The following is a 57,671-nucleotide window of genomic DNA, read 5'->3' as shown; positions in this document are numbered from 1 at the left end:
CGCGCGCTCAGGCGGCGTTCCTGGGGTCGCCGTGGCACCGCTTGTACTTCTTGCCGGACCCGCACGGGCACGGCGCGTTCCGCTCCACGTTGCCGTAGGCGGCCCGCTCGGCCGGAGTCGTGCGCACCCGGGTGTGCTCGACCTCGCCCTGCTCGCCGGGCGCGGAGTATTCGAGCTCGGCCGGGCGCTCGGGCCCGCGCAGCCCGCGCGCGATGATCGAGCGGGTCTCCGCGATGACCGCGTCCTCTTCCTCCACGATCGGGTTCTCCTGCACCTCGACCTCGAGGTTGAACAGGAAGCCCACGGAGTCCTCCTTGATGCCCTCGAGCATCGCGGCGAACATCTCGAACCCCTCGCGCTGGTATTCGATCTGCGGGTCCTTCTGCGCGTAGGCCCGCATGCCGATGCCCTCGCGCAGGTAGTCCATCTCGTAGAGGTGCTCGCGCCACTTGCGGTCGAGAACGGACAGGATGACCCGCCGTTCGAGGTCGCGCATGGTCTCGGAGCCGATCTCCTCCTCGCGCCTGGCGTACGCCTCCATGGCGTTGGCCTTGACCTTCTCGCTGATCAGCTCGGCGGTCAGCTCCTCACGGCTGCCCGCCTCCTCGATGAGGTCGGCGGCGGTGACCGTGATCGGGAACAGCTCGCTGAACGCCTTCCACAGCTTGTCGAGGTCCCACTCCTCGGCGAAGCCCTCGGCCGTGGCGCCCTGGACGTAGCCGTCGATGACCTCGCCGACGAAGGCCTGCACCTGGTCGTGCAGGTCGGCGCCCTCCAGCACCCGCCGGCGCTCGGAGTAGATGACCTTGCGCTGGCGGTTCATCACCTCGTCGTACTTCAGAACTTCCTTGCGGATCTCGAAGTTCTGCTGCTCGACCTGGTGCTGGGCGGAGGCGATGGCCTTGGAGACGATGCCGGACTCGATCGGCTGGTCGTCGGGGATGTTGAGCCGGGTCATGATGACCTCGACCCGCGCCGAGTTGAACAGGCGCATCAGGTCGTCGCCGAGCGAGAGGTAGAAGCGCGACTCGCCGGGGTCGCCCTGACGGCCGGAACGTCCGCGGAGCTGGTTGTCGATGCGGCGCGACTCGTGGCGCTCGGTGCCCAGCACGTAGAGGCCGCCGAGCTCGGTGACCTCGTCGTGCTCGGCCTTGACCGCGGCCCGGGCCTTCTCCAGCGCCTCGGGGTAGGCCTTGTCGTATTCCTCCGGCGTCTCGACCGGGTCGAGGCCGCGCTGGCGCAGCTCCTGGTCGGCGCGGAACTCGGAGTTGCCGCCGAGCATGATGTCGGTGCCTCGACCGGCCATGTTGGTGGCGACGGTGACGGCGCCCTTGCGGCCCGCCTCGGCGATGATCGCGGCCTCACGCTCGTGGTTCTTCGCGTTGAGCACCTCGTGCGGCACGCCGCGGCGCTTGAGCGCCTTGGACAGCCGCTCGGACTTCTCCACCGAGGTGGTGCCGACGAGGACCGGCTGGCCGCGCTCGTAGCGCTCCTTGATGTCCTCGACCACCGCGTTGAACTTGGCGTCCTCGTTCTTGTAGACCACGTCGGCCTGGTCCTTACGGATCATCGGCCGGTTGGTCGGGATGGGGACGACGCCCAGTTTGTACGTCTGGTGGAACTCGTTGGCCTCGGTCGCGGCCGTACCGGTCATGCCGGCCAGCTTGTCGTAGAGGCGGAAGTAGTTCTGGAGGGTGACCGTGGCGAGCGTCTGGTTCTCGTCCTTGATCTTGACGCCCTCTTTGGCCTCGATGGCCTGGTGCATGCCCTCGTTGTAGCGGCGGCCGTGCAGGACGCGGCCGGTGAACTCGTCGACGATCAGGACCTCGCCCTCGGAGACGATGTAGTCCTTGTCGCGCTTGAACAGCTCCTTGGCCTTCAGCGCGTTGTTGAGGAAGCCGACGAGGTGGGTGTGCTCGGGCTTGTAGAGGTTGTCGATGCCGAGCCAGTCCTCGACCTTCTCGACGCCGGCCTCCAGGATGCCGACCGTGCGCTTCTTCTCGTCGACGATGTAGTCGCCGGTGCTCTCCTCGCCGGGGTTCTTCGCCTCGACGCCCCTGCGCAGGCGGGGCACGATCTTGGCGAACTCCTGGTACCACTTGCCGGACTGCTCGCCGGGACCGGAGATGATCAGCGGGGTCCTGGCCTCGTCGATGAGGATGGAGTCGACCTCGTCCACGATCGCGAAGTTGTGGCCGCGCTGGGCGCACTCCTCCAGCGACCACGCCATGTTGTCGCGGAGGTAGTCGAAGCCGAACTCGTTGTTCGTGCCGTACGTGATGTCGGCTTCGTACTGCTTGCGGCGCTCGTCGGGCTGCTGTCCGGAGACGATGCAGCCGACCTCCATGCCGAGGAAACGGTGGATGCGGCCGATCGTCTCCGCGTCGCGCCTGGCCAGGTAGTCGTTGACCGTGACGACGTGGACGCCCTTGCCGGACAGCGCGTTGAGATAGGAGGGCAGGGCACAGGTCAGGGTCTTGCCCTCACCGGTCTTCATCTCGGAGATGTTGCCCATGTGGAGGTTGGCTCCACCCATGATCTGCACGTCGTAGGGGCGCTGGCCCAGCACGCGGCGGGCCGCCTCGCGCACCGTGGCGAACGCCTCGGGAAGCAGATCGTCAAGGGTTTCGCCGTCCGCGTAGCGCTGTTTGAATTCGTCCGTCAGCGCGCGCAACTCCGCGTCGGACAGGCTCGTGAAGTCGTCCTCGATGGAGTTGACCTGGTCTGCGATCCGCTTGAGCTTGCGCAGGGTCTTGCCTTCGCCGGCACGCAGGATCTTGTCGAGAATGGCTGGCACTTTTGTAAAGCTCCTCGCAGGTCTACCCCGGCGGCGCCGCCAGGAGGAGAGGCCGAGACAAACTTCCCCGAGTGCCATCGTAGGCGCTTCAGCAACCAGACACAGCCACCGTGCCGACGAGGGCGCAGGACTGGTCTGGGAGAATGGGGGCAAGGCAGAGGGTATGCCGGTTGACCGCCGGCCCGCACGTATTGCGGCATAACCGGCAAAGGAAGGATTAAGCATGGTTGAGGGGCAGAAGTCGGAGCAAACGGAGGATCTCGGCAGTCACGGCGGACGGGCGTCATCGTGGCTGGCGGTGACGGTCATGCTGGCCGGAACCATCGTGGCCGGCTTCGGGCTGACCGTCGCCAGCTGGACGCTCGTGTGGATCGGCGCGGGGGTGTTCGTCGTGGGCGGCATTCTCGCCCTCGTCTTCGACATCTTCACCGACGTGGTGATCGACGCGCCGCGTGTGGGCATGCGGGCTGAGGATCACCGCTGACGTCGGCGTACGACGACCGTCGCACCGCGATCTCCGAGGCGGGCCCCTGACAGGGTGGCCCGCCTTTCTTTTTGCCCAGCCCCTTCCCCTTCTTCCTGCCTGCTCCAAACTTTCCCCAGGTGATGCTTTCCGCCGCTCGTCGGCGTGTCGGGGGAACGCCCGGCCATTCCTCGACCGGTCCGCCCGGCCCACGGCCGCCGGAATTGTCGGTGGCCGCCGCTAGATTGCACGCATGCACCGCCCTGAAGACGCGCAGCCGCTCAACGTGGAGGACGTCACCCTCGACGACCCGGCCCCGGGAGCCGACGTCCCGGACGCCGCCCTGCTGAGCGCCGCCGCAGCCGACGACAGGCAGCCCCTCGCCACGGCAGCGCCCCCGCCCACCAGGACCCTGGCGACACCGAACACCGAGACGCCGCCTGGCAACGAGCTGAGGCCGGACGCCCACTCGGGAGCGGCCGCTGCGCCGAAAGCCGACTCGGGGCCGGCTGCCGGTGCGAGGGTGGCCGGTGGCGGAAGTGTGGGCGGCGGCGTCGTGGACCTCACGCTCGACGAGGCGCGGCGCCTCATCCTGCGCGCCCAGGGCCTGCTCGGCGCCGACGCGCGCAAGGGCGGGGTGCACGCCATGCTGCGCAGGCTGGGCGCCGTGCAGCTCGACACCATCTCGGTCCTCGCCCGCTCCCACGAGCTGGTCGCCTACGCCCGCCTGGGCGCGGTGAGCAGGCCGGCGGTGGAGCGGGCCTACTGGCACGACCCGGCGCGGAGCTTCGAGTACTGGTGCCACGCGGCCTGCATCCTGCCCGTCGAGCACTGGCCTCTCTACTCGTTCCGCCGCCGCGCCTTCCGCGACCGCAAGTTCCGCTGGCACGAGGTCCCCGACGGCGTCGACAAGCTGCTCGCCCAGGTGCGCGACTCGGGCCCGTTGATGACCTCCGACGTCGGCGGCGCCAAGAACGGCGGCCCGTGGTGGGACTGGTCCGACTCCAAGATCGGCCTGGAGTGGCTGCTGGACATCGGCGAGCTGGTCTGCACCCGCCGCGTCGGCTGGCGCCGCGTCTACGACCTGGCCGAGCGCGCGATCCCCGCCGACCTGCTCGCCCAGGACCTGACGGACGAGGAGTGCGTCACGCGACTGGCCGGCATCGCCGGGCGCTCACTGGGCGTGGCCAACCGCACCGACCTGATCGACTTCCTCCGCCTGAAGGGCCGCTTCGCGGCGATCCTCGACGAGGCGCTGCTCAGCGGCGCTGCCGGGCTGACGCCCGTGACGGTCGCGGGCTGGCCGGGCAAGAAGGGCCAGGCCAACGCGTGGGCCGACCCGGCCGCGCTGGCGAGCGAGCCGCGCGGCCGGCACCGCACCACGCTGGTCTCGCCGTTCGACTCCCTCATCTGGCACCGCGGCCGCACCGAGCGGATCTTCGGCTTCACCTACACCCTGGAGCTGTACGTCCCCAAGCACAAGCGGGTGCACGGCTACTTCACGATGCCGGTGCTGGCCGGGGGCCGGCTGATCGGCCGGGTCGATCCGGCCCGCGAGGGCACGACCCTGGTGGCCAGGCAGGTGCACCTGGAGCCGGGCCTGTCCCCCGCCAAGTGGGCCGGCGCGTTCGCGGACGCCCTGTGGTCGGCCGCCGAGTGGGTCGGCTGCGACAGCGTACGCGTCGAACGCGCCGATCCGCCGGAGCTCGTCACCATGCTGAACGCACCGAGATAGTCAGGCGGGGAGGGAGCGGGGGCTTCGCTAGGTGATCTCCAGCATGCGCTCCCGCACCGCGTAGACGACTGCCTCCATGCGGGAGTGCAGCTGCAGCTTGTCGAGGATGTTGCGCACGTGGTTCTTCACGGTGTTCTCGGAGATGAACAACTGCTTGGCGATCTCGCGGTTGTTCATGCCCTTGGCGACCAGCCGCAGGACCTCCATCTCGCGGTCGGTCAGCCGGGGGACGGGCAGCTGGGGCGGCCGCTCGGCCTCCTTGCGGCTCATGTTGGCGAACTCGCTGATGAGCTTGGCCGCCATCGCCGGATTGATTAACGACTGGCCCTCGTGCACGCCGCGCACGGCGGCGGGAACGTCGTTGATCTGCACGTCCTTGAGGAGGTAGCCGGTTGCTCCCGCCTTGATGGCCTCGAAGAGGTCCTCCTCCTCGTCGCTCACCGTGAGCATGATGATGCGGGTGCTGGGGACCGACGCCTTGATGCCCTTCGTGGCCTCGATCCCGTCCTGCCGCGGCATGCGCACGTCCATGAGCGCGACGTCGGGCATGAGGCGGTCGGCCAGCTCGACCGCCTCCTGCCCGTCGCTCGCCTCACCGACCACCTCGATGTCGGGCTCAGCCGCCAGCGCCAGAGCCAGGCTGCGCCTGATCAGCTCATGGTCGTCGACGATCAGCACGCGAATGGGCTCGCTCGCTGATGCGCGGGCCTCGTCGGACTCGCTCACGAGGCCTCCTTGATCCGCCTCGCGACCGCGCTTCCCTCGCTTCGCTCGCTCGGCTGAACCTGACTGAGCTCGCTCACGTCTCCTCCTCGTCGGGGGGCCAGAGCCGTAACCGCCATGATGGCACGTGTGCCGCGGTCCTCGGGTGGTCGAGAAGATCTTTTTCAGTAAGCGATCAGGGCTCTACGAGCCGCAACACGCCGTAGTTGTACCCGCGTCTGTTGTAGACGACGCTCGGCTGACCGCTCTCCTTGTCCCGGAAGAGGTAGAAGTCGTGGCCGACCAGCTCCATCTCCAGCAGCGCCTGGTCGATGGTCATCGGCTCGGCCCGGTGGAACTTCTCCCGGACGATGAGCGGCCCCTCGCCGTCCATCTCGATCGGGACGATGTCCTCGTCGGTCTTGTCGTCGTAGGTGACGTCGGTGTAGTCGTCGCCGGCGCGCTGGAGCGGCTCGCTCTCCTCGGCCGTGGACTTCGGCGCCACGGGCTCCTGGGGAGGCAGTCCGGCGACGTCGGGAAGCGTCGCGGTGATCTCCGCGACGGAGGGCGGGCAGTGGTTGCCGTGGTGCACCTTGCGCCGGTCGGCGGCCCGCCTCAGCCGGCCTTCCAGCTTGTCCAGCGCCAGGTCGAGGGCGGCGAACCGGTCGTCGGCCGAGGCCTCGGCGCGGATGGCCGGCCCTCGGGAGTGGATGGTGAGCTCGACGCGCTCCCGCTGTCCCGCGAGGCGCGGATTGCGTTCCTTCGACACCTGCACATCGACTCGGATGAGTTTGTTGTCCAGACGTTCGATCCTGGCCAGCTTGGTCGTCACTTGGTCGCGGAACCGATCACTCACACCCGTGTGTCGGCCCTTGACGATGATGTCCATGCAAAAGCCCCCCTTCCGTCTAACGACTGAGCAAGAGCGCCCGACGAGCTGCCGATCGGGCGAGGCCTGCTGTCTGCCTTTCTGTCACCGTTACCCTCTTCCGACTCGTGATCACCGGGAACTCTGTTGGCACCCGTCCGGCCGACCTGGTCTTCGACCCCACATCCGCCTGCTGAGGGTCTCGCAGCTCTGTTGCCACTACTGCCCTTCTCTTCTGGCGAGAGGCATCTGACCTCTCGGGAAGGCAGGACTTACCCCTAAGCCGCACCGTGATCGGTCGACAAAGAGTCGCCTTACGTGGACCGTTTTGCCTGCGGCTGGCATCGGCTAGCAGAGCCGGGAGCCCCGGCTCTGCGCAACCACGGACCCGAACGGGTGCCATGTCCGAACGCTATCCGCATCCTGGGCGAATGTCAGCCGGAGGGTTGTCCGGACGATCACGTTGCGTGATATCGGCGGGCCGGACAGGGGTGTTTTGATGCCCCGTTTAATCGGGCGGCGTCCGCTATGGCCGACCGTGGATCGCCCGTCGAGCACCGTGGCGGCATCCCGTGGGGAAGCGACATGTGACCTCCTGGGGAGGGCCTGGTCGGCCGCGTCTTTCACGCACCGTCACCGTAATGCTTTTTTAGATCTTCGGCGTGTCGCGGCGACCGTGATCGCCAGCGGGACCGGTGTTCCGGCTGATCGGAGGGCTCGCGCGGCCTCGGCGAGGGTGGCGCCGGTCGTCACGATGTCGTCCACGAGCAGCGCACAGGGCGCTGGAGGGCCTGTCGCGGGCCGGGTGACCCGTAGTGACCCGGCGAGGTTGACCGCCCGCTCAGCGCTGCTCAGGCCCGCCTGATCGGTCACGGAGCGGACCTGGGTCAAGCCGTTCCAGGGGCGGGCGGGCAGACCGAGCGCGCACAGGGCGCGGGACGCGAGCAGGGCCAGGCGGGCGACCGGGTCGTGGCCTCTCGCACCGGCCGTGGCCCGGGTGCTGGGGACCGGCACGACGGCGAAGCCGGCCGCGAGCGCGCGGCGGGCTCCGGGGGTGCGGGAGAGCGCCGTGACGGCGGTGAACGCCAGCGCCTCGGCCAGGACCGCCGCCAGCGTCACCGCGCCCCGCTCCTTGTAGGCGAGGAGGGCGCGGCGTGTGCGGTCGTCGTACGGGCTCGCCGACCAGCAGTCGGGGAGGCCGGGCGGGCACGGGTCCGGCCACCGCCTGGCCGGCCGGGCGGTCAGCTCGGCCACGCACGCGGCGCAGCACCGGGGCCCCTTGGCGCCGCAACCGGCGCAGGCCGGGGGCAGGATCAGGTCGAGCACGGCGTCCAGCACGCCCGCCAGCATGCCCACCGCCACCGACAGTTCCCGCCCCGGACGATCGGCTCACCCGAGCAGCCCGCCGTGCCCGCCGCCGTGCCCGCCAACGCCCGCGCGGCCGGGCCCTCCCCGGGGAGGGCCCGGCCGGGGAAGGCCCCACCCGGGGGAAGGCCCCGCCCGGGTCGGCCGGGCCCGGTCGGGCGGGCGGGCGGCTCAGCTGAGCAGCCGGACCGCCGGCGGAAGCGGCGCGGGGACGGGGTCGGCGCGGAACGACTGGATCATCAGGGCCGCGAACCGGCGCGCGGCCGCGGCCCGCAGTTCGGGTGACCCGGCGCGGATGGCCTCGCTCGCCGTCACCGCCAGGACGAGGTCCTCCAGCACGAAGTCCGCCCGCAGGCCGCCCGTCTCCTTCGCCCGCCGGACGAGCCGGAGCAGCAGCCGGACCGAACGCTCGCGCTCCGCCCCGAGATACGGCAGCCGCGCGACGAGAGCGCCGGACAGCCCCCGGCCGCGGGCGCGCGCCTCCATCAGCCTCTCGGTCACCAGGCAGAACCCGCGCCACGGATCGGACTCCGCCAGCCCCTCCTCGACGACCGCCGAGCACAGGGCCGTCGGCTCGGCGACGACCTCGCCGAGCAGCGCCTCCTTGGTCGGGAAGTGCCGGTAGACGGTGGCCGCCCCGACCTGGGCGCGCCGGGCGATCTCGCGGATCGGCACGCCGGGTCCCTCGGCGGCGAAGGCCGCGCGGGCGACCGCGAGGATGCGCGCGCGGTTGTCGCGGGCGTCCGAGCGCGACTTCTGACTCATTTCGGCCGTCACCGCTCTCACTTCGGTCGGACGGACGGGCTGCCCACCTACGGTACGGCGCATGAGAGCAGTCCAGTTTTCCGAGTACGGCGGGCCGGGCGTGGTGCACGTCGCCGAGGTCGAGGAGCCGCACGCCGGGCCGGGTACGGTCCGCGTCGCCGTACGGGCGTCCGGGTTGTCGGCGGGAGAGACGCGCATCCGCTCGGGCGAGCTGCGCGGCGTGGTGCCGGTGACGTTCCCGTTCCGCACCGGGTTCGACGCCGCGGGCGTGGTGGACGAGGTCGGCGAGGGCGTCACGGGCGTCGAGGCGGGCGACGAGGTGTTCGGCATGACCGCGGCGACGACGCGCGGCGCCAACGCCGACCACGCGGTCCTGGTGGCCTGGGCGCCGAAACCGGCCGCGTGGAGCTGGGAGGAGGCCGGTGGCGCGGCGGGCAGCGTCGAGACGGCCACGCGGGTGCTCGACCGGCTCGGGGCCGGCGCCGGGCACACGGTGCTGGTGCAGGGCGCGGCCGGCGGGGTGGGGACGGTCGCCGTGCAGCTCGCGGTCGCCCGCGGCGCCACCGTGATCGGCACGGCCAGTGAGCGCAACCACGACTTCCTGCGCTCGCTCGGCGCGGAGCCGACGACGTACGGGGCCGGTCTCGTCGAACGGGTCCGCGCGCTGGCCCCGGGCGGGGTGGACGCGGTGTTCGACTGCGCCGGAGGGGCGCTGCCCGATCTGGTCGCCGTCGCCGGGGACCCGGCGCGCGTGGTGACCATCGCCCCCGACCTGACCGCGGCGGCCCACGGCGTGCACCTGTCGCACGGCGCGCCGGGCGCGGACCCCGGGGCGGGCGCCGACCCGCTCGCGGTGCACGGCCTCGGCGTCGCGGTCGAGCTCGCCGCGCGGGGGCGGCTGCGGGTGCCGGTCGCGGCGGCGTTCCCGCTCGCCGAGGCGGCGGCCGCGCACGAGCTGAGCGAGAGCCGCCACGCCCGCGGGAAGATCGTCCTGGTGAACTGACCGGCTCAGCCCAGGGGGAACAGGGGCGCTTCGGCGTTCGACTCGATCCTGGTCTTCCAGCTCTGGTCCTGCGCGAGCTCCAGGATCTCCGAGCCCTTCCCCTTGCCCGTCTCCGCCTGCGCGAGCACGTGCTCGTTGAGCGCCGCGACCCGGCGCAGCCGGTTCTTCAGCGGGATCTCGGTGATGTCGCCGTCGCCGATGTCGATCTCGTTCAGCGTCTGCCCGGCGTTGCTCTTGACCAGCACGAGCACGTGCTCGTCGTCGCGCCAGGCGAGGTCCTCGATGACGCCGCCCGGCTCCCTGGCCGTCGGCACCCGGACGTTGCTGAGCATCAGCCCGCCCGTCTGCGTCAGCGCGCCGACGTGCACGATGTTCTCGCGGGTGGTCAGCACCACGCGTACGCCGTCCCTGGCGATGCGCATGCGGGTGACGTCCCAGCCCTTCAGCCCCGGGGCGGCGACCCGCTCGGCGGGGCGGTTGGCGCCGGGTTCGTAGCGCAGCACGACGCCGTTCTTGCGGTCGAACGTCCACAGCGACCCGTCGCGGTGCCAGGACGGCGCGGTGAGGTCCTCCGGGGAGCCCGGGATGACCTCCTGCCACTGCCCCTCCTGGGTGGCGGGGGTGATGGAGATGCCGGTGGAGGTCTGGGCGGCGACGAGGTCGCCCTGCTTGGACAGGGCGAAGTTGGAGTAGCCCTCGCGCGGCTGCCCGGCCGGCCCGGCGATGGCGCCGCCCGGCCCCTCGTTGGTCATGTAGTGGACGGCGCCCTTGTCGACGTAGTAGTCGGTGTTGACGCCGTTGTCCAGCCAGCCCTGGTCGACGTTGGGCTGGGAGACGGAATACTGCTCCCCGTCCACCTGCACCTCGATGGCGCGGCCCTTGGCGACGTCGTTGTTGGTGAGGCTGTAGCGGATCTGGGCCATGAGGCCGTGCTCGCCGCTCAGGTCGAGGGGGTCGATCGGGCCCGACAGGTTGATGACGACCCGTTCGTCCTCGCCCGAGCGCACCGACTCGATCTTGGTGCCGGAGGGGAAGCTGGTGCTCACCGCGCCCTGGAGCGCGGCGCTCGGCGCCTTGAGCAGCCGTTCGAGCACGACCTGCGCGTACGTCTTGGTCGGCTTGAGCCGCAGCCGCACGCTGTCCACCACCAGCCGGTCCTGGGTGCCGCTGCCTAGGTAGTAGAGCTTGGTCGGCCGGTAGGCCCGCGCGACGTCGGACTTGGTGAGGATGAGCCCCTGCGGCAGGCCGCGCACGCGGTAGCCGACGCCCTCGACCTTGACCAGCTCGAACGGCCGCGCCCAGTTCCCGGCCAGCGGCACGTAGGTGTCGTCCTCCTCGATCCTGGCGATCTGGGGGGCCTTGACGGAGATCTTCTGCACCGACTCGGTGCCGTCCTGGTCGCCCAGGTCGAAGGTCCAGTTCCAGGCGTCGTCGAGCACGGTCACCGCGCCCTCGGGGCTCCAGCCGCGCAGCGCCTCGGGCGTCAGGTATTGCGGCAGGACCGTCGGGTCGTCGTCGTAGGCCGCCATGGCCGCCTGGAGGCCCTTGAGCACGTCCTGGGGGCCCCAGCCGGGCTGCGGCGGGGTGGCGATCATCCGCTGGAACGGCTTGCTGAGCGGGTCGCCGCTGCCCGTGTCGTCCACCACGTACGGGCCGCTGACCGGGATCACCGAGCACCCCGAGCCGGTGAGCGCCACGGCCGCGGCCACCGCCGCGACGGCGCAGAGCCGCCTAGTCCTCGTCATCGAGCGCCCCGTCCCCCACGGCGGGCAGCAGCACGGGCGTCATGGCCCCGCGCCAGGTGCGCCGCATCTCGATCTCGGGCGGCACGAGCGGCAGCGGCGAGCCCTTGAGGTCGGCCCCCGCCGTGCGCGGCAGCGTCAGCCTGAACTGCGAGCCCTCGCCCGGCTGCCCCCACGCCTGGAGCCAGCCGCCGTGCAGGGTGGCGTCCTCGCGGGAGATCGCCAGGCCGAGCCCGGTGCCGCCGATGGTGCGCGCCCGCGACGGGTCGGCCCGCCAGAACCGGTCGAAGACCATGGTGTCCTCGCCCGGCTTGAGTCCGATGCCGTGGTCGCGTACGGCGACCGCCACGGAGTCGCGGTCGGCGCCGACGGTGACGACGATCTCCCTGCCCTCGCCGTGCTCGATGGCGTTGAACAGCAGGTTGCGCAGGATCCGCTCGACCCGGCGGTTGTCGATCTCGGCCATGCAGGGCTCGGGCGGCAGCCGCAGCTCGAAGCGGGTGCCGTGGCGCTCGGCCAGCGCCTCGGAGTCCTCGATCGCGCGCAGCACGACCTTGGTGACGTCGACCGGCTCCAGGTCGAGGGTGGCCGCGCCGGCGTCGTAGCGGCTGATCTCCAGCAGGTCGCCCAGCATCGACTCGAACCGTTCGAGCTGGGCCTGCATGAGCTCGGCCGAGCGGGCGGCCATGGGGTCGAAGTCCTCGCGGGCGTCGTACAGCAGGTCGGCGGCCATGCGCACGGTGGTCAGCGGGGTGCGCAGCTCGTGCGAGACGTCGGAGACGAACTGCCGCTGGACCTGCGACAGCTCCTCAAGCTGGTGGATCTTGAGCGCCAGGTTGGCGGCCATCTCGTTGAAGGAGTTGGCCAGGCGGGCGAGGTCGTCCTCGCCGCGTACCTTCAGCCGCTCGTCCAGCTTGCCCGCGGCCAGCCGCTCGGCGGCCTGGCGGGCCAGCCGGACGGGGGTGACGACCTGCCTGGCCACCAGGTACGCGATGGCCGCCAGCAGCAGCACGAGCCCGAGCCCCACCACGACGATGGCGAGCCGGACGTTGGACAGCAGCGCCTCTTCCTCGTCGAGCGGGAAGAAGTGGTAGACCTCGTAGTTCTGGCCGCTGAAGGGCTCGTGGACGATGCCGCCGACGATGTACATCAGGCGCGGCTGGCTCTGCCCGGTCAGCGCGACGCGCTCGATGGAGACGATGGGCTTGTCGTAGACCAGCTTCGTGATGTTGCGCTGCAGCCCGGCGCGCAGGGCGGGCGGCACGTTGCCGGGCACGAGGCGGCCCGAGGCGCGCGACTGCCCGGGGGCCGCGACGTTGAGTATGAGCACGTCGTAGCGCTTCTTGGAGCCGCCGTCGACGGAGCCGGTGACGGCGCCCATCACCTCGTCGAGCGGGTTGACCACGACCTTGCCCGCCTCGGGGGCCTTGGCCTGGTCGTCGTCGGGAGGCGCGAGCGCGTCGGCGATCTGCAGCCGGTCGGCGTTGGCCTCGCTGACCGAGGACTGCTGGCTGCTCTGAATGACGGCCCGGTTGATCTGCTCGGACAGGAACGTGCCGAGCACCACCACCACGACGACGGAGATCACCAGCGTGCTGGTGACCACCTGGAGCTGCAGCGAGCGCCGCCAGACGCTGCGCGCCCTGACCGCCGCACGCCGCACCCGCCGGCGGACGCCGCCGAGTATCTGGCGTGGCGTCCGCCGACGGGTGCGCTTGGTCTTCGTCGGGGGCATGGCGGATGGGGGCGGGCGGGTCAGGCGGGTCCGGCTTTGTAGCCCACGCCGCGGACCGTCACCACGATCTCGGGGTGCTCGGGGTCCTTCTCGATCTTGGCCCGGAGCCGCTGGACGTGCACGTTGACCAGCCGCGTGTCGGCCGCGTGCCGGTAGCCCCACACCTGTTCGAGCAGGACCTCGCGGGTGAAGACCTGGCGCGGCTTGCGGGCCAGCGCGACGAGCAGGTCGAACTCGAGCGGCGTGAGGTTGATGGTCTCCTCGCCCCGCTTGACCGAGTGGCCGGCCACGTCGATGGTGATGTCGCCGATCTGGAGGATCTCCGGCGTCGGCTCGTCCGTACGGCGGAGCCTCGCGCGCACCCGCGCGACCAGCTCCTTCGGCTTGAACGGCTTGACGATGTAGTCGTCGGCGCCCGACTCCAGGCCGAGCACGACGTCGATGGTGTCGCTCTTCGCCGTGAGCATGACGATCGGGACCCCGGACTCGGCCCTGATCCTGCGCGCCACGTCGATGCCGTCGGCCCCCGGCAGCATCAGGTCGAGCAGGACAAGGTCCGGGCGCGTGTCCCGGAACGCGTCGAGCGCCTTGTCGCCGTCAGAGACGAAGGATGGTTCGAACCCCTCGCCCCGCAGCACGATCCCCAGCATCTCGGCGAGAGCGGCGTCGTCGTCGACGACCAGCACGCGACCTTTCATGGCCCCTCATTCGTTCTACGCATTCTGGGACATACCCGCACGATCGCTGAAGGTTACCCTTGGTAGGCCCATGAGTGTGACTTGAGCCCTGCGAAAGGCGAATTTCAGCTCCGCCCCCGCGACCGCAGTCCCAAGTCTGCGGTAACGGAGCGTCTTTAGGCCATCCCTGGTGCAGATCCATGCCAGATTCCCCCGTGAACAATGGGTCATCGGGCAGCGAATCGCCTCCGGGACGCCAAGCTCCCTCCCAGCATGCCAGGATTGGGATATGTCAGACGGTCACGGTCCCTCGCCCGAGACGCCCCCAGGTTGGTCGGCCGAACAGCCGCCGCCCTACAGCGCCCCGCCGGCCTCGCCGTGGACCGCGCCCGGCTCCCCCGAGCAGGTGCCCTACGGGCAGCCGTACGGGCAGGCTCCACAGCAGCAGCCCTACGCCCCGCAGCCCCCTCACCCGCCCGGCCCGCAGCAGGGCTACGGCTATATGCCGCCGCCCCCCGTGCTGCGCCCCGGCATCATCCCGCTGCGCCCGCTGAGCCTCGGCGACATGCTCGACGGCACCATCAAGCTCATCCGCTCCAACCCGAAGGCGGTGCTCGGCCTCTCGGCCGTCGCCGCGCTGCTCGCCTCCGTGCCGATGGCCATCGGGCAGGCGTTCGTGCTCGACAGCATGGGCAGCGTGCTCACCGACCCCTCCGCCATGGAGAACCCCGAGCAGCTCGACAGCAGCATGGCCGGCCTCGCCGCCCAGTACGGCGGCACCCTGATCTCCTACGCCATCCAGTTCGTCGTGGTCACGCTGCTGACCGGGGTGATCACCCGCATACTCGGGCGGGCCGTCTTCGGCGGCAACCTCACGGCGGGCGAGGCGTGGCACCTGGTCAAGGGCCGGGTGCCGGCGCTGTTCGGCGTCGTGGGCCTCATGGTGGTCATCATGGCGGTGCCGCTGATCGCGTTCGTGGTGATCGGCGTCGCGCTGGTGGCCAACGGCACCGGCGCCGGGGGCCTGCTCGGCCTGATCGTCGTGTTCTTCGTCCTCTACATCGCCTACTACCTGTTCTTCCGCACCCGCTTCGCGTTCGCCTCGCCGGCGGTGGTGCTGGAGGGCCGGGGGCCGATCGACGCCATGCGCCGCTCCTGGCAGCTGGTCACCGGCGACTTCTGGCGCGTGTTCGGCATCCTGCTGCTCACGTCGCTGCTGGTCGGCCTGGTGGCGGGCGTCCTTTCGGTTCCGTTCACGATCGCGGGCACGCTGTTCGGCATGCTCGGCACGGGCTCGATGGTCAACGCCGTCGTGTCGGCCGTGCTGATCGCGATCGGCGGCACGCTCGGCGCGATGTTCACCTACCCCTTCGAGTCGGGCGTCTCCGGTCTCCTGTACGCCGACCGGCGCATGCGCAGCGAGGCCTTCGACCTCGTGCTGCAGACGGCGGCCATCGAACAGCAGCGCCAGGGCTGGGTGCACGGCTCGGCCGACGAGCTCTGGCACCCGTCCAACTCCGCCGGGTCGTGAGCCCCATCGGGAGGGAGGAGGCCGCGCGGCGGGCCGCGGAGGAGCTCCTCAAGTCACCGTACGAGCGCGAGTCCCTGCCCGACATGCTCCTGCGGCACTTCAACCAGTTCCTCGGCGACCTCGCCGACGCCGCCTTCGGCAACGGCCCGGTCGGCGGGATCGTCGCGAGCGTCGTCATCCTGGCGCTCGTCGTCGCCGCGGCCGCGCTGGTCTCGTGGCAGCTCCGCCGCATGTCGAGGCGGCGGGGCCTGGTCACGGGCGGCCTGTACGGCGAGCGCGTCCGCACCGCCGACGAGCACCGCCGGGCCGCCGAGCGGCTGGCCGGCGAGGGCCGCTGGAGCGAGGCGATCCAGGAGCGGCTCCGCGCCATCGCCCGCGACCTGGAGGAACGCGCGCTGGTCGACGGCATGCCCGGCCGCACCGCCGACGAGCTGGCCGCCGAGGCCGCCGCGGCGCTGCCGGACCTCGCCGCCGAGCTGGCGGCGGCGGCCCGCTCCTTCGACGACGTGACCTACGGCGGCGTGCCCGGCACCTCCGACGCCTACGCCACCATGGCCGGCCTCGACGACCGCCTGCGCCAGGCCCGCCCGGTCCCGCTCGCGGCCGCAGGGGAGGCGTTGTGAGCGCGCCTGTGGACGGGTCGCTCGCCCCCGGTGGGGCGGCGCTCGGGGAGCCGGTCGTCACCCGGGACGGGGTCGTCCCCGGCGACCCGCCGGGCGGTTCCGCACCCACCTCGCCGACCCTCCGCTCCACCTGGCGCTCGGGCCGCCTGATCGTGCTCCTGGGCGCCCTCGTCGTGCTGATCGCGGTGCTCGGCGTCCTGCTCGCCCCGCAGCGCGGGCCCTCGCGCGCGCTCGACCCGGCCGACACCTCGCTCGCCGGGTCCAGGGCGCTGGCCGAGCTGCTGCGGGCGCGCGGCGTCCAGATCGACCGGGTCGACTCCGCCGAGGCGGCCGCCCGGCTCGCCACGACGGGCGGCCCTCGGCTGCTGCTGGTCACCGACACGGTCTACGCCGACGAGTACGCCCTGGCCGCGATCCCCGGCGACCGGCTGATCGTCGGCGACCTGCCCGGCCTGGCCGCGCTGGCCCCCGAGGTGCGCACCGTCCCGGAGGCGGCCCGGACCCGCTCGCGGGAGCCGGAGTGCGCGCTGCCGGCCGCGCGGGCGGCGGGGAGCGCATACATGGGCGGCACGGCCTTCGAGGGCCCTCCCGGCGCCGCGCTCTGCTACCCGTCCACCACCGAGGGCCACACGCTGGTGTCCTACTCCCGCGCGGGCGGCACGACGACGGTCGTCGGCGACGGCTCGTTCATGACGAACCTCCGCCTCCCCGAGGACGGCAACGCGGCACTCGCGCTCAACCTCATCGGCACCGGCAGGCCGGTGACCTGGCTGGTACGGCCGGACAACCCGCCGGTCGCCGAGCTGCCGGGCGAACGCGGACAGTCGCTGAGCGACCTCATGCCGGACAACGTGCGCTGGACCGTCTACATGGCACTCATCGCGGTGGCGGTCACCGCGCTCTGGCGCGGCCGGCGGCTCGGGCCGGTGGTGACCGAGCGCCTGCCCGTCGTCGTACGCGCGGCCGAGACGATCGAGGGCCGTGGCCGCCTCTACCGTGCCAGGCGGGCCAGGCAGCGGGCCGCCGAGGCGCTGCGCGCGGGCACGATCGACCGGCTGACCCCCCGGCTCGGCCTGGCCACCGGCGCCGGCGGCAGGGAGGTCGTGGCCGCGCTCGCCGCCCGTACCGGCCAGGACGCGCACCGGGTCGGCGCGGCACTGTACGGCCCGCCGCCCGCGGACGACGCGGCCCTCGTCGCCCTGGCCGCATACTTGGACCTCATGGAAAGGCAGGTCAGTGAACTCTGAGGAGAGTTACCGCGTGACGACGTCCGCCGACGCGGCGAGGGAGGCGCTCGCCGCGCTCCGCGCCGAGGTGGCGAAGGCCGTCGTGGGCCAGGACGCGGTGGTGACGGGGCTGGTCATCGCGCTGCTGTGCAGGGGGCACGTGCTGCTGGAGGGCGTGCCCGGCGTGGCGAAGACGCTGATGGTGCGCACGCTGAGCGCGGCGCTGTCGCTGGACTTCAAGCGGGTGCAGTTCACGCCCGACCTGATGCCGGGCGACGTGACCGGCTCGCTGATCTACGACGCGAAGACCGCGGAGTTCGAGTTCCGCGAGGGCCCCGTCTTCACGAACCTGCTGCTGGCCGACGAGATCAACCGCACCCCGCCGAAGACGCAGGCCGCGCTGCTGGAGGCGATGGAGGAGCGGCAGGTCAGCGTGGAGGGGTCGGCCCGGCCGCTGCCCGACCCGTTCGTGGTCTGCGCGACCCAGAACCCGGTCGAGTACGAGGGCACCTACCAGCTCCCCGAGGCGCAGCTCGACCGCTTCCTGCTGAAGCTGACCGTGCCGCTGCCGCCGCGCGAGCAGGAGATCGCGGTGCTGGAGCGGCACGCCCGCGGCTTCGACCCGCGCGACCTGTCGGAGGTCAAGCCGGTCGCCAGCGCCGCCGACCTCGCCGCCGGGCGGGAGGCCGCGGCCCAGGTGCACGTGGCGCCCGAGGTGCTCGGCTACATCGTGGACGTGGCCCGCGCGACCAGGAACTCGCCGTCGTTGCAGCTCGGCGTCTCGCCGCGAGGGGCGACGGCGCTGCTCGCGGCCTCCCGCGCGTGGGCGTGGCTGTCCGGGCGGCACTACGTCACCCCCGACGACGTCAAGGCGCTGGCCAGGCCCGCGCTGCGGCACCGCGTGGGCCTGCGGCCCGAGGCGGAGCTGGAGGGCGCGACCGCCGACGGCCTGCTCGACGGCATCCTGGCCTCGGTCCCGGTCCCGCGCTGATGGCGCTGACGGGGCGGGCCGGGCTGGTCGCCGCGCTCGGGATCGTGCTGGTGATGCTCGCGCCGCAGCCCGGAGCGGCGCTGGCCGGCGTCTGCCTGCTGCTGGCGGCGGCGATCGTGATCGACCTGACGTTCGCGGGGGCGGTGCGTCCGCTGCGCCTGCACCGGTCCGGCGACACCCTGGTCCGGCTCGGGCAGCGGGCCACGGTCGAGCTCGTCGTGGAGAACCCCGGGTCCAGGCGGGTGCGGGGCGTGCTGCGCGACGCCTGGCCGCCGTCCGCCGGTGCCACGCCGCGGGTCGCGCGGCTCGACGTGCCGAAGGGCGAACGGCGCAAGATCGTCGTCACGCTCGACCCCACCCGGCGCGGCGACCGCTCGTCGGTGGCGGTCACGGTGCGCTCGCTCGGGCCGCTCGGGCTGGCCGCGCGGCAGGGCGGCCACCGCGTGCCGTGGACGGTGCGGGTGCTGCCGCCGTTCCTGTCGCGCAAGCACCTGCCCTCGCGGCTGGCCCGGCTGCGCGAGCTCGACGGGCAACACCCCGCGCTCGTACGCGGCCAGGGCACCGAGTTCGACTCCCTGCGCGAGTACGTCGTCGGCGACGACGTGCGCTCCATCGACTGGCGGGCCACGGCGCGCCGGCACGACGTGGTGGTGCGCACCTGGCGGCCGGAACGCGACCGGCGGGTGCTGATCGTGCTCGACACCGGGCGTACGTCGGCGGGCCGGGTGGGCGACGCGCCCATCCCCTTGGCGGGCGCGACGCCGGGCGGCGGCGGCCTGCTGGGCCGGCCCGACCCGCGGCCGGTGCCCGGCTGGCCGCGGCTCGACTGGTCGATGGACGCGGCGCTGCTGCTGGCCGCCCTCGCCGCCCGCGCCGGCGACCAGGTCGACTTCCTCGCCTACGACCGGGCCGTACGCGCCTGGGTGGGCGGCGCCTCCCGCACCGAGCTGCTGTCGTCGCTGGTCAACGTCATGGCGCCGATCGAGGCCGAGCTGGTCGAGGCCGACGCGCAGGGCATGGTGGCGGCCGTGCTGTCGCGGGCCAGGCGGCGCTGCCTGGTGGTGCTGCTGACCGACCTCAACGGGGCGGCCATGGACGAGGGGCTCATGCCGGTGCTGCCGCAGCTCGCCTCGCGGCACCTGTTGCTGGTGGCCGGGGTGTCCGACCCCCGGGTGGCCGCGATGGCGGCGCGGCGGGGCTCGGCCGAGGAGGTCTATGACGCGGCGGCGGCCGAGCACGCCCAGCTCGAACGCCGGCGCATCACCGCCCGGCTGCGGCGGGCGGGGGTCGAGGTCATGGACGCCCCGCCGGAGGACATCGCACCGGCGCTGGCGGACGCCTACCTGGCGCTGAAGGCGGCCGGCCGGCTGTAGCGGCTTCTGGGACGCGTCAGGCGGCTGGGGCGACGTCTGGGGCGCGTTCGAGGTCGCCGGTCTCGGCGGCCAGCGCGGCCCGGCGGCCGAAGCCGATGACGTACGCCAGGAAGGCCACCTCGGCGAGCACGCCGATCCCCACGCGGGCCCAGGTCGGCAGCGGCGACGGGGTGACGAACGCCTCGATCAGCCCCGACACGAACAGCACCACGACCAGCCCCAGCGCCACGCTCATCACGGCCCGCCCCTGCTCGGCCAGCGCCTCCGTGCGCCGGCGCGGCCCGGGGTCGATGACCGTCCAGCCGAGCCGCATGCCGACGGCCGCCGCCAGGAAGACGGCGGTCAGCTCCAGCAGCCCGTGCGGTGTGATCAGCCCGAAGAAGATGTCCAGCTTGTCGCGGGAGGCCATGAGGCCGCCGGAGACGCCGACGTTGGCCGCGTTCTGGAACAGCACGTACGGGATCGGCAGCCCCAGCAGCACCGAGTAGATGACCACCTGGGCGGACAGCCAGGCGTTGTTGGTCCACACCCGCCCGGCGAACGACGCCGCCGGGTGCTCCGAGTAGTAGTCGGCGAAGTCGTGCTCGACGAGCTGGGTGATCTCGTCGGGCGTGCCGATCGCGGCCTGCACGTCGGGGTTGCCCGCCACCCACGCGCCGATCGCCCACGCCACCGCCGTGCTCGCCAGCGTGGCGGCCAGCCACCACCACCGCGCCCGGTAGGCCACCACGGGGAACGACACCGTGAAGAACCGGACGAACTCCCGCCAGGCGGGCGCGTGCGCGCCCGTCACCGCCGACCGCGCCCGCGCCACCAGCGCCGACAGGCGGCCGACGAGCATGGGGTCGTGCGCCGAGGAGCGGACGATCGACAGGTGCGTCGCCACCCGCTGGTAGAGGTCGACCAGCTCGTCCACCTCGGCGCCGGTCAGCGACGAGCGGTGCTTCACCAGATGGTCGAGCCGGTCCCAGGCAGGGCGGTGTGCGGCGATGAACGCGTCGATGTCCACCCGAACATTCTGGCCGCTCACTCACCTGCGCCGAGCCGTTAGGCTCCAGATATGTCGGAGGTTGTGACAGGCGACGCCGTCGTCGTCGAGGTACGCGTGGCGCAGATGCCCTCGCGTGCCCTGGCGATCGTCATCGACCTGGCGGTGCAGGTGACCGTGCTGGTGGGGGCCTACGCGCTGCTGGGGGCGTTCGCCACGGTGTCGGACCCGGCGGCGTTCGCGGCCGTCATGGTCGCGCTGATGGTCCTGGTGATGGTCGGCTACCCGGTGATCTTCGAGTCGGTGAGCAGGGGGCGCAGCCTCGGCAAGCTGGCGCTCGGGCTGCGGGTGGTGAGCGACGACGGCAGCCCCGAGCGGTTCAGGCAGGCGCTGTTCCGCGGGCTCGCGGGCCTTGTGGAGTTCTGGATGCTCTCCGGGGCGCCCGCGCTGATCTCCTCGCTGGTCTCGCAGCGGGGCAAGCGGCTCGGCGACATCTTCGCCGGCACGATCGTCATCTCCGACCGGGCGCCGCGGCAGAGCGGGCAGGCCGTCCAGATGCCGCCGCCGCTCGCCGCCTGGGCGGCCACGCTGGAGCTGTCGCGGCTGCCTGACGAGGTGGCGCAGGCGGCCCGGCAATACCTGCTGCGCTGGCACGACCTGTCGCCGCAGGTCCGGCACGAGATGGGGATGCGGATCGCGGCCCAGACCGCGGCGTTCGTCTCGCCCGCCGCGCCGGCCGGGGTGCCGCCGTACGCGTATCTGAGCGCCGTGCTGGCCGAGCGCCGCCGCCGCGAGGAGGCCCGGCTGGCGCTGCGCGCCGGCGTCACGGCCGGTCCACAGCCCCCGCGCCCCTCGTACCCGCCGCCGCCCCAGCCCGCGACCTCGTACCCGCCCGCGAGCTCCTACGCTCCTCCGCCCCAGCCTTCCTACGCTCCCCCGCCCCCTCCGGCGCCGCCGGGTCCTGGGGCGGGTGTCACTCCGGGCGGGTTCGCGCCCCCGCAATGACGGACGGCGGCCGCCCCGGCCTCGGGACGACCGCCGCCGCTCAGCGGGTCAGTGGCCCTTGTCGGGCCGGTACGACTCCTGGGTCTGCACGTTCAGCCGACCCGTCCGGACGTGCCGGGCGCTGTCGGTCAGCCGATCGTCGATCTTGACGATGTCCAGGCCGGCGTGGAAGTCGGCCCCGTAGATGTAGCCGTTGTAGTAGTAGGCGGACCAGATCCCGCCGCCGCTGCCGTCCGCGCGGGGACCGCGTTCGAAGTAGCCGATCTCCCTCGGGTTGGCCGCGTCGGTGAAGTCCCAGACGGACAGGCCGCCCATGTACCACGCCTGCACCATGATGTCGCGGCCTTTGACCGGGATCAGCGAGCCGTTGTGCGCGACGCAGTTCTCGCTGTCGGCCTGGTAGCGCGGGATCTTGAAGTAGCTCTTGAAGACGAGCTGGCCGTGGACGATCTCGTAGATGGCGTCCGCGCCCCGGTTCGGGCCGGTGGCCTCGTTGCAGGTGGCCAGGCCGCCGCCGCCGAGCTCGTCGGTGAAGACGACCTTCCTGGCGTCGTTGCTGAACGTCGCCGAGTGCCAGAACGCGAAGTTCGGGTCGGTGGTGCGGGCGGTCACCCGCGGGTTGAGCCGGTCGCGGATGTCGAACAGCACGCCGTCGCCCATGCAGGCGCCCGCCGCGATGTCCTTCTCCGGGTAGGCGGTGATGTCGTGGCAGCCGCTCGTGGGCACGAGCAGGCCGGGCTGGGTCTCGTTGCCGCCGTCGGGGAAGACGACCGGGGTGGCCGCGACGGCCGCCTCGGCGGGCTTCTTCAGCGGCACCTTGATGATCGAGATCTTGTCGTGTGGCGGCTGGCAGTCCGGGAAGGTGCTGCTCGGGCTGTACGACGAGACGTACACGTAGACGTTCTTGTTCTGGTCACGGCCCTTGCCCGGCACCAGGGTCAGCGTGTGGGAGCCGCAGTTCGTCTCGACCGACTTGATGTAGCGCGGGTTGGCCTTGTCGGAGATGTCGAAGATGCGGACGCCCTCCCACGCCTCCTTGTGATCGGCGCTCAGGGCCGTGCTGTTGCAGGAGTCGTCGCTGCGGGAGGAGTCGACGGCGCTGAACAGCAGGTCGCCGTACACGCTGACGTCCATCTGCGAGCCCGGGCAGACGACGGAGCTGACCACTTTGGCCCGCTTCGGGTCGCGGATGTCGTAGATGGAGAAGCCGCCGTAGTTGCCGACGTAGGCGTAGCCGTCCTGGAAGGCCAGGTCGGTGTTGATGGTGCCGGCGAGCGGGGCGGGCTTCGGGATGTTGAGCACGTGGGTGACGTTCCCGCTGGTGACGACGGCGTCGGCGGGGGGAATGTCGGCAGTGGTCGCGGCAGTGGTCGCGGTGGCGGTCGCGGGGGTCGCGGTCAGCGACAGGGCGAAGGCCGCCGCGACCGCCGCTAGGGAGCGGCGGCGCGGGATGGACAACTCGGGAGCCTCCTTGACGTCAGTGACCGTGGCCGGGCCCGTGGCCGTGGCCGTGGTCCGGGTAGCTCTCCTGCGTCTGCGCGTTGAGCAGGCGCGACTTGACGCTGTTCGCCTGGTTCGTCCGCGGGTCGTTGATCTTCAGCACGTCCAGGCCGAGGTTGAAGTCGGAGCCGTAGATGTAGCCGTTGTAGTAGTACGCCGACCAGAAGCCGCCGCTCAGCGCCGGGGCGGTGTTGTCCGGGCCGCGCTCGAAGAAGGCGATCTCCTTGGCGTTGGCGGAGTCGGTGAAGTCGACCACCGAGATGCCGCCCTGGTACCACGCCTGCACCATGATGTCGCGGCCCTTGACCGGGATCAGCGAGCCGTTGTGCGCGACGCAGTTCTCGGTGTCGGCCTGGTGGCGCGGGATCTTGAAGTAGCCCTTGAAGACGAGCTGCCCGCCGACGATGTCGTAGTAGGCGTTGGCGCCCCGGTTCGGGCCGATGGCCTCGTTGCAGGTGGCCCTGGTGCCGCCGCCGAGCTCGTCGGTGAAGATCACCTTGGTGCCGGAGTTGTTGAACGTGGCCGAGTGCCAGAAGGCGAAGTTCGTCTCGTCGCGGACCTGGGCGGTGACCTTGGGCTGTTCGGGATCGCGGATGTCGAGCAGGATGCCGTCACCCATGCAGGCGCCGGCGGCGATGCCCTTCTCCGGGTAGGCCGTGATGTCGTGGCAGCCGGTCGTGGCCGACTTTCCGTTGGGGTAGCTGCCCGGCACGCCGCCGAAGCCGCCGTCGGGGAACAGGTTGGGCGTGGCGATCACGGACGCGGCCGTCGGGTTCCGCAGCGGGACCTTGATGATCGAGATCAGGTCGTGCGGGGGCTGGCAGTCGGGGAACGCCGCGCTCGGGCTGTAGGAGGAGACGTAGACGTAGACGTTGTCGCCCTTGCGGTCGGGCACCAGCGTGTGGGTGTGGGAGCCGCAGTTGGTCTCGACGGACTTGATGTAGCGCGGGTTGGCCTTGTCGGAGATGTCGAAGATGCGCATCCCCTCCCACGACTCCTTGACGCTGGCGGGCTGCGAGGTGCTTGCGCACGAGTCGTTGTTGCGGGAGGAGTCGACGGAGCCGAACAGCAGGTTGCCGTAGACCGACACGTCCATCTGGCCGCCGGGGCAGACCAACGAGCTGACCAGCCGCGTCTTCTTCGGATTCTTGATGTCGTAGATGGAGAACCCGTAGTAGTTGCCCACGTAGGCGTAGTCGCCCTGGAAGGCCATGTCGGTGTGGATGTCGGCGAGGGCCTCGGGCTTCGGCACGTTCGTGACGTGCGTGATGTTGGGGCTCATGACGATCTCGCCGGGAGCCGGGATGTCCGCGGCCTGGGCGGGCAGGGTGGTGCCGGCCAGCGCCACGACCGCCGCGAACAGGATGAGGGCCCTGCGGGGGCTTAACACCGGTCAATCCTCCTATAAAGGGAGCATAAATCTACGCCATCTTGACGCGCCGGCGCCCCGCTAGCCAGCGTCCAAACTGTCAAATTTTGTTCCGATTCGCCCTCTTTCAATCCACCTGTCATTGGCTTAGAGTGCGCATTCTCTACACCCTCAGTCAGGGAGGCTGGGTGCGCTCCGCGCTCAACGTCATCGCAGGCACGCTCGTCACCCTCACCGGCATCGCGCTCTCCGGCTGCTCGTCCTCCCCGCCACCGGCCCCACGGGCGGACTCGACCGCGCCCGTGATCGCCCCCGGGCGTCCCGGCGAGCAGGCGAGGACGCTCGGCCCCGGCGAGGCCGCCACCGCCGTGCCCTCGCCGACCGCGAACGCCGCCGACGTCATCTACGTCCAGGACATGATCATCCACCACCGTCAGGCGCTCGACATGGCGCTGCTCGCGCCGAGCCGGGCGGAGTCGGCCAAGGTGAAGGGCATGGCCGACCGGATCAAGGCCACCCAGGGACCGGAGATCCAGTACATGACGGGCTGGCTGCGCGAGCAGGGGCAGAAGGAGCCCGATCACCACGCGGCGCACGACGGCATGCCGGGCATGGCCACCCCGGAGCAGCTCGACGCGCTGAAGGCGGCCAAGGGCGTCGCGTTCGACCGGATGTTCCTGCAGCTCATGATCAACCACCACCTGGGGGCGATCAAGATGTGCGAGCAGGTGCTGAGCAGCGGCTCGCACATGCGCATCGAGGAGCTGGCGAGCGAGGTCAGCGTCGAGCAGACCGCCGAGATCCGCCGCATGCAGCAGATCGAGCGCGAGCTCCCACCCGCCTGAGCTTCAGGAGCCCACGCGCCAGGAGTGCAGGTAGTCCTCCTGCTCGCCGGTCAGCCGGTCGATGCCGATCCCGGCCGCGGCCAGCTTGAGCCTGGCCACCTCGTGGTCGATCTCCTCCGGGACGTCGTACACGCCGGGCGCGAGGCCGGCGCGCTCGGCGGCCAGCCACTCCACGGCGAGGGCCTGCGCGGAGAACGACATGTCCATCACGGCGGCCGGATGACCCTCGGCCGCCGTGAGGTTGACCAGCCGCCCCTCGGCCAGCAGCAGCAGGCGGCGGCCGTCGGGCATGACGTACTGGTCGGTGTTGGGGCGGACGCCGCGCTGCACCTCGCCGGCCAGCTCGTCCAGCGCCCGGACGTCGATCTCCACGTCGAAGTGCCCCGCGTTGGCCAGGATCGCCCCGTCCTTCATGACCGACAGGTGCTCGGCCCTGATCACGTCGCGGTTGCCGGTCACCGTGACGAACAGGTCGCCGAGCAGCGCGGCCTGCGCCATCGGCCGCACCTCGTAGCCCTGGAGGGTCGCGTCGAGCGCCTTGACCGCGTCGATCTCGGTCACGATCACCCGCGCCCCGAACCCCTTGGCCCGCTCGGCCACGCCCCGACCGCAGTAGCCGAAGCCGGCCACGACCACCGTACGGCCCGCGAGCAGGGTGTTCGTGGCCCGCATGATGCCGTCCAGGGTGGACTGGCCGGTGCCGTACCTGTTGTCGAACATGCGCTTGGTGCGCGTGTCGTTGACGGCCACGACGGGGAAGCGCAGCGCCCCCTCCGCCGCCATCTGGCGCAGCCTGATGATGCCGGTCGTGGTCTCCTCACAGCCGCCGCCCACCCGCTCCAGCAGGTCGACGCGCTCGGTGTGCAGGATGTTGACCAGGTCGCAGCCGTCGTCGAGCACGAGATCGGGCCCCACGTCGAGAGCCTGGTGGATGTGCCGGTAGTAGGCCGCCCGGTCGACGCCCGCGCGGGCGTGCACCCCGATCCCATAGCCGCGCAGCGCCTCGGCCACGTCGTCCTGGGTGGACAGCGGGTTGGAGGCGGCCAGGGCGATCTCCGCCCCGCCCGCCTGCAGCGCCCCCATCAGCACGGCCGTCTCGGCCGTGACGTGCAGGCAGGCCGCGATCTTCAGCCCGGCGAGCGGCTGCTCCAGCGCGAACCGCTCGCCGATGGCCGTGAGCACCGGCATCGAGCGGGCGGCCCAGGAGATCTGCCGCTCGCCGCTTTCCCTCAGGTCCATGGCCTGCCGCAGCGGATCAGTAGCGGTAGTGGTCGGACTTGTACGGGCCCTCGACGTGCACGCCGATGTAGGCCGCCTGCTCCTTGGTCAGCTCGGTGAGCTTGACGCCGAGCGCGTCGAGGTGCAGCCGCGCCACCTTCTCGTCGAGGTGCTTGGGCAGCGTGTAGACCCCGATCGGGTATTCGGCGGTCTTGGTGAACAGCTCGATCTGCGCGATCACCTGGTTGGTGAACGAGTTGGACATGACGAAGCTGGGGTGGCCGGTGGCGCAGCCCAGGTTCATCAGCCGGCCCTCGGCGAGCACGATGATCGAGTGGCCGTCCTCGAAGACCCACTCGTCGACCTGCGGCTTGATGTTGTTCTTCACGATGCCGGGCAGCTTGGCGAGGCCGGCCATGTCGATCTCGTTGTCGAAGTGGCCGATGTTGGAGACGATCGCCTGGTGCTTCATCTTCGCCATGTGCTCGGCGGTGATGATGTTGAAGTTGCCGGTGGCGGTCACGAAGATGTCGGCGATGCCGACGACCTCGTCCAGGGTGGTGACCTGGAAGCCGTCCATGGCGGCCTGGAGGGCGCAGATCGGGTCGATCTCGGTGACGATGACGCGGGCGCCCTGGCCGCGCAGCGCGTCGGCGCAGCCCTTGCCGACGTCGCCGTAGCCGCAGACCACCGCGACCTTGCCGCCGATGAGCACGTCGGTGGCGCGGTTGAGACCGTCGATGACGGAGTGGCGGCAGCCGTACTTGTTGTCGAACTTCGACTTGGTGACCGAGTCGTTGACGTTGATGGCCGGGAAGAGGAGCTGGCCGTTCTTGTGCATCTCGTACAGGCGGTGCACGCCGGTGGTGGTCTCCTCCGTCACGCCCTTGATGCTCTCGGCGATGCGGGTCCACCGCTTGTCGGCGCCGACCGTGCGGGTGAGCAGGTCGACGATGACGTGCCACTCCTCCGGATCGTCGGCCGTGGCGGGCGGGACGGCGCCGGCCTTCTCGTACTCGGCGCCCTTGTGGACGAGGAGCGTGGCGTCGCCGCCGTCGTCGAGGATCATGTTGGGGGCGTCACCGTCGGGCCAGGTGAGCGCCTGCTCGGTGCACCACCAGTATTCCTCCAGCGTCTCGCCCTTCCACGCGAACACCGGGACGCCCTTGGGGTCCTCCGGGGTGCCGTCGGGGCCGACGACCACCGCGGCGGCGGCGTGGTCCTGGGTGGAGAAGATGTTGCAGCTCACCCAGCGGACCTCGGCGCCGAGGGCGACCAGCGTCTCGATGAGGACGGCGGTCTGGATCGTCATGTGCAGGGAGCCCATGATCTTCGCGCCGCGAAGGGGCTGGGAGGCCGCGTACTCCTTGCGGACCGCCATCAGGCCGGGCATCTCGTGCTCGGCGAGCCGGATCTCCTTGCGGCCGAAGTCGGCAAGTGAAAGGTCGGCGACCTTGAAGTCCATGGGTTTCCCCTCGCGCTGACTGATGATTGTCGCGAGAAGTCTAGGCGGCGCCGGGCAGCGGTCGCATCTACGGGACGGCGAAACTGACGTAAGAATGTAAGGATGCGCATCACGGAAGCGGCCAGACGGCTCGGCATGTCCCCTCGAATGCTTCGCTACCGGGAGGCGCTCGGGCTGCTGCCGCCCGTGCGTGAGCAGGGCGCGCACCGCCGGTTCGGGCCCGAGGAGCTGGCCGCGGTGGCGCAGGGGGTGGAGCTGGAGAAGCGGTTCGACGTCTCGCCGGCCGAGCTGGCGTTCGCGCTGCGGGTGCTGAGCGAGCCCGCGGTGGCCGCCGCCGTACGCGACCTCGGGGTGCGGATCGGGCGCATCCAGGTGCCGCGCAGGGCCCTCGACTTCGAGAAGGAGAAGGCCCTGCGCCTGCTGCGCCCCGGCGGCCGCCCGTCAGGCGGATGAAGGGCTCAGTTGGACGCCGGGGTGCGCAGCCGGTCGAGGTCGGGCTCCAGGTAGATGACCCGGGCGATCGGCTCCGCCTCGCGGATGCGCCGCTCGGCCTCGTCGATGCCGCGCGCCACCTCGGCCGCCGTGTCGTTGTGCTCGACCGCGATCTTCGCGGCCACCAGCAGCTCCTCCGGGCCGAGGTGCAGCGTGCGCATGTGGATGATCCGCTCCACCTCGGGCGCGCTCTCCAGCGCGGCGCGGATGCGGGTCTCCACCTCGGGCGAGGCGCCCTCGCCGACCAGCAGCGACTTGGTCTCCATGGCCAGCACGACCGCGATGATCGCCAGCAGCACGCCGATCATCATGGTGCCGACGCCGTCCCAGATGCCGTTGCCGGTGATCACCGCCATCGTCACGCCGAACAGCGCGAAGATGAGGCCGAGCAGCGCGCCGAGGTCCTCCAGCAGGATGACGGGCAGCTCGGGCGACTTCGACCGGCGGACGAACGCCACCCACGACTGCTTGCCGCGCACCGCGTTCGACTCCTTGATCGCGGTGCGGAACGAGAAGCCCTCTGCGATGATCGCGAAGATGAGCACCCCGAAGGCCCAGATGGGCGACTCGACGTCCGTCGGGTGGGAGATCTTGTGCCAGCCCTCGTAGAGCGAGAAGGCCGCGCCGATCGTGAACAGCACCACCGCGACCACGAAGGCGTAGAAATAGCGCTCGCGGCCGTAGCCGAAGGGATGCTCCTTGGTGCTGGCCCGCGCCGCCCGCTTGCCGCCGATGAGCAGCAGCACCTGGTTGCCCGAGTCAGCGACGGAGTGGATGCCCTCCGCCAGCATCGACGATGATCCGGTGAACGCCGCCGCCACGAACTTGGCCACCGCGATGGCCAAATTGGCGGCCAGGGCCGCAATGATCGCTTTTGTTCCGCCGCTCGCGCTCACCGGTCTTCTCCACTCATAGGGTTGAGGCTTGGAGAGGATCCTATTGGGAGATTCTTGCCCTGAGTTCTGTGATCGCCGACACAGAGGTCGGATCGATGCCGTAACCCAGCGCGAGATAGGCGCTGGCATAGTCGCCGAGCCCGATCAGCGAGGCCATCCGCTCCAGCGGATGCGCGCCCTCGGCGACCAGCTCGGTCACGGGCACGTCGCGGTCGCGGGCCAGCCGCAGCGCGACCTCGCGCTGCCGCGTCACCTGGGGATGCTCCTCGACGTCACGCAGCACCACGAGCCGCAGGGTGCGCCCGGAGGTGTCGGCGAAGATGTCGCGCTCGGCCATCGGCCCGTCGAACACGGCCACCTGGTTGTGGCCCGCCTCGGGCAGCTCGCCGCAGATCGCCGGATATTTCGCGTTGGCGGCCAGCTGTCCGGTGAGCCGGGTGGCCGCCACCCGCGTGACCGCCGAGGTGCCCCAGATCACCGGGACGCTCTCGGCGAGGTCCATCGCGAGCGACTTGCCGGGGTTGATGAAGGTGTCGCTGGACGGCCGGCACCGGTGCGCCATGTCCTCCAGCGACCCCGCCACCCGCTCGAACAGGTCGGGCTCGACGCTCACCAGCCGCAGCGCGGCGGCGGCCACGAGGGTCGGGATCGCCAGCAGCCAGAGGTTGGCCCGCGACTGGCCGGTGACCGGCACCGCCACGTAGCTCGCCGACGCCTGCAGGGCGATCGCCTCCAGCGGGGAGCCCGCGGGCCCCACGCCGAGCAGCGTGCAACCGCGCCGGACGGCCTGCGTGGCCACCGACACGGTCTCCTCGGTGTCGCCCGAGCCGGACACGGCGATGACGAGATCGGTCGCGCCCACCCAGCCGGGGAGCTGGTAGGAGCGCAGGGTCACGATCGGCAGCGGCACACCCGAGCCGGCCACGGCCGCGAGCAGGTCGCCCGCGATGCCCGAGCCGCCCATGCCCGCCACCACGACCGCCCTCGGCCGCCCGTGAGCGACCAGCCGGTCGAGGTGGGCCTCCGCGGCCACGCGGGCGCCGGTGCGGACCTGCGCCGCGGACGCGGCGACCGCGGGCAGCATGCCGGAGGGGTCGGCCTCGCTCAGATGAGCCTGGTCGTCGAGCCGGTCCGGCTCCCAGGTCACGGCTTCCTGGCCTCGTCGACGAGCAGAACGGGGATGTCATCCCGGACGGGGTAGACCAGGCCGCAGCCGGTGCAGGCCAGCTCCTCGGACTCGGACTCGGCACGCAGGGGCGCCTTGCACGCCGGACATGCCAGGATCTCCAGCAGCCAGTCGTCGATCTTCACACGCTCACCCATCTCGCTATCCGTCACCAGCTTGACCGTAACACCACGGCGCGGCACGCAGGCGGGCCGAGCCTGCCCGCGTCCACGGTCGGCGGATCAACCGACGGACACCGCGCCATCGCGTCCTTCTCGCGCGAGGAAGTCTGCCACGAACTCGGCGGTCTGCTCCCAGCCCTCGACGGCCACGCACTCCACGCCCATCAGTTTGACCGGGTAGTCGTTGCCGCCCTCGTCGAGCCGGTCGCCGACGAACAACACGTCGCCGATCGACAGGTCGAGGGCTTCGAGCAGGCGGCCGATGCCGTACGCCTTGTCGACGCCCTGCCGGGTGATGTCGACCGACGTCGAGCCGCCGCCGCGGACCTCCAGGTCCGGCAGCTGCTCGGAGACCCGCGCGCACAGCAGGCGGCGCTTGGCGCCGTCGGGGTCCCAGGCGTATTTCGCGGGCGGCGGGGCCTGCTGCCCGAGGGCCGAGAAGGTGATCTGGCTGCCGCGGTCCTCGATGATGTCGCCCCAGGTGTCGTCGCTCCAGAGGCCGAGCTCCTTGGCGGACCGGGTGAGCACCTCGATGATCTCCGCCTTCTCGGCCTCGGCGAAGTCCTCGGCGTAGACCAGGGACCAGTCGCCGTCCTTCCAGCGGTAGTAGCGCGTGCCGCAGGTCGGCATGAGGTGCAGCCGGGCCCGCTGACCGTCGTCGATCGGCAGGTGACGCAGCACCTGGGTCTGGAACTGGGCGAACTGCCCGCCGGAGATCACGCAGACCTCGACGGCGTCGAGCAGCCGCGCCAGGAGGGCGGCCATCCGCTCGTCGATCTGGGACTTGGACACCGCCAGTGTGTCGTCCAGGTCGAAGGCGACCAGGGAGAACGTGCGATTAATCGGAACTCCTACGATTCGACCGCGGACATGACCTTCGACTTTACCGGCCGGCAGGGAAGAGCGCGTCTCACCTCTCGCCGCGGTTGGGCTGCGCCGAGCGGAGGATGCGCAGGTGGCCCCGCCGGCCGACCTCGACGCCGTCGCCGACCGGCTCGCCGCTGCCGGGACGGGCCGGGCGGGCGGCCTCCCTGACGGCGTTGGCCAGGGCTTCGAGGTCGTCAGAGCTGGGTGAGGCGCCGTCCGTGGGCAGCCGCACCACCTCCCAGCCACGGGGAGCGGTCAGCCGTTCGGCGTGTTCGGCGCACAGGTCGTAGCAGTGTGGCTCCGCGTACGTCGCCAGGGGGCCGAGAACAGCGGTCGAGTCGGCGTATACGTACGTGAGCGTGAAGACGGCAGGCTGGCTGCAGGCGGTGCGGGAACAGCGGCGGACGGGGCTCACGGAGGGACCGTATCTGGTAAGAGTGCGAGGCGCCACTATCTGAGCGCTCTTAACGAGCGTGTCGCCACAATTCGGACACCTGTCTCAGCCTTTCCACCCACATGCCCCGATGACGTACCCCGGACCACCTGCCGGGATCACCGGACGGCCGCCGGCCGAGGCGTACGAAAGGATCACCACCCGGCTACCCACCTGGGCGCGCCCGTGCCCCGTCGTACGGTGATCGGGTGGATCGTCCCCGTACACTTGCCGTGTGACACCACGGCGCGGTCCCAGACGGCGCGATCGCCACGGTCGCGGGCTTCGCGGCCCGCTCGCCCCCTCGCATGTCCCCATGGCCAGGTCGCGCAGCGAGCGCTTCGACGACCTCGTGCTCGACGCCGTCGACCGGCTGCGGCCCCGCTGGGAGCGGCAGCTCTCGGCGGTGGAGTTCGCGGTGGAGGAGGTGCCGCCGCTCAGCGAGCTGGACGACGGCCCGCGCCTGACCTCCGACCCGATCCCGTTCGGCCGCGCCGACGCCGCCAGCGGCCAGAACCCGGCGGCGGTGGTCGTCTACCGCCGCCCCCTTGAGGCCAGGGCGCGTGACCGCGACACGCTCGGCGCGATGGTCCACGACACCGTGGTGGAGCAGGTCGCCACGCTGCTCGGCCTCTCCCCCGAGACCGTCGACCCCGGCTACGACGACCGCCGCTGATCTCAAGGGGCGACCACGCGCGCGGTGTCCGTGAGCGGCGGCAGCAGGGTCCACACCCGCGCGGGTGCCAGCGGCTGGACGGTGAACATGAGCCCGTCCTTCAGTCGTTCCTCCAGCACCCGGCCGCCGTAGACCTCCCCGGACACCGGGGTCACCACGATCGCGAAGTCGCCGCGTGCCTTGAGCCGGACGCTCCGGGTGCGGTTCGCCGGCACGTCCACGTCGAACGGCGGCTCGGCCGCGCCCTTGCCCGGCACCACCTGGACCCGTACCTTGCCCGCCGCGCCGCCGACCGCCGTGAGCACCAGGCGGGCGCCGGCGCCGTTGCGGGCCACCGCGCTGCCCAGCTCCAGTGACGGCGTGCCGGAGGTGAAGGCGACGTCCTGGTGCTGACCGGTGCCGGTCATGACCGCGCCGGCCACGATCGGCACGTTCGAGGTGAGGACGAGGGCCGCCGACGAGGCGCCGAGCCCGGTGGTGACGTCCGCGGAGACGACGCCGCCGGCCGGCACGTCGAGCGTCTCGCGGCCGCGCATCGCGTACTCGGCGTCCTCGCCGACCGCGCGCACCCGCACCACCGCGTCCGTCTCGCCGGGGGCGGCGACGAGGAGCTGCCGGCCTCCGCCGCCGCCCGGGATGCCGGGCACGACCACGCGGGTGGCGGGCGCGGCCGCGGCGGGCAGCCAGTCGACGCCGCCGCTCTCCAGGACGACGCGGGCCGAGACGGCGACGCGGCCGAGGATCGTGGTGACGCCGACGGCCGTGATCTCGGCCGACGGCGCGAGCGTACGCAGGTCGATCGCCCGCTCCCGGCCGGGCGGGATCTCCAGCCCCACGCCCTTGTCGCCGGAGACCGGACCCTCGGGGGCGTGCACCTGCACGTCCACCAGGGCGGGGGCCTTGTCGGCGTTGGCGAGGCGGAGGACCACGTCCGCGTCGGCGGGGCCGGGGCCGAGGAGCCAGGTGACCTGCGCGGGCTCGGTGCAGCGCACGCCGGACAGGCCGCGCTCCGCGCCCCCGATCGCCCGCACGGTGTAGCCGGCCTCCAGTGCGCCAGGGCCGTCGGTCACGTACGGCGCGCCGCTCTTCATGGTCTCGTACGTCAGCGAACCAGGCAGATGGACGCCGACCTTCTCCCCCTTCGTCCCCGGACAGACGGCGGTGACCGACTCGACCGGCACCTTGCGCGGGGCGGAGGAGGCCGGGGCCGCCGGGGCGGGGCGGGTGATCCAGGCGAGCCCGTACAGCGCCGCGAGCACGACGGTCACCACCGCGAGGAGGCCGTACCTGTTCTCGACGAAGGTCCTCACGACGCCCTCGCCGCCAGGAGGGGCGCGGCCGGGACGGGCTCGGCGGGCGCCTCCTGCGGGCTCTCGCGCCGGCCGGGCGCGGCGAGGACCACCATGACCAGCACCATCACGCCCTGCGCCCACAACCAGGGCCGGTGCAGGACGCTGTCCGGCTGGACCGGCACGCGGGTGACCGGCTCGGCCAGCCGCCACAGGCCGCCGGACTCCGACAGGCTCAGGCGTTCCAGCGAGGGCTGCGAGTCGAGCGTCCTCGCGAGCCCCGGCGGGACGGGCGGAGCCACCGCGACCATGGCGATGCCCTGCTGGGCCAGGGTGGCCGCGTCGCCGCCGCGCCCGCCGATAAGCCCTTGGGCGGCGGTGGCCACGCGGGCGGCGGCCTCGGCGGGAACGGGCAGCTCGGCCTCGCCGAGCAGCGGTGTACGGCCGTGCAGCACGGTGAAGGCCGCGCCCTTGACCACGAGGGTGCGCTCGCCGTTCTGGCTGCGCGCGGCGGCGAGCGCGGGCAGCATGTCGGGGGCGTCGCCGGTGAGGGGGCCGCGTACGCCGGTGGCCACCCACCAGCCGGCGGCCAGCAGCGGCGTGCTGAAGGCCACCGCCACGACCGCGGTCGCGCCGAGCCGCTGGAGGCCGCCGCCTGCGCGCAGCTCGGCCAGGCGGTGCGCGGTCAGGGCGACGAGCACGACGAGCCCGGTGCCGGCGAACGCGAGCGGCACTCCCGGCCAGGCCCGCGCCCCCTCGATCTCGACGCGGCTGACCAGGATCGCGACCAGCGTCCCGTACAGGGCGACACCCCAGCCGATGGCGACGATCGTCCGCTGGCGGCGCATGAGCAGCGCGGCCAGCGCCGTCACGAGCAGGCCCGCGGTCACCCAGAACGGCGGCAGTCCCGGCCCTCCGGGGGCGAGCGCGAGCAGCGACTCGGGCGCGAGCGCGGGATCGACCAGGGCGGGGTCGTGCAGCCCGGCCTCGCGCAGGATCCGTCCCGGCTCCGTCACGAGCCCGGCCAGCCAGGGGAACAGCAGCGCCACCGGCACGAGCAGCGCGATGGCGACGGACGTCACCGCGCCACGCGGCCGCCGCACCGCGAGCGCGGCCCCGCCGAGCAGCGCGACCATCGGGTACGTCAGCGGCACGAACGCCGTGCCGACCGCCAGCAGCAGCCCGAGCGCCCAGGCGGCGCGGCGGGCGCGGCGCGGCTCGGCGGACAGCAGGGTCGTGCCGAGCGAGGCGTAGACCGGCACCAGCACGAACACCACGGCCGTGCCCAGCCGCCCGGCCGCGACGGCGCCGGTCGCGACGGGCAGCAGCGCGTACGTGCCGGCCGCCCACGCCCGTGCCGGCACCGCCGGGACGACGTGCCTGGTGGCGAGGTACGCGGCGGCCCCGGCCAGCGGCACCGAGCCGAGCAGCAGCACCGACACCGCCAGCCAGGTCTTGCCGAGCGCCAGCGTGGACAGCGCCGCGACGACCGCCACGTAGGGCGGGGCCCAGGCGTCGGAGCCGAGCCCGACGCCGTCGTGGAAGCCTTCGGTGTAGAACGCCCACAGATCGCCCGCCCCGCCGGTGACCGGCACCAGCGCGCCCCCGCCGAGCCGGTCGCCGAGCAGCAGGGAGCGTTCGGCGACCAGCGAGACGGCGGCCAGCGCGAGCATGAGGACGACGCCGGGCCTGGACAGGAACCGTTTGACCGCGCCGCTGTCGTCCGGCGCGAGCGCCTGCTCCTCGTCCTCCCCGGAGGAGGAGGAGGCGGCGGCGTGGTGGTGGCGGCCGGCGGCGTCCACGGGCGCTCCGCCGGCGAGGAAGCTCTGCACCATGTCGACCAGCCGGCGGTAGGCCGCGCCCGGCGGGGTCATCAACCGCTTTACGCGTATATATCCCTTCTTGCGGCCGTAGCTGCGGGCCCGGCGCGCCCGCATCAGCCGGAAGGGATGCACCAGCACCGACCCCATCGCGACCAGCTCGTCCAGCGCGTTCGCCGGCTGCTTGCCCACGATGAACAGCAGCGTGCGGAAGGCCGAGCCGAGCACGTTCCGCAGCAGCGCCCAGAGCATCGCGCGGAACGGCAGGTTCGCCATGACCACGAAGATCGCGTTACGCCGGTCGAGCCGGCGGGGGTGGTCGCCGCTCACCGTGACGCGCCGCCGCCGGCGGGCCGCCGCCTCCGCGTGCCAGGCCACGGCCGAGGTCGTGACCAGCACCTTGTGCCCGGCGTTGCGGATGCGCCAGCACAGGTCGAGGTCGTCGCGGAACAACGGCAGGAACGGGTCGAGCCCGCCCACCGTCTCCCACACGTCGCGCCGGACCAGCATCCCGGCCGTGGAGACCGACATGACCTCACGGACGCCGTCGTGCTGCCCCTGGTCGAACTCGTGCGGCTCCAGCCCGGTGTCCCTGCGGCCCGTACGGCCCACCGTCACGCCCAACTCCAGCAGGCGGCGGCGGTCGAGCCAGTCGCGCAGCTTGGGGCCGACCACGGCGGCCTTCGGCTCCTGCCCGGCCACGGCGAGCAGGGCCTCCAGCGCCCACCGGTCGGGGGCGCAGTCGTCGTGGAGCAGCCAGATCCACTCGTCGGGCCCTGCGGAGGGCAGGCGCCCGAGCGCCTCGGCGACCGACTCGGCGAAGGCGGCCGAACGGGGCAGGGAGATCACGTTGCCACGGCCGAGCGCCTGGGCCAGCAGGTCGGCCGAGCCGTCCCTGCTGCCGTTGTCGACGCCGATCACGCGGTCGGGCCTGCGGCTCTGGCTCACCAGCGCCCGCAGCGTCTCCCCCAGCCAGCGCCCGCCGTCGTGCGCGACGACGACCACGGTGACGTAGGGACGGGACATGTGCAGGTGACTCCTGGGGGGTTGATCAGGCGCGCCCACCTTACATCTCGAAGCAGTCAGAAAACGCGAAAAAGGGTCACGTGGGCGGACCCACGTGACCCTTCCTCCTCTATGTCAAACGGCCTGGCGCTTGATCCGTCTGCGCTCCCGTTCGGACAGTCCACCCCAGATGCCGAACCGCTCATCGTGCTCGAGTGCGTACTCCAAACACTCCGCACGGACCTCGCACGATCGGCAGACCTTCTTGGCCTCTCGGGTGGAGCCGCCCTTCTCAGGGAAGAACGCCTCCGGATCGGTCTGCGCGCACAACGCGCGCTCCTGCCAGCCAAGTTCTTCAGCGTCAAGCTGATCCTGTGCGATGACCGGATCGGTCACTGCACACCTCCCTGCCGCCCGCCCGCAATGGAGCCCCCCATGAACGCCTTCCTTATTACCCACCCACGGGAAGGCATAACAACATGGCTGTAATTACACGCGCGTGCGCTGTCCGGCGTCAAGCGGCATGCAGGTATCCGGGGAAAGACCAGATCTCGCCCCGGTGTGCTTGGCATGTGATGTTCTCGCCCGGGCGAACCCGCCTGAAACATGGGCTCGCCAGGGGTCGTTCAACCTGTCAGCGGTCCGAACCGTACCAGGGCGGGATAGACACCCGCCCGTGGCCCACCTTCTCTCTAGCCGTCCATTGCCGGTTCGTTACCTGCGTGGCTCGTTGGGGGTGTATATGGCAGTCGGGTTGATCGGGTCGTCTCCGGGACGGCCCTGGTCACCGAGGGCGTCGCCGCGCAGCTGCGACTGGTCGAGCCGCATCGTCGACTCGCTCTGGCCCTCGTTCCACGCGGGGGCGGCGGAAGCGGCCGGGGCCTGGTGGGCCGGCTGGTACGGGCGCGGCTCGTAGCCGCCCTGCTGCTGCGGCGGCTGCTGCTGCTGCGGGTGGCCGAAGGGGGTCTCGTACGCGCGCGACTGGTACGTCTCCGCCTGCTGGTAGGCGTCGAGGAGCTGCTGGGAGCGCGGGTCCACGGGCGGGTCGGGCTCCTGGTAGGCGGGAGCGCCGGTCGCGGCGAACTCGGCGCCGGAGTAGCCCGTGAGGGGGCTGCCGCCCTGCTGCGGCTGGTCGAACGCGCTCTGACCGTAGTACGCCTGCTGCTGCGGCGGCTGGAACGAGACGTTCGGGGAGGTCTCACCCGTGGGGTAGGACTGGTCGGCCGGGGTGGCGAAGGAGTCCGGGGGCGCGTACGGGTTGGGGCTCTGGTGGCCGTACAGGGTGGGCTGGCTGTCCGCGGGGACGTACGGGGCGGGCTGGTACTCGACGGGGGGCGGGGTGTTGTAGTCGGGGGACGGCGCGGGGGTGGCGTAGTCCGGGAGGGAGTGGGCGGGGGCGGCCGGGCGGTCGACGGTGGGGGCCGTGTCCGCGGGCGCGTAGGAGTGCTGGCCGAACAGCTGCTGGTCCTGGCCGCCGAAGGGCTGCGGGTCCTGGCCGAACTGCGGCTGGCTCTGGGGGAACGGCTGCGGGTCCTGGGCGAAGCCGGGGTTGGTGCCGTATCCGCCGGCGTCCTGGGCGCCGAGGCCCTGCGGGGGCGCGTAGGGCGAGTCCGCGGGCTGGCCGCCGAAGCCCTGATGGGGCTGCTGGTCGGCCGCGGCGGCCGGGAGGGCTCCCCGCACCTGGGGGTACGCCTGGTCGGCGGCCTGCGGCGGCTGGGGGGCGTAGGCGGGCTGCTGGGGGTCGGCGGGCGGGGCGTACTGGCCGCCGGGCACGGAGTGCTGGCCGGACAACGGCTGGGGCTGGGGCTGGGGCGACAGCGGCTGGGGCTGGGGCTGGCCCGGCACGGGGTGCTGCCCGGACGGCGGCTGCTGGCCGTAGGCGGGCAGGTGCTCGGGCTGGCCGGGGACGGGCTGTCCGGGCATCGACTGCTGGCCGGAGAGCGGCTGCCGGCCGTAGGCGGGCAGGTGCTCCGGCTGACCCGGCACGGGCTGCCCGGGGACCGGCTGCTGGCCGGAGAGGAACTGCGGGCCGGGGACGGGCTGCTGCCCCGTCGGGGGCTGCTGGCCGTAACCGGCGGCGGCGGGCTGCTCGTACTGCGCCGCAACCGGCTGCTGCCCGTAGCCGGGGACGGGCTCGTAACCAGGGGTGGGCTGGTCCTGCGGGCCGTAGCCGGGGGCGGGCTGGTCCTGCTGAGGGCCGTAACCGGGCGCGGGCTGATCCTGGGGGCCGTAGCCGGGGGCGGGCTGGTCCTGCGGGCCGCCGTAGCCGGGGGCCGGCTGGTCCTGGGGGGCGGGGTGCTGGCCGGGTGAGGGCTGGAGGGCCGGGGGCTGGGGGGCCGGGGGCTGCTGGCCGTAGCCGGCCTGCTGGGGCTGGCCGAACTGCTGGTCCTGCGGCCCGAACTGCTGGTCCTGCTGGCCGAACTGCTGGTCTTGCTGGCCGAACTGCTGGTCCTGCTGGCCGAACGCCTGATCCGGGCGGCCGAACGCCTGGTCCTGCGGGCCGAACCCCTGGTCCTGCTGACCGAAAGCCTGGTCCTGCAGGCCGCCGAAGCCCGGCTGGGGCTGGCCGAAGTGGCCCTGGTAGACCGGGGCGACCGGCCGCGCGGGCAGCGCCTGCGGGATGAGGTACACGAGCGCCAGCCCCGTCAGGGCCAGCCGGGGCACCCCGAGGAGCACGAACTCGACGGTCGGCCGGGCGCCGTCACCGGCGAACAGCCCGAGCAGCAGCGCCAGCATCCCGAACAGGGAGGCGAGCAGCAGCCCGACGGCCGCCCCGTACGTGATGGGCTTGGCCTTGTCCGACGGCGTGCCGATCTTGGTGACGAGGAGCACCGCCCCGAGCAGCAACGCGGTCACGACCGGGTCGGTGAGTCCGAAGAAGTTCGAGGCCGCGCGACCGGTGAAGGTCGAGCTGGACGACGAGCCGATGAGGAGGTGCCCGATCGCCAGCAGCACGCTCGTCAGTCCGGCGACGAGCATGATCCAGGCGGCCGGCTCCCGCAGCCGCGTGACGTCAATTTTGCTCACAGCTAACCCCCAACGGACCCTTTGGCCCGAAGGGAGTTTGCCACATTACCCCGTCAAACGTCGGGCGTCCCAGCAACCCCTTACATCTCAATTCGGCCTATACCTGCAAGTACACGGTTGCAGCCGGTGAAAATCCACCCCCTCGGCCCGGGCCTGTCGGCGACCGGTGAAAGGCCGGTGAAAGGCCAGTGGAAGACTGAGGGACATGCACATCGTGTCACTCGCCGGCGGCATCGGCGGCGCCCGTTTCCTGCGCGGTCTGCGCGCGACCGAGCCGGACGCCACGATCACCGTGATCGGCAACACCGGTGACGACATCACGCTGTTCGGGCTGCGGGTCTGCCCCGACCTCGACACCGTGATGTACACCCTGGGCGGCGGCATCGACGAGGAGCAGGGCTGGGGCCGGGCCAAGGAGTCCCACGTGGTCAAGGAGGAGCTGGCCGCGTACGGCGTGGAGCCGCAGTGGTTCGGCCTCGGCGACCGCGACTTCGCCACCCACATCGTCCGCTCGCAGATGCTGGAGGCCGGCTACCCGCTCTCGCAGATCACCGAGGCGCTGTGCACGCGCTGGCAGCCGGGCGTGCGCCTGCTGCCGATGACCGACGACCGCTGCGAGACCCACGTGGTGATCGAGGACGAGCGCGGCAAGCGCGCCGTGCACTTCCAGGAGTGGTGGGTACGGCTGCGCGCCTCGGTGCCCGCCCAGTCGTTCGCGCTGGTGGGGGTCGATCAGGCGAAGCCGGCGCCGGGCGTGCTCGACGCGATCCGGCAGGCCGACGTGGTGATCCTGCCGCCGTCCAACCCGGTTGTGAGCATCGGCACCATCCTCCAGGTGCCGGGGATCCGCGAGGCGCTGCTGCCCAAGACCGTCGTCGGAGTGTCGCCGATCATCGGCGGCGCTCCGGTGCGCGGCATGGCCGACGCCTGCCTGACCGCCATCGGCGTGGAGACGAGCGCGCAGGCCGTGCTGGAGCTCTACGGCTCCGACCTGATCGACGGCTGGCTCGTGGCCGAGGAGGACGCCGGGGTGGCGCTCGACGGCGTACGGGTCGTGGCCCGTCCCATCCTCATGCACGACGCCGAGGCCGCGGCCGGCATCGCCCGCACCGCACTCGACCTGGCCCTGGAGCTCTCCCGATGACCCTGACCCCCCAGCAGCCCCCCACCGTCGAGGTGATCGCCGTCCAGGGCATCGGCGAGGTGCGCGAGGGCGACGACGTGGCCGCCCTGCTGGCCGGCGCCGAGGTGCGTGACGGCGACATCGTCGTGGTCACCTCCAAGATCGTGAGCAAGGCCGAGGGCCGCGTCCGCCGCGCCCCCGACCGCTCCCGGGCCATCGCCGACGAGACCGAGCGCGTGGTCGCCCGGCGCGGCGACACCGTGATCTCCCAGACCCGGCACGGCTTCGTAATGGCCGCCGCCGGGGTCGACGCCTCCAACACCGAGCCGGGCACCGTCCTGCTCCTGCCCAAGGACCCGGACGCCTCGGCCCGGCGCATCCGGGCGGGCCTCGCGGAGCGAACGGGGGTGCGGACCGGGGTGATCGTCTCCGACACGTTCGGCCGGCCGTGGCGCAACGGGCTGACCGACGTGGCGATCGGCGTGGCGGGCGTGCGCCCGCTCGACGACTTCCGCGGCCGGTCCGACGCCTACGGCAACGAGCTGAGCGCGACCGTGACGGCGCTGGCCGACGAGATCGCCGGCGCGGCCGAGCTGGTCAAGGGCAAGCTCGACGGGGTGCCGGTGGCGATCGTCCGCGGGCTCGCCCACCTGGTGACCGACGACGAAGGCCCGGGGGTCGCGCCGCTGGTGCGCCCGGCCGACGAGGACCTGTTCCGCTACGGCTCGCGGGACGTCGTCTTCGCGCGCCGTACGATCAGGGAGTTCTCCGCCGAGCCCGTCGATCCGCAGGCCGTGCGGCGGGCGGTGGCGGCGGGCATCGCCGCGCCCGCGCCGCACCACACCACGCCGTGGCGGTTCGTGCTGGTCGAGTCGCCCGAGACGCGTACGAAACTGCTCGACGCGATGCGCGAGGCGTGGATCGCCGACCTCCGGGGCGACGGTTTCAGCGAGGAGTCGATCGCCAAGCGGGTGCGCCGGGGCGACGTGCTGCGCAACGCGCCCTACCTGGTGGTGCCGTGCCTGGTGATGGAGGGCTCGCACACCTACCGCGACGAGCGGCGCAACGCCGCCGAGCGGGAGATGTTCGTGGTGGCGACCGGCGCGGGGGTGGAGAACTTCCTCATCCAGCTGGCCGTCGAGGGGCTGGGCTCGGCGTGGGTGTCGTCCACGATGTTCTGCCGGCCGGTGGTGCGCGAGGTGCTCGACCTGCCCGCCGCTTGGGACCCGATGGGCTGCGTGGCCGTGGGGCACGCCGCCGCGCCGCCGCGTGACCGGGCGCCGCGCGATCCGGCCGATTTCATCGTGACGCGCTGACCTGGCCGTACTGACCGGAGCCCGCACACCCGGTCAGCCGGGCCATTTACCGTTAGGAAAGTTTCCTTTACATTTGGAGCATCCCCCCATGTAAAGGAGCCGCTTTCATGCGAAGGATGCTCACGTTGGTCGCCGTGGCGGCGATGGCCATCGCCGCCACGGTCTTCAACACCGGCCCCGCCCTGGCTCACGGCTACGTCAACTCGCCGCCCAGCCGGCAGGCCAACTGCGCCCAGGGCAAGGTGCCCGACTGCGGCAACATCGTCTACGAGCCGCAGAGCGTCGAGGGCCCGAAGGGCCTGCGCACCTGCAACGCCAACCTGGGCCAGTTCGCCCAGCTCAACGACGACAGCAAGCCCTGGCCCGTGGCCTCGGTGGGCACCACGGTGACCTTCACCTGGACGTTCACCGCCCGGCACGCGACCGCGAACTACCAGTACTACATCGGCAACACCAAGGTCGCCGAGTTCAGCGGCAACAACCAGCAGCCGCCCGCGACGGTCTCGCACACCGTGAACCTGTCCGGCTTCACCGGCCGCCAGAAGGTCCTGGCGATCTGGAACATCTCCGACACCGCCAACGCCTTCTACTCCTGCATCGACCTGCAGGTCGGCGGGGGCGGCAACCCGTCCCCGACCGCCACCCCCACCGTGACCAGGACGCCCACCCCGACGGCGACGCCGACCACCACCGCCCCGTCGGGCACGTGGCGCGCGGGCGTGGCGTACGCGGTCGGCAACACGGTCACCTACAACGGCGTCACCTACCGGTGCGTCCAGGCCCACACCTCGCTCGCCGGGTGGGAGCCGCCGAACGTGCCGGCGCTCTGGCAGCGCGTGTGACCCGCTGACCGGGAAGGGGACGCTCCGCCAGGGGCGTCCCCTTTCTCATGCGGCCTCTTTTATGCGGGGGGCTTGCAGGTGGGGTGGCACAGGCGGCGGGCCAGCGCCGCGAGGAAGACGTCGATGATCTCGTCCGGCCGCTGCGCCTCGTGCAGGGAGCCGTTCGTGGCGGCGGTGATCTGGCCGAGCGCCGCGCGGTCCACGCCGGAGCCGAAGGCGATGACGATGATCTGCACCGGCCGGTCGGGCCGCCACTCGCGGCGCAGCGTGTCCACCAGCCGCTCGCGGCTGATGCCCTTGCCGTCGTCCTTGCCCGCCGTGATCACCAGCAGCGTGTTGTTCATCTCCTCGCGGTACTCGCCGCTCACCCGGCGGAAGCCGCTGAGCACGGCGTCGTAGAGCGAGCTCGCCCGCGTGGGGTGGGCGGTGATACTGGCGGTGGCCTCCTCCAGGCGGCTGCGCCGGACGACCTGCCCGCGTTCCGGCTCGTTGATCGGCCCGAGCCCGACCAGCTCCCGGTAGCCCCTGACCTGCCCCAGCCCGCCGGCGAACTCCCACAGCCCCATGTGCGTGGACACCGGGAAGAGCTGGAGCCCGATCCTGGCGGCCTCCAGCGCCACCTGCACGCGGGTGCTGCCCTTCAGCGGCTCGGCCATGTGCTTGCTGGTGTCGGCCAGCACCAGGATGTTGGTGGGCGGGGCGAGCCGGCTCCAGGCGCGCAGCGCCTCGTCGATGTCCTGCGGCGTGACGGACGTACGCACCTTGGGGGCGGCCGTGGGGAGCAGCGGCCCCGGCGAGATCGGCCCCTCCTTGCCGTCGCCCGACCGGAACCCGGCCCGCCGCACGATCTGCTGCGCCTCCGGCCCCGTCAGCCAGTCGGCGAACGCGGTGGACGCCTCGGCCGCCACCGGGTCGGTGGCGGTGACGACGTAGGGGTAGTCGAGGTCGATGGTCCCCTCGCGCGGGTGCAGCGCCACGACCGGGTCGGCGGAGGGCCGCCGGTTGTGGTTCCACACGGACTGCTCGGGCACGATGACCACCGGCCGCTGCCAGAACGTACGGTCGTCCACGGCCGCCAGCATGCTGCGGTAGTCGGGGGCCGACCCCGCCTGCGCCCAGCGGACGAACGCGGTCAGCGCCTTGTCGGCCTCGGGGCCGGTGCCGACCACGTCGCGGGCGGCGGCCACGGTCGCGATGCCCGCCCCGGCCAGCGAGGGGTCGGGCACGCGTACGACGTCGGGCTCCTCGTCCGTGGGCGTCAGCCGCCCGCGCGCGGTGGACGGGAAGACCATCCGCCAGTTCATCTCGGTGTTGCCCACGGAGAAGCGCCGCGCCAGCGACTGCCGCGTGGCGAACACCAGCGGCGAGGTCGCGACGACGCTCTCCCCGGACGGCAGCGAGCTGGCCCCCTGCTGGCGGGCCAGCCGGATCCAGGCCGAGGAGTCGGCGATCCACCCGTCGGGCCGCTCGCGCAGCACGCCCGCGCGGTCGCCGATGAGCGTGCGCAGGACGGTGGCCGGCGGCTGCTCGGTCACCTGGACGAGCACGCACCGGCCGCCCACGGACGCCTTGGTGTCGTTGAACCGCCCGGCCGCCTCCATGACGGCGGGCGCGACGTCCACCGCCGCCGCGACGCTGACCAGCACAGGCTCCCGTGTGGAGCACAGCGCGCCCGCGCCGCCGAACACCACGGTCAGCGAGGCGACGACGATGGCCACGGCCGCGAGCCCGGCCAGCACGCCACGCCGTAACGCCTTCTTGCGCCGCTGCTCGGTGGAGAGCGCGGCGCGATGCCGACCCAACCGCACGTGCCGATTCTGTCAGGGACCCGCACTCGGGGCGCAACCCGTTGTTAGAACAAGTTACAACTAGGCGAGCGGCAGCACCCGCCGCACGCTCTGGCACACGCCGTCGCTCGCCGCCGAGGCGGCCAGCCGCTCCGCCGACGGGACGCCGTACTCGGTGGTGCGCTGGCGCACCGGCCGCCCGGTGACCTCCACCATGGCGCGCAGCTCGCTGATGGTCTTGTACGAGCCGTTCTCCGAGCCCGCCATGCGGCTGATGGTCTCCTCCATGAGCGTGCCGCCGAGGTCGTTGACGCCGCCCTGGAGCACCTGCCGGCACAGGTCGTCCTGGAGCTTCACCCACGAGCACTGGATGTTGCCGATCGCGCCGTGCAGCAGGATCCTGGCCAGGGCGTGCACCGCCCGGTTCTCGCGCGCCGTGGGGCCGGGGCGGGCGATGCCGGCCAGGTAGATCGGCGCGCTCGTGTGCACGAACGGCAGCAGCACGAACTCCGAGAACCCGCCGGTCTCCTCCTGCAGCCGCCGGATCAGCTTGATGTGCCTGACCCAGTGCAGGTGGTTGTCCACGTGGCCGTACATCATCGTGGACGTGGTCGGGATGCCCACCTTGTGTGCCGTGGTGATGACGTCGATCCACTCCTTGGCCGGCAGCTTGCCCTTGGTGAGCACCCAGCGCACGTCGTCGTCCAGGATCTCGGCCGCCGTGCCCGGCAGCGAGTCCACCCCGGCCTCCTTGGCGGCCTCCAGCCACTCCCGTACGGACAGGTTCGTCCTGGACGCCCCGTTGATGACCTCCATCGGGGAGAAGGCGTGCACGTGCATGTCGGGCGTGCGGGCCTTCACCGCCTTCGCGATGTCGAAGTACGCGGTCCCCGGCAGGTCGGGGTGGATGCCGCCCTGCATGCACACCTCGGTCGCGCCGGCCTCCCACGCCTCCTGCGCCCGGTCGGCCACCTGGTCCAGGCTCAGCGTGTACGCGTCCGCGTCCGTACGCCGCTGCGCGAACGCGCAGAACCGGCAGCCGGTGTAGCAGACGTTGGTGAAGTTGATGTTCCTGTTGACCACGTAGGTGACGTCGTCGCCGGCCGCCTGCCGCCGCAGGTCGTCGGCGATGGCGGCCAGCTCCTCCAGCGCCTCCCCGTCCGCGCCGAGCAGCGCCACGGCCTCGTCGTCGGTGAGCCCGGCCGGGTCGGCCGCCGCCCTGCGCAGCGCCTGCCGCACGTCGCCGGGCGTCGTGGGCGTCGCCGTGCCGAGGCGGTCCTTCAGCGCCTCCCAGTCGCCGTAGACGTGGTCGAAGTCGGCGCGCCGGTCGTGCGTGCGCCCGTCGGTGTCCACCTCGACGTGCAGGTCCACCCGTCCGGCCGGGACGAAGCCGCCGTCCGGCTCCTGCCACGGGCGGCCTTCGAGCACGGCGTCCTCGCGGGCCAGGCCGGTCGCCGGGTCGGCGAGCGCGGCCACGTGGGCGGACAGGCGCGGGTCCAGCCAGGGCTCGCCGGCCAGCACGTACTCGGGGTAGATGGTCAGGCGCTCGCGCAGCGCGAACCCGGCGGCGGCGGTGCGGGCCGCCAGCTCCTCGATCTGCGGCCAGGGCCGCTCGGGGTTGACGTGGTCGGGGGTGAGCGGGGAGACGCCGCCCCAGTCGTCGATGCCGGCGCGGAGCATGAGCGCGTACTCGGCGTCCACCAGGTTCGGCGGGGCCTGGACGCGGGCCTTCGGGCCGAGCACCAGGCGCGTGACGGCGATGGTGGCGGCCAGCTCCTGGAGGTCGGCGTCCGGCATGCCGCGCATCGCGGTGTCCGGCTTGGCGCGGAAGTTCTGGACGATGACCTCCTGGACGCCGCCGTACTCGCGGGCCACCCGCCGGATCGCGAAGATCGACTCGGCCCGGTCCTGGACGGTCTCCCCGATCCCGATGAGGATGCCGGTGGTGAACGGCACGTTGCTGCGCCCGGCGTCCTCCAGCACCCGCAGCCGCACCGCCGGGTCCTTGTCCGGCGAGCCGTAGTGGGGCTGCCCCTTCTCCTCGAACAACCGCCGCGACGTCGTCTCCAGCATCATCCCCATGGACGGCGCGACGGGCTTGAGCCGCTGCAGGTCCCGCCAGCTCATCACCCCGGGGTTGAGGTGCGGCAGCAACCCGGTCTCCTCCAGCACCCTGATCGCCATGGCCCGCACGTACGACAGCGTGTCGTCGTAGCCGTGCGCGTCCAGCCACTCGCGGGCCTGGTGCCAGCGGTCCTCCGGCCGGTCCCCCAGCGTGAACAACGCCTCCTTGCACCCCATCGCCGCGCCCTGCCTGGCGATCTCCAGCACCTCGTCCGGGCTCAGGAAGGGCGAGTCAAGCTTGTGCGGCGCGGTGGCGAACGTGCAGTAGCCGCACCGGTCCCGGCACAACCTGGTCAGCGGGATGAACACCTTCCTGCTGTAGGTGACGACGCCGGGCCGTCCTGCGGCCTCGAGGCCGGCGTCGCGGACGCGGGAGGCGTGCTCAAGGAGGGCGTCGAGGTGCTCGTCCCGCGCGTGCAGCAGCACGGTCGCCTCGGTGACGTCGAGGGTCTTGCCGTCACGGGCGCGGGCGAGAGCGCGGCGGAGCGCGGAATCGTTCACGGGATCCATACAGGCACAGTACGGCGCGCTGAGTTCACCACCCGCACCCAGGGTCGGTCAAAACGCCCGAAAGTCGCGCGCCGGCATGCGCGGCCCCCGGGCCGGCGGCCGCAGCCCCGACAGCCACACCAGCACCGTCGCCCGGTGCCGATGCCCCTCGTACGGCTCCAGCAGCCGCAACATGCCGGAATCGTCGGTCTTCTCCCCCGTCAGCGCGTAGCCGACCAGCTTGGCCAGATGGAAGTCACCCACGCTCACCGCGTCGGGATCGCCGAACGCACGCTGCCGCACCTCGGCGGAGGTCCACACCCCGACGCCGGGCAGCGCGCGCAGCAGCCGGTCGAGCTCCTGCGTGGTGCGGGCCGCCTCCAGCTTGGCGGCGTGCCACGCGGCGGTCGCGATCGTACGGGCCCGCACCGCCTCCGCGCCCGCCCGGTGCCAGTGCCAGGAGGGGATCTGCCGCCATACGGCCGGCTCGGGGATCACCCGCATGCCCTCGGGGGCCGGGCCGGGGGCGGGCTCGCCGTAGTGGTGGAGCAGCCAGCGCCAGGCCCGCCAGGCTTCCCGGCCCACCACCTTCTGCTCCAGCACGGCCGGCACCAGGGCCTCCATGACGCGGCCGGTGCGGCCGATGCGCAGGCCGGGGTGGCGGCGTACGACGTCGGCCAGCACCTCGTGCCTGACGCTGAACCCGGACCGGTCGTCCTCGGCCCCGAGCAGCGCCGGCAGGGTCTCCAGCGCCCACTCCGCGCCGGGCCCCCACGCCTGCCCGAGCACCTCGCCGCCCGCGACGCTCACCCGGAGCGTGCAGGGGCCGGAGGGCGCCCTGGAGGTGCGCCACAGGGCCCCGTCGGCGGTCCGCCGCCAGGCGGGATCGCCGCCGCCGCGCCGGTGCGGCTGCAACGCCAGCCCGACGTCGAGCGGCCCGTCCGGCGTCCACCTGCGCTCCCTCACCCCTTCAGTGTGCCGCGCCGGCCGGAGTGGAGCGGCCCCTCGGGATCGCGGTACGGGCCACGGCGCCGGCCCCCGTGATCTAGTCTGGCCAACGGTCGTGCGGGGCGAGATGGGCGGGATGGCGATGACACCGGCGCAGCCTGGCTACAGGGTCGGCGGACGTTACCGGCTGGTCGCCCTGCTCGGGTCCGGCGGGTTCGGGCGGGTCTGGCGGGCGTACGACGAGGTCCTGGACGTCGAGGTGGCGGTCAAGGAGCTGCACCTGCTGCCCGGGATGTCCCAGGCGGAGCAGGACAAGCGGCTGGAACGCGCCGCCCGCGAGGCCCGCAACGCCGTCCGGTTACGGACCCACGAGAACATCCTGGCCATCTACGACGTCGTCCCCGACGGCCTGCCCTGGATCGTGATGGAGCTGATCGACGGCTGCTCGCTGGCCGAGCACCTCGACGAGCACGGACCGCTGCCGGTGGAGCGGGCCGCCCACGTCGCCGGCGCGCTGCTGGCGGCGCTCGGCGCGGCGCACCGGGCCGGCATCGTGCACCGCGACGTCAAGCCCGCCAACGTCATGCTCTCCACGGACGGCAGGGTCCTGCTCACCGACTTCGGGATCGCGCTCCACACCACCGACACCACCCTGACGGCCACCGGGATGCTCGTCGGCTCGCCCGAGTACATGGCCCCCGAGCGGCTGCGCGGCACCGACGGGCTACCCGCCGGCGATCTGTTCTCCCTCGGCGCGACCCTCTACCAGGCCGTCGAGGGCGTCTCCCCGTTCCGCCGCGACACCCAGCCGGCGGCGCTGACCGCGGTCCTGCTGGAGGAGCCGCCGCCGCCGCGACGGGCGGGCCGGCTCGCGCCGCTCATCACCCGGCTGCTCGACAAGGACCCGGGCAACCGGCCGACCGTCGAGCAGGCGCTGGCCATGCTCGGCGAGCGGCGGCCGGGCGTGGACCGCACGAGAATCCTCCCGCCGCCGGAGCAGGCCCCCGAGCGGGCCCCCGAGCGGGCCCCCGAGCGGGCATGGCAGCGCAAGGGCGTCGCGGCGATGACGGCGGTCATCCTGGCGCTCGGCGTCCTCGGCCTCGCGAGGGCGCTCGACGTCCTCGACGTCCGGGGGTTCCGCGGCCCCTGGGACTACATCGGCCACATCGTGTCCCACCACGCCTTATGGGGCCTCGCCCTGGCGGTCCTCCTCGTCGTCGAGCACGGCCTGGCCGGCCTGCTGTGCGCCCGGGCGGCCCGGTTCCTCCGGCCGCTCGCCGGTGAGACCGTCGCCGCCATCGGGGCCCTCGCCGGGTTCGTGGCCGGCGCCGGCGCCGTGTTCTACGCCTTCGACGGCATGGCCGTCCTGCTGGCGAAGCTGGGCATCAGGTACGGCGACCGGATCTGGGTGATCCCGTTGGTCGTGATCACCACCGTCCTGGTCCTGCTGGGAGGCTGGGCCTGGGAGTCGAGGAAGTCACGCCGTCTCCCGGCCCCGGCCTCTCAGACGTCGCTGGAGTAGCGGAGCGCGCGTTCGGGCAGCTCGATGCCCGGCCAGACGCGTACGCCGTCCTGGAGCTCGTTGCCCGGCCCGACCACGGCGCCGTCGCCGATCACCGCGCCGCGCACCACCGTGCCCGCGCAGACCCGCGCGCCCTTGCCCAGCACCGAGTCGGTGACCTCCGCGCCCGTCTCGATCACGCAGTCGTCGCTCAGCACCGAGCCGGTCACGATGGCTCCGGCCTCGACGACTGCCCGCGCGCCGACCGTGGTGCCGCCCTCGACCTTGGCCGTCGGCGCGACCACGGCCCCGGGCAGCGCGAGGAACTCGCCCGCCGGCCCCGGCACGGCCGGGGAGTCCAGGCGGCCCAGCACCAGGTCACGCGAGCCCTGCACGAACGCGGCCGGAGTGCCGACGTCGAGCCAGTAGGTGCGGGTGGCGTAGCCGAGCACCAGCTCTCCCGCCTCGATCAGCCCCGGGAACGTCTGCCGCTCGACCGACACCACCTCGTCCTTGGGGATCGAGTCGATGACCGAGCGGGTGAAGACGTAGCAGCCGGCGTTGATGCGGTTGGTGACCGGCTCGGGAGTCTTCTCCAGGAAGGCCGTGACCCGCCCGTCGTCGTCCGTCGGGACGCAGCCGAAGCGGGACGGATCGTCGACCTCCGTCAGATGGAGCGTTACAGCGGCCTGCCGCGCGCGGTGCAGGCGCACCTGTTCGCCGATGTCGTGGCCGGAGAGGATGTCGCCGTTGAGCACGAGCACCGGGTCGGACGGCCCCGCGGTGAGCGCCTCGGCCGCGTTGCGGATGGCTCCGCCGGTGCCGAGGGGGGTCTCTTCCGTCATGTAGCTGAGGGAGAGCCCGAACGCCGCGCCGTCGCCGAAGGCCGGCTCGAACATGGACGCCTTGTAGGAGGTCGCGAAGACGATCCGGCGGACGCCGAACGATCGCGCACGGGCCAACTGGTGGGCCAGGAACGGCACCCCGGCAGTCGGCAGCAGCGGCTTGGGCGTGCCCAGTGTCAGCGGGCGCAGGCGCGTGCCCTGCCCCCCAACCAGGAGGATCGCCTCGAGGTCTGGCAAAGAGCTCTCCATCATTCCGTGAGGTTACCGAACTATTCGATCGCGCGTTGATAGGCGCTGAGGTGCGCCTCGGCCGAGGCGTCCCAGGTGAACTCGCGGGCGCGGGCGAGGCCCGCCTCCTGGAGCTGCTTTCTCCGCTCGGCCGAGGCGAGGAGCCCGCCGAGCGCGTCCGCGATGCTGTCGGAGTCGGGCTCGGTGTAGGCGACCGCGTCGCCGCCCACCTCCGGCAGCGAGGTGCGGTGCGTGGTGAGCACGGGCGCGCCGCAGGCCATGGCCTCCAGCACCGGCAGCCCGAACCCCTCGCCGCGCGAGGGGAAGGCCACCACGAGCGCGCCGCCGAGGAAGCCCGGCAGGTCGGGGCCGTGCAGGTAGCCGGGCCTGATGACGCGGACGGTGGCCTCGACCTCCCGGCAGGCGGCGTCCACGTCGTTCTCGTGCACGCCGCCGCCGATCACGAGCGCGGGCGGCTTGTCCAGCGCCTTGACCGCCGAGGCGAACCCGCGGATGAGGTTGGGCACGTTCTTGCGCGGGTCGAGGTTGCCGAGGAAGGCGACGTACGGCTGCCCGTGCAGCCCGAGGCGCAGCGCGGCCCGGCGGATCTCGTCCTCGCTCGGCGGGTGGAACAGCGCGAGGTCGACGCCGTGGTAGGCGACGTCGATGCTGGTGGGGTCGGCGGACAGCACGCGGACGAGCTCGTCCCTGGTGGCCTTGGACGGCACGATCACCCGCTTGGCGCGGCGCACGGCGGTGCGGGTGGCCGAGCGGAAGAACGACGCGCGGGGGCCGTGCTGGTCGGCCTCGGCGAACCAGGTCGCGTCGTGCACCGTCACGACGGTCGGGATGCCGGAGCCGAGCGGGATCGAGTAGTAGGGAGCGTGGATCACGTTCGCGCCGGCGTGGCGGGCGAGCAGCGGCAGGCTGCTCTGCTCCCAGGCGAGCCTGGCCGCCCGGTTGGTCAGCGAGACGGGCCCCGGGATGACGTTCGCGCTGGGCGCGAGGCGCCGGTAGCGTTCGGCGTCGGCACGCTGGCATGCGACAGCGACATCGGCGCCGGCCCGGTGCAGGGCAGCGACGAGCCCGTCCACGTAGCGGGTAAGCGCGCCGCGGTCGGCGGGAACCGCCGCCGCATCGACGAGCACACGAGGCATACGCAGATCTTCTCCCCTCAAGATCAACGTGGGACTGAACGTCCCCCTCTGTAGTTCAGCTTATGACCAACGTCCCCTAAATCGTGGTCCAAATCACACCGAGGAGCGCCTTGCCGTGATTCCCGCCAGGCCGGCGCAGATCAAGTCACCCAGAATGATGACAATCCGGGACGAAAGGGCCACCGCGATGGCGGCGCCGCCCGAAACGTGCGGCGCCAGCACGGCCACCATGGCGACCTCCCGCACCCCCGCGCCCGCCGGCACGACGAAGGTCAGGATGCCGAGGCACCACGACAGCGCGAACGCCCCCACCGCGAACACCAGCCCGCCCTGCGGCACGACGAAGTAGAGGTGCACGCCGTAGGCGATCCACCCGGCCAGCGCCCAGCCGAGCGCGGCGAGCATGCCCCGGCGGGTGAGCGGCCGCTCCAGGGGCTCCCGCTTCAGCTTGCGCAGCCCGAACGCGATCACCGCGTTGATGACCTTGGGCTCCAGCAGCACCAGCAGCGCCGGCAGGGCCAGCAGCAGCCAGCCATAACGGTCCCAGCCCAGCGTGCCGAGCGTCACCAGCAGACCGGTGGCGAGCTGGATCGGCATCATCAGGAAGAACGCCGCCGCGCTGCGCGCCCTGGGCACGCCGAGGTCGCGGCCCATCTCCATCTGCGCGAGCACCGGCCAGAGCGCGCCCGGGATGTACTTGCCGAGCTGCCCCACGAAGAACACCTTGGCCGCCGGCCGGAGCGGCAGCGGCGAGCCCAGGTCGGACAGCAGCGTGCGCCAGGTGAGCATGGCCCCGAGCAGCGCGGCCACCACGGCCACCAGCGACCCGGCCAACGCGGGCGCCGACAGCCGGGCGAACCCGGCCACCACGCCGTCCCACTCCCGCGCCACCGCCCAGCCGCCGAACCCGAGCGCGACCAGCAGGAACGCGACCCGGATCAGCCCCCGCGCCCCCCGCGGGCGGCGCTTCCGCACGACGACCTCGCCGGTGGCCTGGCTCTCCTCGGCTTTCACAGCGGCCGGACCCGCTCGGGCGGCTGCGGCAACGCCGCCCCCACGGGCCGCGCCGGCCGCTTGGTCGCCACCCACAGGTAGGTCGGCACCACAGGCAGCAGCAGCCGCAGCACCGCGCGCGGCGTCCGGGCGAGCACCGTGCGCACGACCTTGCCGAGCACGCCGGGGAACAGCTCTCCCCCGGCGAACTTCGTGGGCGTGGCCAGCACCGGGAAGGTGTAGTCCCAGACGTGGAAGGCCCGCAGCATCCTGCGCAGCCCGCGCCGGGTGCGGAAACGCTCGTAGTAGTGGTCGGCCCGGCCGGAGGCGCGCACGTAGCGGTCGGCCAGCGCGGGCGGCAGGTAGGACAGGAACGGCAGCTTGTAGTGCGGCTCCATGACCCCGAGCCGGTTGCCCAGCCCCAGGTAGAGCACCCCGTCGTCGGACAGCACCCGGTGCATCTCGGCCACCACCGCGTCGGGGTCGACCACGTGCTCGTAGATGTGGTTGAACACCAGCACGTCCACCGAGCCGTCGGGGAACGGCAGCGCGGTGCCGTCGCCGCACACGAACGCCACCCGCCCGCCGAACCGGTCGGCCGCCTTACGCAGCCCCGGCACGTCGATGTCGACGCCCATCGTGTGCTTGGCGCCGGCCTGGGCCAGCTCGTCGGCGATGAACCCGGCCGAACAGCCGATGTCGGCCACGGTCAGCCCGCCGAGCGGCCCGCGGAAGTGCTCCAGCACGGCGATGATCTTCGCCGCCTTCCGCCGCCGCTTGCCCTCGTCGAGCATGGCGGACTGGAACTCCGAGTATGCGAGCTGCGCGACGCGTTGCTTCCCCACGGGGCCCCACAGTACCCACCTTCGGACGGGCTTGAGGTCGGACGCGGGTCTCTGGCACTCACCGGCGTGACGCGCGTAGCCTGAGCGAATGCTCCGCCGGCTGCTGCGCATCGTCCTCGCCCTGGTCGCCATCGGGTTCCTCGGCTACGGCCTGGCCCGCAACTGGGACGACACCACCACGGCGCTGGCCGCGCTGTCGCCGTGGGCGGTGCTCGGGTCGTTCCTCGCGGTGATGCTCGGCCAGTTCTTCATGCTGGTCGCCTGGCGGGAGATCATGGCGGGGCTCGGCACGCGGGTGCCGCTGCGGATCGCCGGGCGGATCATGTTCGTGGGCCAGCTCGGCAAGTACATCCCGGGCGCGGTGTGGGCGTACGCGGCGATGATGGACCTCGGCCGCGACCACGGCAGCCCGCCGCGCCGGACGTTCGCCACCATCTCGCTCGGACTGGTGATCAACATCGGGGTGGCGATCTCGATCGCCGCGGCCACGCTGGGCTCGCTGGAGGCGGTGCGCGAGGCGTGGTACCTCGTGCTGCTGGTTCCCGTGATCATCGTGTGCCTGCATCCGAAGGTGCTGGGCTGGGGGCTCAACCTGGCGCTGCGCCTGGCGCGGCGCGAGCCGCTGGAGAGCGTGCTGCCCGGCCGCACCGTGGTCGTCGCGGTGGCCTGGACGGTGCTCGGCTGGTTCGTCTACGGCGTGCACATCTGGCTGCTCACCGGCCGGACCGACCTCTACCTGGCGGGCACCGGGGCCTACGCCTTCGCCTGGGCGACCGGCATCCTCACCGTCGTGGTGCCGGCCGGCGTGGGCATCAGGGAGGGCGCGCTGGTGCTGGTGCTCGGGCCGGTCATCGGCACCGCGCCGGCGCTGGCGGTGGCCATCGTGTCGCGGCTGGCGTTCACGCTGGCCGACGCCGCGCTGGCCGGGGTGTCGTTCCTGCTGGGCCGTCAGGCCCGGCCGGTGTCCAGCAGCGCCGCCGTGTACGCCGACCAGAACGGCTCGGGATCGACCGCCTTGACCCCCGACCGCAACCTCTCGGGCTCGCCGGAGGCGTAGAAGCGCTCGATGGCCGCGCGCAGCGCGCCGGCGTCGCCCGGCTCGACGAGCAGCCCGTCCACGCCGTCGGTCACGTGGTCGGCGAGCGCGCCCACCCGCGTGGCGATCACCGGGACGCCGTGCTCGTGCGCCAGCCACACGTTCTGGCTGGCGGTGGCGCTGCGGTAGGGCAGCACGAGGGCGTCGGCGGCGGCGAACAGCTTCGGCACGTCGTCGGCGGGCACGTAGCCGGGCCGCAGCTCCACCCGGTCGCCGAGGCCGAGCTCGCGGATCAGCGCCTCGGTCTCGTCCAGCCCGCCCCAGAACTCCCCGGCGACGGTCAGCGAGACGCCCTCGGGCAGCGCCCGCAGCAGCAGGTCCAGCCCCTTGTACGGGCGCACCATGCCGAAGAACAGCAGCCGCTTGCGCACCTCCGCCGATCCCGCGGCCCCGGTCACGGGCAGGTGCGGCGGCAGCCCGGCCACCCGTACCGGCGTGGCGGCCAGCCCGCGGGCCAGCCCGGCCTGCTCCTCGGAGTGGGCGAGCACCGCGTCCACCCGCTTGAGCAGCGCCTTCATGAGCGGCCTGTCGTACGGCTTGCGCTCGTGCGGCAGCACGTTGTGGCAGAGGGCGAGCGCGGGGGCGCGGCGGCCGAGGCCGGCGAGGATGCCCAGGTAGGCCGGGACCTGCACCGGGCTCAGCACGGCCAGCACCACCAGGTCGGCGGCGCGCATCCGCCGCCCGGCGGCCAGCCACCCGTCGGGGCGGCGCCAGTCGAGCCGGCGCGCGGTCGCCGGATAGGGGGTGCCCTCGGGCGCGGAGATGGTCTGCTGCCCCGGGTAGAGGAACGACGGGTATTGCGCCCGCCAGGACTCGATCACCACGTCGTGCCCCAGCGCGGCCAGCCGGTGCGCCAGCTCGGTCGTGTGCTGCGCCCCGCCCCCTTTGTACGGGTAAGTCGGCCCGACGATCGCGATCCGCACGCGCCTACTCTCCCCGCGAGCGCACGATCAGGTCGGCCAGCAGCGCCACGGCCCCGATGAGCATCCCGGACAGGAAGATCATGACGGTGTTGGCCGGGAAGTAGAAGGGGTGCTGGATCATGTCCCAGACGCCCTTGACGAACCCGATGCCGACCAGCCAGAGCGCGGGCGGCATGAGCACCTTGAGCGGGTTGAAGTACATGATCATCCGCAGCACCTGCAGGATGTAGCGGTAGGCGTCGGAGACGAAGCTGAACTTCGACTTGCCGGCCCGCTTGGCGTACTCGATGGGCAGGTAGTAGATGTCGTGCTGGTTGGACAGGAACGACAGCGTGATCGTCGTGACGCAGGAGAACCCGGGGGGCAGCAGCCGCAGGTAGGGCTTGGCCACCGACTTGCGGAAGGCGCGCAGCCCCGAGTTGAGGTCGGGGATCTTCTGCCCGGCCAGCATCTCGGCGACCTTGCGGATCACGAACTTGGCCGGCACCCGCAGCAGCTTGTGCGAGCCCTCCTCGCTGGTGCGCGCGCCCACCACCTGGTCGATCGTGGGGTCCTTGTCGAGGATCTGCACCAGGTCGGGGATGCGGTCGTTGGGGTAGGTCATGTCGGCGTCGGTCCAGACGACGATCTCGCCCCTGGCGTCCTGGCTGCCGATGCGGCGCACGGTGCCGGAGCCGCCGTTGCGGTGGAAGGCGCGCACCCGCAGGTGGGGGTAGGCGGGCGCGGCCTCGTGCAGGCGGGCCAGCGTGTCGTCGGTGGAGCAGTCGTCGATGGCGACCAGCTCGTAGGTGTAGCCGCTGGAGTCCATGGCCCTGGTGATGCGCTCGACCTCGTCGATGACGTGGTCCTGCTCGTTGTAGCAGGGCAGGACGATGGTGACGTACGGCGCTTCTTCCACGGCAGGTCCACTCTTGGGGGTCTCTAGCGTGCTCACAGGGATCGAGGTTACCGGAGGTCCGCAGAAAGCCTCGGCCTTAAGCTTCAGGCCGGGGATGAATGCGGTCCCCCTTGGGGATGGCCCGCCGTAGGCAGAGCAGCCCGGAGCGCGGACCTGGAACCTCAGATGTGGCGGCGCTGCTGTTCGATATACGCCTTGATGATCGATAGTGGCGCTCCGCCACAGGAGGCGGCGAAGTAGCTGGGTGACCAGAAGGGGCCGTGCGTGATGGCAGGGTTGACCTGGCCGGTGAACTCCTTGCGCAGGTAGTGCGAGGAGACGCCTTTCGACGAGTTGACGAGTTTGCTGATCGCGACCTTGGGCGGGTAGTGGATGAGCAGGTGGACGTGGTCGTGTTCGTCGTTGAACTCGCGCAGTTCGGCCTCGAAACTGTCGCACACCTCGATCATGATGTCTTCGCAGCGGCGCAGCATCACGTCGTCGAACACGTTTCCGCGATATTTGGTGACAAAGACCAGATGGACGTGCAGCGCGGAAACCACGTTTTCTGCCTCGCCGGTATTCCACATCCTGGCTCATAGACCGGACGATAATGTGTTCGAGTCGGTGAGTCGTGAGCGTCCCGTGGAAGAGGGGGTGTCGCGCATGTTGACGGGCCGGAAGTACCGCCTGGAGTTCGACTTCGGGCAGCGGGCGTTCGCCGAAAGGCTGGCCGGAA

General features: G+C 72.1%; 49 protein-coding genes and 1 pseudogene (1 of these 50 cut by a window edge). 18 read left to right on the top strand and 32 right to left on the bottom strand.

The features are described 5' to 3' along the window. Positions 1-7: 7 nt before the first annotated feature. Positions 8-2,797, bottom strand: coding sequence for a preprotein translocase subunit SecA (gene secA / locus AC27IY_RS43155; RefSeq protein WP_487181557.1), 2,790 nt, complete (start codon positions 2,795-2,797; stop codon positions 8-10). Positions 2,798-3,020: 223 nt separating this feature from the next. On the opposite strand from secA, the gene AC27IY_RS43150 reads away from it, so the two are divergent. Together AC27IY_RS43150 and AC27IY_RS43145 are read left to right on the top strand one after the other, a co-directional pair. Further along, complete coding sequence (locus tag AC27IY_RS43150; RefSeq protein ID WP_344210175.1) at positions 3,021-3,281, top strand: HGxxPAAW family protein; 261 nt, start codon at positions 3,021-3,023, stop codon at positions 3,279-3,281. 232 nt (positions 3,282-3,513) lie between these two features. After that, on the top strand, positions 3,514-4,995 hold the full coding sequence (locus tag AC27IY_RS43145) for a winged helix-turn-helix domain-containing protein (RefSeq protein WP_487181556.1): 1,482 nt from the start codon (positions 3,514-3,516) through the stop codon (positions 4,993-4,995). Positions 4,996-5,022: 27 nt separating this feature from the next. Here AC27IY_RS43145 and AC27IY_RS43140 read toward each other — a convergent pair whose 3' ends face one another. From AC27IY_RS43140 to AC27IY_RS43125, 4 genes are all read right to left on the bottom strand, one after another. Next, positions 5,023-5,721 carry a response regulator gene (locus AC27IY_RS43140; protein ID WP_020541374.1) on the bottom strand — a complete coding sequence of 233 codons (699 nt, stop codon included), beginning with the start codon at positions 5,719-5,721 and terminating at the stop codon, positions 5,023-5,025. Between the two features lie 172 nt (positions 5,722-5,893). Then, positions 5,894-6,586: a ribosome hibernation-promoting factor, HPF/YfiA family gene (gene hpf / locus AC27IY_RS43135; RefSeq protein WP_423443567.1), complete on the bottom strand. Its 693-nt coding sequence runs from the start codon at positions 6,584-6,586 to the stop codon at positions 5,894-5,896. 612 nt (positions 6,587-7,198) lie between these two features. Then, positions 7,199-7,927: a ComF family protein gene (locus tag AC27IY_RS43130; protein ID WP_487181555.1), complete on the bottom strand. Its 729-nt coding sequence runs from the start codon at positions 7,925-7,927 to the stop codon at positions 7,199-7,201. A 174-nt stretch (positions 7,928-8,101) separates the two neighbouring features. After that, positions 8,102-8,695, bottom strand: coding sequence for a TetR/AcrR family transcriptional regulator (locus AC27IY_RS43125; RefSeq protein ID WP_423474222.1), 594 nt, complete (start codon positions 8,693-8,695; stop codon positions 8,102-8,104). 61 nt (positions 8,696-8,756) lie between these two features. Here AC27IY_RS43125 and AC27IY_RS43120 point away from each other — a divergent pair, with 61 nt between their 5' ends. Next, entirely contained in the window at positions 8,757-9,698 is a 942-nt protein-coding gene (locus tag AC27IY_RS43120; RefSeq protein ID WP_487181554.1) for an NADP-dependent oxidoreductase, read from the top strand. Positions 9,699-9,703: 5 nt separating this feature from the next. Here the strand turns inward: AC27IY_RS43120 and AC27IY_RS43115 are convergent, their stop codons facing one another. The 3 genes from AC27IY_RS43115 to mtrA are packed head-to-tail and all read right to left on the bottom strand — an operon-like array spanning position 9,704 to position 13,873. Beyond that, positions 9,704-11,443: an LpqB family beta-propeller domain-containing protein gene (locus AC27IY_RS43115; protein WP_364449813.1), complete on the bottom strand. Its 1,740-nt coding sequence runs from the start codon at positions 11,441-11,443 to the stop codon at positions 9,704-9,706. Next, positions 11,430-13,175 (bottom strand): MtrAB system histidine kinase MtrB, encoded by a 1,746-nt coding sequence (mtrB, locus tag AC27IY_RS43110; RefSeq protein WP_487181553.1) that lies wholly within the window; start codon positions 13,173-13,175, stop codon positions 11,430-11,432. Before mtrB ends, AC27IY_RS43115 begins: the two co-directional genes overlap by 14 nt. A 20-nt stretch (positions 13,176-13,195) precedes the next feature. Beyond that, a complete protein-coding gene (gene mtrA, locus AC27IY_RS43105; RefSeq protein ID WP_043620615.1) occupies positions 13,196-13,873 on the bottom strand; it encodes an MtrAB system response regulator MtrA in 678 nt (225 codons plus the stop codon). 268 nt (positions 13,874-14,141) lie between these two features. Here mtrA and AC27IY_RS43100 point away from each other — a divergent pair, with 268 nt between their 5' ends. Genes AC27IY_RS43100 through AC27IY_RS43080 form a run of 5 tightly spaced genes read left to right on the top strand, consistent with a single transcriptional unit; the run spans position 14,142 to position 19,596 of the window. Continuing rightward, the gene (locus tag AC27IY_RS43100) at positions 14,142-15,383 is read left to right on the top strand and encodes a DUF7847 domain-containing protein (RefSeq protein ID WP_487181552.1); all 1,242 of its coding nucleotides are present in this window, start codon (positions 14,142-14,144) and stop codon (positions 15,381-15,383) included. Next, positions 15,380-16,006: a DUF4129 domain-containing protein gene (locus AC27IY_RS43095; protein ID WP_487181551.1), complete on the top strand. Its 627-nt coding sequence runs from the start codon at positions 15,380-15,382 to the stop codon at positions 16,004-16,006. The genes AC27IY_RS43100 and AC27IY_RS43095 overlap by 4 nt, the downstream gene beginning before the upstream one ends. Further along, positions 16,003-17,253, top strand: coding sequence for a DUF4350 domain-containing protein (locus AC27IY_RS43090; protein ID WP_487181550.1), 1,251 nt, complete (start codon positions 16,003-16,005; stop codon positions 17,251-17,253). The genes AC27IY_RS43095 and AC27IY_RS43090 overlap by 4 nt, the downstream gene beginning before the upstream one ends. Before the next feature lie 13 nt (positions 17,254-17,266). Then, positions 17,267-18,223, top strand: coding sequence for an AAA family ATPase (locus AC27IY_RS43085; RefSeq protein WP_423474214.1), 957 nt, complete (start codon positions 17,267-17,269; stop codon positions 18,221-18,223). Continuing rightward, complete coding sequence (locus tag AC27IY_RS43080; protein WP_487181549.1) at positions 18,223-19,596, top strand: DUF58 domain-containing protein; 1,374 nt, start codon at positions 18,223-18,225, stop codon at positions 19,594-19,596. Before AC27IY_RS43085 ends, AC27IY_RS43080 begins: the two co-directional genes overlap by 1 nt. A 16-nt stretch (positions 19,597-19,612) precedes the next feature. On the opposite strand, the gene AC27IY_RS43075 is transcribed toward AC27IY_RS43080, so the two are convergent. Continuing rightward, complete coding sequence (locus tag AC27IY_RS43075; protein WP_423474212.1) at positions 19,613-20,605, bottom strand: stage II sporulation protein M; 993 nt, start codon at positions 20,603-20,605, stop codon at positions 19,613-19,615. Positions 20,606-20,656: 51 nt separating this feature from the next. Between AC27IY_RS43075 and AC27IY_RS43070 the strand changes: the two genes are divergently transcribed. Then, positions 20,657-21,589: an RDD family protein gene (locus AC27IY_RS43070; protein ID WP_423474210.1), complete on the top strand. Its 933-nt coding sequence runs from the start codon at positions 20,657-20,659 to the stop codon at positions 21,587-21,589. A 48-nt stretch (positions 21,590-21,637) separates the two neighbouring features. Here AC27IY_RS43070 and AC27IY_RS43065 read toward each other — a convergent pair whose 3' ends face one another. Both AC27IY_RS43065 and AC27IY_RS43060 read right to left on the bottom strand, forming a co-directional pair. After that, a complete protein-coding gene (locus AC27IY_RS43065; RefSeq protein WP_487181548.1) occupies positions 21,638-23,047 on the bottom strand; it encodes an LVIVD repeat-containing protein in 1,410 nt (469 codons plus the stop codon). 19 nt (positions 23,048-23,066) lie between these two features. After that, complete coding sequence (locus AC27IY_RS43060) at positions 23,067-24,479, bottom strand: LVIVD repeat-containing protein (protein ID WP_487181547.1); 1,413 nt, start codon at positions 24,477-24,479, stop codon at positions 23,067-23,069. A gap of 167 nt (positions 24,480-24,646) precedes the next feature. On the opposite strand from AC27IY_RS43060, the gene AC27IY_RS43055 reads away from it, so the two are divergent. Then, positions 24,647-25,303: a DUF305 domain-containing protein gene (locus AC27IY_RS43055; RefSeq protein WP_487181546.1), complete on the top strand. Its 657-nt coding sequence runs from the start codon at positions 24,647-24,649 to the stop codon at positions 25,301-25,303. A gap of 3 nt (positions 25,304-25,306) precedes the next feature. Here AC27IY_RS43055 and AC27IY_RS43050 read toward each other — a convergent pair whose 3' ends face one another. Both AC27IY_RS43050 and ahcY read right to left on the bottom strand, forming a co-directional pair. Beyond that, positions 25,307-26,542, bottom strand: a complete 1,236-nt coding sequence (locus AC27IY_RS43050) for an adenosylhomocysteinase (protein WP_487181545.1) — start codon at positions 26,540-26,542, stop codon at positions 25,307-25,309. Positions 26,543-26,558: 16 nt separating this feature from the next. Next, the gene (gene ahcY / locus AC27IY_RS43045; protein ID WP_344210226.1) at positions 26,559-27,986 is read right to left on the bottom strand and encodes an adenosylhomocysteinase; all 1,428 of its coding nucleotides are present in this window, start codon (positions 27,984-27,986) and stop codon (positions 26,559-26,561) included. 102 nt (positions 27,987-28,088) lie between these two features. Between ahcY and AC27IY_RS43040 the strand changes: the two genes are divergently transcribed. Next, a complete protein-coding gene (locus AC27IY_RS43040; protein ID WP_423443538.1) occupies positions 28,089-28,439 on the top strand; it encodes a MerR family transcriptional regulator in 351 nt (116 codons plus the stop codon). Positions 28,440-28,444: 5 nt separating this feature from the next. Here AC27IY_RS43040 and AC27IY_RS43035 read toward each other — a convergent pair whose 3' ends face one another. The 5 genes from AC27IY_RS43035 to AC27IY_RS43015 all read right to left on the bottom strand — a co-directional run bounded on the left by AC27IY_RS43035 (position 28,445) and on the right by AC27IY_RS43015 (position 32,003). Next, positions 28,445-29,374, bottom strand: a complete 930-nt coding sequence (locus tag AC27IY_RS43035; protein ID WP_487181544.1) for a cation diffusion facilitator family transporter — start codon at positions 29,372-29,374, stop codon at positions 28,445-28,447. Positions 29,375-29,414: 40 nt separating this feature from the next. After that, complete coding sequence (locus AC27IY_RS43030; protein WP_487181543.1) at positions 29,415-30,521, bottom strand: SIS domain-containing protein; 1,107 nt, start codon at positions 30,519-30,521, stop codon at positions 29,415-29,417. After that, complete coding sequence (locus tag AC27IY_RS43025; protein ID WP_344210234.1) at positions 30,518-30,697, bottom strand: Trm112 family protein; 180 nt, start codon at positions 30,695-30,697, stop codon at positions 30,518-30,520. The genes AC27IY_RS43030 and AC27IY_RS43025 overlap by 4 nt, the downstream gene beginning before the upstream one ends. Before the next feature lie 84 nt (positions 30,698-30,781). Continuing rightward, the gene (locus AC27IY_RS43020; protein WP_423444476.1) at positions 30,782-31,546 is read right to left on the bottom strand and encodes an HAD-IIB family hydrolase; all 765 of its coding nucleotides are present in this window, start codon (positions 31,544-31,546) and stop codon (positions 30,782-30,784) included. Between the two features lie 85 nt (positions 31,547-31,631). Next, a complete protein-coding gene (locus AC27IY_RS43015) occupies positions 31,632-32,003 on the bottom strand; it encodes a DUF3499 domain-containing protein (protein ID WP_344210236.1) in 372 nt (123 codons plus the stop codon). 334 nt (positions 32,004-32,337) lie between these two features. Between AC27IY_RS43015 and AC27IY_RS43010 the strand changes: the two genes are divergently transcribed. Continuing rightward, on the top strand, positions 32,338-32,697 hold the full coding sequence (locus AC27IY_RS43010; protein ID WP_329584697.1) for a metallopeptidase family protein: 360 nt from the start codon (positions 32,338-32,340) through the stop codon (positions 32,695-32,697). Between the two features lie 2 nt (positions 32,698-32,699). Here the strand turns inward: AC27IY_RS43010 and AC27IY_RS43005 are convergent, their stop codons facing one another. From AC27IY_RS43005 to AC27IY_RS42990, 4 genes are all read right to left on the bottom strand, one after another. Beyond that, on the bottom strand, positions 32,700-34,007 hold the full coding sequence (locus tag AC27IY_RS43005; RefSeq protein ID WP_487181542.1) for a DUF5719 family protein: 1,308 nt from the start codon (positions 34,005-34,007) through the stop codon (positions 32,700-32,702). Next, positions 34,004-36,832: a glycosyltransferase family 2 protein gene (locus AC27IY_RS43000; RefSeq protein ID WP_487181541.1), complete on the bottom strand. Its 2,829-nt coding sequence runs from the start codon at positions 36,830-36,832 to the stop codon at positions 34,004-34,006. The genes AC27IY_RS43005 and AC27IY_RS43000 overlap by 4 nt, the downstream gene beginning before the upstream one ends. Before the next feature lie 114 nt (positions 36,833-36,946). Then, positions 36,947-37,207, bottom strand: a complete 261-nt coding sequence (locus AC27IY_RS42995) for a WhiB family transcriptional regulator (RefSeq protein WP_020546325.1) — start codon at positions 37,205-37,207, stop codon at positions 36,947-36,949. 318 nt (positions 37,208-37,525) lie between these two features. Then, complete coding sequence (locus AC27IY_RS42990) at positions 37,526-39,838, bottom strand: hypothetical protein (RefSeq protein WP_487181540.1); 2,313 nt, start codon at positions 39,836-39,838, stop codon at positions 37,526-37,528. 205 nt (positions 39,839-40,043) lie between these two features. Between AC27IY_RS42990 and cofD the strand changes: the two genes are divergently transcribed. From cofD to AC27IY_RS42975, 3 genes are all read left to right on the top strand, one after another. Then, positions 40,044-40,982: a 2-phospho-L-lactate transferase gene (gene cofD, locus AC27IY_RS42985; protein WP_344210246.1), complete on the top strand. Its 939-nt coding sequence runs from the start codon at positions 40,044-40,046 to the stop codon at positions 40,980-40,982. Then, positions 40,979-42,277, top strand: a complete 1,299-nt coding sequence (locus tag AC27IY_RS42980) for a coenzyme F420-0:L-glutamate ligase (protein WP_487181539.1) — start codon at positions 40,979-40,981, stop codon at positions 42,275-42,277. Before cofD ends, AC27IY_RS42980 begins: the two co-directional genes overlap by 4 nt. 107 nt (positions 42,278-42,384) lie before the next feature. Then, entirely contained in the window at positions 42,385-43,119 is a 735-nt protein-coding gene (locus AC27IY_RS42975) for a lytic polysaccharide monooxygenase (RefSeq protein ID WP_364449869.1), read from the top strand. 59 nt (positions 43,120-43,178) lie between these two features. Here AC27IY_RS42975 and AC27IY_RS42970 read toward each other — a convergent pair whose 3' ends face one another. From AC27IY_RS42970 to AC27IY_RS42960, 3 genes are read right to left on the bottom strand one after another with little or no spacing between them, the layout of a single operon-like run. Continuing rightward, entirely contained in the window at positions 43,179-44,927 is a 1,749-nt protein-coding gene (locus tag AC27IY_RS42970) for a substrate-binding and VWA domain-containing protein (RefSeq protein ID WP_487181538.1), read from the bottom strand. Between the two features lie 60 nt (positions 44,928-44,987). Beyond that, positions 44,988-47,540 carry a bifunctional FO biosynthesis protein CofGH gene (locus tag AC27IY_RS42965; protein ID WP_423443519.1) on the bottom strand — a complete coding sequence of 851 codons (2,553 nt, stop codon included), beginning with the start codon at positions 47,538-47,540 and terminating at the stop codon, positions 44,988-44,990. A 48-nt stretch (positions 47,541-47,588) separates the two neighbouring features. Further along, a complete protein-coding gene (locus AC27IY_RS42960; RefSeq protein WP_487181537.1) occupies positions 47,589-48,485 on the bottom strand; it encodes a DNA-3-methyladenine glycosylase family protein in 897 nt (298 codons plus the stop codon). 118 nt (positions 48,486-48,603) lie between these two features. Here AC27IY_RS42960 and AC27IY_RS42955 point away from each other — a divergent pair, with 118 nt between their 5' ends. Continuing rightward, a complete protein-coding gene (locus tag AC27IY_RS42955; RefSeq protein ID WP_487181536.1) occupies positions 48,604-49,989 on the top strand; it encodes a serine/threonine-protein kinase in 1,386 nt (461 codons plus the stop codon). Here AC27IY_RS42955 and manB read toward each other — a convergent pair. The 4 genes from manB to AC27IY_RS42935 form a co-directional block, all read right to left on the bottom strand. Continuing rightward, complete coding sequence (gene manB / locus AC27IY_RS42950) at positions 49,971-51,050, bottom strand: mannose-1-phosphate guanylyltransferase (RefSeq protein WP_425565142.1); 1,080 nt, start codon at positions 51,048-51,050, stop codon at positions 49,971-49,973. The two genes, AC27IY_RS42955 and manB, sit on opposite strands and share 19 nt — an antisense overlap. Before the next feature lie 32 nt (positions 51,051-51,082). After that, positions 51,083-52,198 (bottom strand): glycosyltransferase family 4 protein, encoded by a 1,116-nt coding sequence (locus AC27IY_RS42945; protein ID WP_487181535.1) that lies wholly within the window; start codon positions 52,196-52,198, stop codon positions 51,083-51,085. A 93-nt stretch (positions 52,199-52,291) separates the two neighbouring features. Beyond that, positions 52,292-53,212, bottom strand: a complete 921-nt coding sequence (locus AC27IY_RS42940; protein ID WP_487181534.1) for a lysylphosphatidylglycerol synthase domain-containing protein — start codon at positions 53,210-53,212, stop codon at positions 52,292-52,294. After that, positions 53,209-54,036 carry a class I SAM-dependent methyltransferase gene (locus tag AC27IY_RS42935; RefSeq protein WP_371250775.1) on the bottom strand — a complete coding sequence of 276 codons (828 nt, stop codon included), beginning with the start codon at positions 54,034-54,036 and terminating at the stop codon, positions 53,209-53,211. The genes AC27IY_RS42940 and AC27IY_RS42935 overlap by 4 nt, the downstream gene beginning before the upstream one ends. A gap of 88 nt (positions 54,037-54,124) precedes the next feature. On the opposite strand from AC27IY_RS42935, the gene AC27IY_RS42930 reads away from it, so the two are divergent. Then, the gene (locus tag AC27IY_RS42930) at positions 54,125-55,093 is read left to right on the top strand and encodes a lysylphosphatidylglycerol synthase domain-containing protein (protein WP_344210268.1); all 969 of its coding nucleotides are present in this window, start codon (positions 54,125-54,127) and stop codon (positions 55,091-55,093) included. Here the strand turns inward: AC27IY_RS42930 and AC27IY_RS42925 are convergent. The 3 genes and pseudogenes from AC27IY_RS42925 to tnpA all read right to left on the bottom strand — a co-directional run bounded on the left by AC27IY_RS42925 (position 54,985) and on the right by tnpA (position 57,532). Continuing rightward, entirely contained in the window at positions 54,985-56,055 is a 1,071-nt protein-coding gene (locus AC27IY_RS42925; RefSeq protein ID WP_487181533.1) for a glycosyltransferase family 4 protein, read from the bottom strand. The genes AC27IY_RS42930 and AC27IY_RS42925 overlap by 109 nt on opposite strands. Before the next feature lie 4 nt (positions 56,056-56,059). Next, positions 56,060-56,989: a glycosyltransferase family 2 protein gene (locus AC27IY_RS42920; protein WP_423443504.1), complete on the bottom strand. Its 930-nt coding sequence runs from the start codon at positions 56,987-56,989 to the stop codon at positions 56,060-56,062. Between the two features lie 125 nt (positions 56,990-57,114). Further along, a pseudogene (gene tnpA, locus AC27IY_RS42915) lies at positions 57,115-57,532 on the bottom strand (IS200/IS605 family transposase). Positions 57,533-57,598: 66 nt separating this feature from the next. Between tnpA and AC27IY_RS42910 the strand changes: the two are divergent. Next, positions 57,599-57,671, top strand: the 5' portion of a protein-coding gene (locus tag AC27IY_RS42910; RefSeq protein WP_487181639.1) for an RNA-guided endonuclease InsQ/TnpB family protein. 1,226 nt of this gene lie beyond the right edge of the window; the window shows 73 of its 1,299 coding nt (coding positions 1-73); the start codon lies at positions 57,599-57,601; its stop codon lies beyond the right edge, outside the window.

It is taken from the genome of Nonomuraea sp. B208, from assembly GCF_057536035.1.
The sequence above is the reverse complement of the archived record's forward strand: the minus strand, read 5'-3'. Positions and strand labels throughout refer to the sequence as shown.

Bases quoted from the DNA above. Each gene is read 5' to 3' on its own strand.
- AC27IY_RS43150 (WP_344210175.1), top strand. From the start codon at position 3,021: ATGGTTGAGGGGCAGAAGTCGGAGCAAACGGAGGATCTCGGCAGTCAC.
- AC27IY_RS43145 (WP_487181556.1), top strand. From the start codon at position 3,514: ATGCACCGCCCTGAAGACGCGCAGCCGCTCAACGTGGAGGACGTCACC.
- hpf (WP_423443567.1), bottom strand. From the start codon at position 6,586: ATGGACATCATCGTCAAGGGCCGACACACGGGTGTGAGTGATCGGTTC.
- AC27IY_RS43125 (WP_423474222.1), bottom strand. From the start codon at position 8,695: ATGAGTCAGAAGTCGCGCTCGGACGCCCGCGACAACCGCGCGCGCATC.
- AC27IY_RS43120 (WP_487181554.1), top strand. From the start codon at position 8,757: ATGAGAGCAGTCCAGTTTTCCGAGTACGGCGGGCCGGGCGTGGTGCAC.
- AC27IY_RS43115 (WP_364449813.1), bottom strand. From the start codon at position 11,443: ATGACGAGGACTAGGCGGCTCTGCGCCGTCGCGGCGGTGGCCGCGGCC.
- mtrB (WP_487181553.1), bottom strand. From the start codon at position 13,175: ATGCCCCCGACGAAGACCAAGCGCACCCGTCGGCGGACGCCACGCCAG.
- mtrA (WP_043620615.1), bottom strand. From the start codon at position 13,873: ATGAAAGGTCGCGTGCTGGTCGTCGACGACGACGCCGCTCTCGCCGAG.
- AC27IY_RS43100 (WP_487181552.1), top strand. From the start codon at position 14,142: ATGTCAGACGGTCACGGTCCCTCGCCCGAGACGCCCCCAGGTTGGTCG.
- AC27IY_RS43080 (WP_487181549.1), top strand. From the start codon at position 18,223: ATGGCGCTGACGGGGCGGGCCGGGCTGGTCGCCGCGCTCGGGATCGTG.
- AC27IY_RS43070 (WP_423474210.1), top strand. From the start codon at position 20,657: ATGTCGGAGGTTGTGACAGGCGACGCCGTCGTCGTCGAGGTACGCGTG.
- AC27IY_RS43050 (WP_487181545.1), bottom strand. From the start codon at position 26,542: ATGGACCTGAGGGAAAGCGGCGAGCGGCAGATCTCCTGGGCCGCCCGC.
- ahcY (WP_344210226.1), bottom strand. From the start codon at position 27,986: ATGGACTTCAAGGTCGCCGACCTTTCACTTGCCGACTTCGGCCGCAAG.
- AC27IY_RS43040 (WP_423443538.1), top strand. From the start codon at position 28,089: ATGCGCATCACGGAAGCGGCCAGACGGCTCGGCATGTCCCCTCGAATG.
- AC27IY_RS43025 (WP_344210234.1), bottom strand. From the start codon at position 30,697: ATGGGTGAGCGTGTGAAGATCGACGACTGGCTGCTGGAGATCCTGGCA.
- AC27IY_RS43010 (WP_329584697.1), top strand. From the start codon at position 32,338: ATGGCCAGGTCGCGCAGCGAGCGCTTCGACGACCTCGTGCTCGACGCC.
- AC27IY_RS43000 (WP_487181541.1), bottom strand. From the start codon at position 36,832: ATGTCCCGTCCCTACGTCACCGTGGTCGTCGTCGCGCACGACGGCGGG.
- cofD (WP_344210246.1), top strand. From the start codon at position 40,044: ATGCACATCGTGTCACTCGCCGGCGGCATCGGCGGCGCCCGTTTCCTG.
- AC27IY_RS42980 (WP_487181539.1), top strand. From the start codon at position 40,979: ATGACCCTGACCCCCCAGCAGCCCCCCACCGTCGAGGTGATCGCCGTC.
- AC27IY_RS42975 (WP_364449869.1), top strand. From the start codon at position 42,385: ATGCGAAGGATGCTCACGTTGGTCGCCGTGGCGGCGATGGCCATCGCC.
- AC27IY_RS42965 (WP_423443519.1), bottom strand. From the start codon at position 47,540: ATGGATCCCGTGAACGATTCCGCGCTCCGCCGCGCTCTCGCCCGCGCC.
- AC27IY_RS42955 (WP_487181536.1), top strand. From the start codon at position 48,604: ATGGCGATGACACCGGCGCAGCCTGGCTACAGGGTCGGCGGACGTTAC.
- AC27IY_RS42945 (WP_487181535.1), bottom strand. From the start codon at position 52,198: ATGCCTCGTGTGCTCGTCGATGCGGCGGCGGTTCCCGCCGACCGCGGC.
- AC27IY_RS42930 (WP_344210268.1), top strand. From the start codon at position 54,125: ATGCTCCGCCGGCTGCTGCGCATCGTCCTCGCCCTGGTCGCCATCGGG.